The 57671-nt window shown below is 44.5% G+C and carries 57 protein-coding genes and 1 riboswitch (1 of these 58 cut by a window edge); of the genes, 27 read left to right on the top strand and 30 right to left on the bottom strand.

Features of this window, described 5'->3' with window-relative positions; genetic code table 11:
* Both doeB and doeA read right to left on the bottom strand, forming a co-directional pair.
* Window positions 1–889 carry the 5' portion of a N(2)-acetyl-L-2,4-diaminobutanoate deacetylase DoeB gene (doeB, locus tag R8N46_RS05050; protein WP_115386511.1) on the bottom strand. It extends 119 nt beyond the left edge of the window, so only the first 889 of its 1008 coding nucleotides appear in the window; the start codon lies at window positions 887–889; its stop codon lies off the left edge, out of view.
* Between the two features lie 54 nt (window positions 890–943).
* Complete coding sequence (gene doeA, locus R8N46_RS05055; RefSeq protein WP_005373780.1) at window positions 944–2131, bottom strand: ectoine hydrolase DoeA; 1188 nt, start codon at window positions 2129–2131, stop codon at window positions 944–946.
* A 271-nt stretch (window positions 2132–2402) separates the two neighbouring features.
* Between doeA and R8N46_RS05060 the strand changes: the two genes are divergently transcribed.
* Window positions 2403–3836: a PLP-dependent aminotransferase family protein gene (locus R8N46_RS05060; protein WP_080996739.1), complete on the top strand. Its 1434-nt coding sequence runs from the start codon at window positions 2403–2405 to the stop codon at window positions 3834–3836.
* Between the two features lie 20 nt (window positions 3837–3856).
* Here R8N46_RS05060 and R8N46_RS05065 read toward each other — a convergent pair whose 3' ends face one another.
* On the bottom strand, window positions 3857–4879 hold the full coding sequence (locus R8N46_RS05065; RefSeq protein ID WP_213972245.1) for a helix-turn-helix domain-containing protein: 1023 nt from the start codon (window positions 4877–4879) through the stop codon (window positions 3857–3859).
* 131 nt (window positions 4880–5010) lie between these two features.
* Here R8N46_RS05065 and R8N46_RS05070 point away from each other — a divergent pair, with 131 nt between their 5' ends.
* Genes R8N46_RS05070 through R8N46_RS05080 form a run of 3 tightly spaced genes read left to right on the top strand, consistent with a single transcriptional unit; the run spans window position 5011 to window position 7388 of the window.
* Window positions 5011–5772: an SDR family NAD(P)-dependent oxidoreductase gene (locus tag R8N46_RS05070; RefSeq protein ID WP_086047528.1), complete on the top strand. Its 762-nt coding sequence runs from the start codon at window positions 5011–5013 to the stop codon at window positions 5770–5772.
* A gap of 40 nt (window positions 5773–5812) precedes the next feature.
* Window positions 5813–6325 (top strand): 2,4'-dihydroxyacetophenone dioxygenase family protein, encoded by a 513-nt coding sequence (locus R8N46_RS05075; RefSeq protein ID WP_053304588.1) that lies wholly within the window; start codon window positions 5813–5815, stop codon window positions 6323–6325.
* Window positions 6326–6329: 4 nt separating this feature from the next.
* Complete coding sequence (locus tag R8N46_RS05080; RefSeq protein ID WP_053307200.1) at window positions 6330–7388, top strand: zinc-binding dehydrogenase; 1059 nt, start codon at window positions 6330–6332, stop codon at window positions 7386–7388.
* 82 nt (window positions 7389–7470) lie between these two features.
* Here R8N46_RS05080 and R8N46_RS05085 read toward each other — a convergent pair whose 3' ends face one another.
* Both R8N46_RS05085 and grxB read right to left on the bottom strand, forming a co-directional pair.
* A complete protein-coding gene (locus R8N46_RS05085) occupies window positions 7471–8595 on the bottom strand; it encodes an alkene reductase (protein ID WP_053307201.1) in 1125 nt (374 codons plus the stop codon).
* 10 nt (window positions 8596–8605) lie between these two features.
* The gene (gene grxB, locus R8N46_RS05090) at window positions 8606–9235 is read right to left on the bottom strand and encodes a glutaredoxin 2 (protein ID WP_015312939.1); all 630 of its coding nucleotides are present in this window, start codon (window positions 9233–9235) and stop codon (window positions 8606–8608) included.
* Between the two features lie 198 nt (window positions 9236–9433).
* Between grxB and R8N46_RS05095 the strand changes: the two genes are divergently transcribed.
* The gene (locus R8N46_RS05095; RefSeq protein ID WP_140101799.1) at window positions 9434–10369 is read left to right on the top strand and encodes a LysR family transcriptional regulator; all 936 of its coding nucleotides are present in this window, start codon (window positions 9434–9436) and stop codon (window positions 10367–10369) included.
* On the opposite strand, the gene R8N46_RS05100 is transcribed toward R8N46_RS05095, so the two are convergent.
* Window positions 10322–11233 carry a LysR family transcriptional regulator gene (locus R8N46_RS05100; RefSeq protein WP_029852941.1) on the bottom strand — a complete coding sequence of 304 codons (912 nt, stop codon included), beginning with the start codon at window positions 11231–11233 and terminating at the stop codon, window positions 10322–10324. The two genes, R8N46_RS05095 and R8N46_RS05100, sit on opposite strands and share 48 nt — an antisense overlap.
* Before the next feature lie 220 nt (window positions 11234–11453).
* Between R8N46_RS05100 and R8N46_RS05105 the strand changes: the two genes are divergently transcribed.
* Window positions 11454–14333 (top strand): MGH1-like glycoside hydrolase domain-containing protein, encoded by a 2880-nt coding sequence (locus R8N46_RS05105; protein ID WP_318098355.1) that lies wholly within the window; start codon window positions 11454–11456, stop codon window positions 14331–14333.
* Between the two features lie 104 nt (window positions 14334–14437).
* Here R8N46_RS05105 and R8N46_RS05110 read toward each other — a convergent pair whose 3' ends face one another.
* From R8N46_RS05110 to R8N46_RS05120, 3 genes are all read right to left on the bottom strand, one after another.
* Window positions 14438–16006 carry a DEAD/DEAH box helicase gene (locus R8N46_RS05110; RefSeq protein WP_213972243.1) on the bottom strand — a complete coding sequence of 523 codons (1569 nt, stop codon included), beginning with the start codon at window positions 16004–16006 and terminating at the stop codon, window positions 14438–14440.
* Between the two features lie 285 nt (window positions 16007–16291).
* Window positions 16292–17002, bottom strand: a complete 711-nt coding sequence (locus R8N46_RS05115) for a biotin/lipoate A/B protein ligase family protein (protein ID WP_005373753.1) — start codon at window positions 17000–17002, stop codon at window positions 16292–16294.
* 27 nt (window positions 17003–17029) lie between these two features.
* On the bottom strand, window positions 17030–17185 hold the full coding sequence (locus R8N46_RS05120) for a hypothetical protein (RefSeq protein ID WP_213871512.1): 156 nt from the start codon (window positions 17183–17185) through the stop codon (window positions 17030–17032).
* A 42-nt stretch (window positions 17186–17227) separates the two neighbouring features.
* Between R8N46_RS05120 and R8N46_RS05125 the strand changes: the two genes are divergently transcribed.
* Window positions 17228–17554 (top strand): DUF4156 domain-containing protein, encoded by a 327-nt coding sequence (locus R8N46_RS05125; protein WP_005387015.1) that lies wholly within the window; start codon window positions 17228–17230, stop codon window positions 17552–17554.
* Between the two features lie 68 nt (window positions 17555–17622).
* Here R8N46_RS05125 and R8N46_RS05130 read toward each other — a convergent pair whose 3' ends face one another.
* Both R8N46_RS05130 and R8N46_RS05135 read right to left on the bottom strand, forming a co-directional pair.
* Complete coding sequence (locus tag R8N46_RS05130) at window positions 17623–18651, bottom strand: hypothetical protein (protein WP_053304579.1); 1029 nt, start codon at window positions 18649–18651, stop codon at window positions 17623–17625.
* Between the two features lie 411 nt (window positions 18652–19062).
* Window positions 19063–20211, bottom strand: a complete 1149-nt coding sequence (locus R8N46_RS05135; RefSeq protein WP_017819834.1) for a PLP-dependent aminotransferase family protein — start codon at window positions 20209–20211, stop codon at window positions 19063–19065.
* A gap of 125 nt (window positions 20212–20336) precedes the next feature.
* On the opposite strand from R8N46_RS05135, the gene R8N46_RS05140 reads away from it, so the two are divergent.
* Window positions 20337–21206, top strand: coding sequence for an AraC family transcriptional regulator (locus R8N46_RS05140; protein WP_005387011.1), 870 nt, complete (start codon window positions 20337–20339; stop codon window positions 21204–21206).
* Between the two features lie 80 nt (window positions 21207–21286).
* Window positions 21287–22189 (top strand): LysR family transcriptional regulator, encoded by a 903-nt coding sequence (locus R8N46_RS05145; RefSeq protein ID WP_017633593.1) that lies wholly within the window; start codon window positions 21287–21289, stop codon window positions 22187–22189.
* A 77-nt stretch (window positions 22190–22266) separates the two neighbouring features.
* Here R8N46_RS05145 and R8N46_RS05150 read toward each other — a convergent pair whose 3' ends face one another.
* Window positions 22267–23070: an SDR family NAD(P)-dependent oxidoreductase gene (locus R8N46_RS05150; protein ID WP_213910124.1), complete on the bottom strand. Its 804-nt coding sequence runs from the start codon at window positions 23068–23070 to the stop codon at window positions 22267–22269.
* A gap of 228 nt (window positions 23071–23298) precedes the next feature.
* Between R8N46_RS05150 and R8N46_RS05155 the strand changes: the two genes are divergently transcribed.
* Entirely contained in the window at window positions 23299–23538 is a 240-nt protein-coding gene (locus tag R8N46_RS05155; RefSeq protein WP_005373737.1) for a YdcH family protein, read from the top strand.
* A 73-nt stretch (window positions 23539–23611) separates the two neighbouring features.
* Here the strand turns inward: R8N46_RS05155 and R8N46_RS05160 are convergent, their stop codons facing one another.
* The gene (locus R8N46_RS05160) at window positions 23612–24283 is read right to left on the bottom strand and encodes a cupin domain-containing protein (RefSeq protein ID WP_054574565.1); all 672 of its coding nucleotides are present in this window, start codon (window positions 24281–24283) and stop codon (window positions 23612–23614) included.
* Window positions 24284–24491: 208 nt separating this feature from the next.
* Here R8N46_RS05160 and R8N46_RS05165 point away from each other — a divergent pair, with 208 nt between their 5' ends.
* The 7 genes from R8N46_RS05165 to R8N46_RS05195 all read left to right on the top strand — a co-directional run bounded on the left by R8N46_RS05165 (window position 24492) and on the right by R8N46_RS05195 (window position 32297).
* A complete protein-coding gene (locus R8N46_RS05165; protein WP_017633595.1) occupies window positions 24492–25634 on the top strand; it encodes a hypothetical protein in 1143 nt (380 codons plus the stop codon).
* Entirely contained in the window at window positions 25624–26550 is a 927-nt protein-coding gene (locus tag R8N46_RS05170; RefSeq protein ID WP_025767961.1) for a metal ABC transporter solute-binding protein, Zn/Mn family, read from the top strand. Before R8N46_RS05165 ends, R8N46_RS05170 begins: the two co-directional genes overlap by 11 nt.
* Window positions 26551–26552: 2 nt before the next feature.
* Window positions 26553–27347, top strand: coding sequence for a metal ABC transporter permease (locus R8N46_RS05175; RefSeq protein ID WP_213972241.1), 795 nt, complete (start codon window positions 26553–26555; stop codon window positions 27345–27347).
* 300 nt (window positions 27348–27647) lie between these two features.
* The gene (gene fabG, locus R8N46_RS05180; RefSeq protein WP_042523233.1) at window positions 27648–28367 is read left to right on the top strand and encodes a 3-oxoacyl-ACP reductase FabG; all 720 of its coding nucleotides are present in this window, start codon (window positions 27648–27650) and stop codon (window positions 28365–28367) included.
* A gap of 440 nt (window positions 28368–28807) precedes the next feature.
* The gene (locus tag R8N46_RS05185; protein WP_050550087.1) at window positions 28808–29359 is read left to right on the top strand and encodes an AHH domain-containing protein; all 552 of its coding nucleotides are present in this window, start codon (window positions 28808–28810) and stop codon (window positions 29357–29359) included.
* On the top strand, window positions 29356–29931 hold the full coding sequence (locus tag R8N46_RS05190; protein ID WP_033906347.1) for a hypothetical protein: 576 nt from the start codon (window positions 29356–29358) through the stop codon (window positions 29929–29931). Before R8N46_RS05185 ends, R8N46_RS05190 begins: the two co-directional genes overlap by 4 nt.
* A 992-nt stretch (window positions 29932–30923) precedes the next feature.
* The gene (locus tag R8N46_RS05195; RefSeq protein ID WP_104976248.1) at window positions 30924–32297 is read left to right on the top strand and encodes a carbohydrate porin; all 1374 of its coding nucleotides are present in this window, start codon (window positions 30924–30926) and stop codon (window positions 32295–32297) included.
* 63 nt (window positions 32298–32360) lie between these two features.
* On the opposite strand, the gene R8N46_RS05200 is transcribed toward R8N46_RS05195, so the two are convergent.
* Window positions 32361–33347, bottom strand: a complete 987-nt coding sequence (locus R8N46_RS05200; RefSeq protein WP_017819847.1) for a LacI family DNA-binding transcriptional regulator — start codon at window positions 33345–33347, stop codon at window positions 32361–32363.
* A gap of 235 nt (window positions 33348–33582) precedes the next feature.
* Here R8N46_RS05200 and R8N46_RS05205 point away from each other — a divergent pair, with 235 nt between their 5' ends.
* The 3 genes from R8N46_RS05205 to R8N46_RS05215 all read left to right on the top strand — a co-directional run bounded on the left by R8N46_RS05205 (window position 33583) and on the right by R8N46_RS05215 (window position 37597).
* Window positions 33583–35022 carry a sucrose-specific PTS transporter subunit IIBC gene (locus tag R8N46_RS05205; RefSeq protein WP_017819848.1) on the top strand — a complete coding sequence of 480 codons (1440 nt, stop codon included), beginning with the start codon at window positions 33583–33585 and terminating at the stop codon, window positions 35020–35022.
* A gap of 165 nt (window positions 35023–35187) precedes the next feature.
* A complete protein-coding gene (locus R8N46_RS05210) occupies window positions 35188–36111 on the top strand; it encodes an aminoimidazole riboside kinase (RefSeq protein WP_115386520.1) in 924 nt (307 codons plus the stop codon).
* A 31-nt stretch (window positions 36112–36142) separates the two neighbouring features.
* Window positions 36143–37597 (top strand): sucrose-6-phosphate hydrolase, encoded by a 1455-nt coding sequence (locus R8N46_RS05215; protein WP_213972240.1) that lies wholly within the window; start codon window positions 36143–36145, stop codon window positions 37595–37597.
* A gap of 64 nt (window positions 37598–37661) precedes the next feature.
* Here R8N46_RS05215 and R8N46_RS05220 read toward each other — a convergent pair whose 3' ends face one another.
* A complete protein-coding gene (locus tag R8N46_RS05220; RefSeq protein ID WP_054576134.1) occupies window positions 37662–38204 on the bottom strand; it encodes a dihydrofolate reductase family protein in 543 nt (180 codons plus the stop codon).
* A gap of 99 nt (window positions 38205–38303) precedes the next feature.
* Here R8N46_RS05220 and R8N46_RS05225 point away from each other — a divergent pair, with 99 nt between their 5' ends.
* The 4 genes from R8N46_RS05225 to R8N46_RS05240 all read left to right on the top strand — a co-directional run bounded on the left by R8N46_RS05225 (window position 38304) and on the right by R8N46_RS05240 (window position 42916).
* Window positions 38304–38870: a TetR/AcrR family transcriptional regulator gene (locus tag R8N46_RS05225; protein WP_318098351.1), complete on the top strand. Its 567-nt coding sequence runs from the start codon at window positions 38304–38306 to the stop codon at window positions 38868–38870.
* Window positions 38871–39086: 216 nt separating this feature from the next.
* On the top strand, window positions 39087–39944 hold the full coding sequence (gene yghU, locus R8N46_RS05230) for a glutathione-dependent disulfide-bond oxidoreductase (RefSeq protein WP_005373705.1): 858 nt from the start codon (window positions 39087–39089) through the stop codon (window positions 39942–39944).
* 1183 nt (window positions 39945–41127) lie between these two features.
* Window positions 41128–42297 (top strand): D-alanyl-D-alanine carboxypeptidase family protein, encoded by a 1170-nt coding sequence (locus tag R8N46_RS05235; protein WP_213972283.1) that lies wholly within the window; start codon window positions 41128–41130, stop codon window positions 42295–42297.
* A 211-nt stretch (window positions 42298–42508) separates the two neighbouring features.
* Window positions 42509–42916: an SPOR domain-containing protein gene (locus tag R8N46_RS05240; protein WP_005373701.1), complete on the top strand. Its 408-nt coding sequence runs from the start codon at window positions 42509–42511 to the stop codon at window positions 42914–42916.
* Between the two features lie 50 nt (window positions 42917–42966).
* On the opposite strand, the gene R8N46_RS05245 is transcribed toward R8N46_RS05240, so the two are convergent.
* From R8N46_RS05245 to R8N46_RS05265, 5 genes are all read right to left on the bottom strand, one after another.
* Entirely contained in the window at window positions 42967–43440 is a 474-nt protein-coding gene (locus tag R8N46_RS05245; protein ID WP_005373699.1) for a peroxiredoxin, read from the bottom strand.
* Window positions 43441–43566: 126 nt separating this feature from the next.
* Window positions 43567–44583, bottom strand: a complete 1017-nt coding sequence (locus tag R8N46_RS05250) for an adenosine deaminase (protein ID WP_005373696.1) — start codon at window positions 44581–44583, stop codon at window positions 43567–43569.
* An 89-nt stretch (window positions 44584–44672) separates the two neighbouring features.
* Window positions 44673–44772: riboswitch (purine riboswitch) on the bottom strand.
* Window positions 44773–45009: 237 nt separating this feature from the next.
* Window positions 45010–45150, bottom strand: coding sequence for a PA3496 family putative envelope integrity protein (locus R8N46_RS05255; protein ID WP_017633782.1), 141 nt, complete (start codon window positions 45148–45150; stop codon window positions 45010–45012).
* A 50-nt stretch (window positions 45151–45200) separates the two neighbouring features.
* On the bottom strand, window positions 45201–45410 hold the full coding sequence (locus R8N46_RS05260) for a hypothetical protein (protein ID WP_005373692.1): 210 nt from the start codon (window positions 45408–45410) through the stop codon (window positions 45201–45203).
* A 240-nt stretch (window positions 45411–45650) separates the two neighbouring features.
* A complete protein-coding gene (locus R8N46_RS05265) occupies window positions 45651–45860 on the bottom strand; it encodes a cold-shock protein (RefSeq protein ID WP_005373691.1) in 210 nt (69 codons plus the stop codon).
* Between the two features lie 401 nt (window positions 45861–46261).
* Between R8N46_RS05265 and R8N46_RS05270 the strand changes: the two genes are divergently transcribed.
* Window positions 46262–47110, top strand: coding sequence for a pirin family protein (locus tag R8N46_RS05270; protein WP_213972239.1), 849 nt, complete (start codon window positions 46262–46264; stop codon window positions 47108–47110).
* Between the two features lie 142 nt (window positions 47111–47252).
* On the opposite strand, the gene R8N46_RS05275 is transcribed toward R8N46_RS05270, so the two are convergent.
* From R8N46_RS05275 to R8N46_RS05320, 10 genes are all read right to left on the bottom strand, one after another.
* A complete protein-coding gene (locus R8N46_RS05275; RefSeq protein WP_167416161.1) occupies window positions 47253–48101 on the bottom strand; it encodes a patatin family protein in 849 nt (282 codons plus the stop codon).
* A 257-nt stretch (window positions 48102–48358) separates the two neighbouring features.
* Window positions 48359–48697, bottom strand: a complete 339-nt coding sequence (locus tag R8N46_RS05280; RefSeq protein ID WP_213901426.1) for a hypothetical protein — start codon at window positions 48695–48697, stop codon at window positions 48359–48361.
* Window positions 48698–49390: 693 nt separating this feature from the next.
* Window positions 49391–49822 carry a YccF domain-containing protein gene (locus R8N46_RS05285; RefSeq protein ID WP_005373685.1) on the bottom strand — a complete coding sequence of 144 codons (432 nt, stop codon included), beginning with the start codon at window positions 49820–49822 and terminating at the stop codon, window positions 49391–49393.
* A gap of 218 nt (window positions 49823–50040) precedes the next feature.
* Window positions 50041–50973: a Gfo/Idh/MocA family protein gene (locus R8N46_RS05290; RefSeq protein ID WP_213972238.1), complete on the bottom strand. Its 933-nt coding sequence runs from the start codon at window positions 50971–50973 to the stop codon at window positions 50041–50043.
* 123 nt (window positions 50974–51096) lie between these two features.
* Window positions 51097–52752 (bottom strand): phosphoethanolamine transferase, encoded by a 1656-nt coding sequence (locus tag R8N46_RS05295; RefSeq protein WP_213972237.1) that lies wholly within the window; start codon window positions 52750–52752, stop codon window positions 51097–51099.
* Window positions 52753–52773: 21 nt separating this feature from the next.
* Entirely contained in the window at window positions 52774–53130 is a 357-nt protein-coding gene (locus tag R8N46_RS05300) for a diacylglycerol kinase (protein WP_017635149.1), read from the bottom strand.
* Between the two features lie 127 nt (window positions 53131–53257).
* Window positions 53258–53644, bottom strand: a complete 387-nt coding sequence (locus tag R8N46_RS05305; protein WP_213972236.1) for a glycine zipper family protein — start codon at window positions 53642–53644, stop codon at window positions 53258–53260.
* Between the two features lie 119 nt (window positions 53645–53763).
* Window positions 53764–55062 (bottom strand): ATP-binding protein, encoded by a 1299-nt coding sequence (locus tag R8N46_RS05310; protein WP_191115789.1) that lies wholly within the window; start codon window positions 55060–55062, stop codon window positions 53764–53766.
* Window positions 55062–55775: a response regulator gene (locus R8N46_RS05315; protein WP_005373673.1), complete on the bottom strand. Its 714-nt coding sequence runs from the start codon at window positions 55773–55775 to the stop codon at window positions 55062–55064. Before R8N46_RS05315 ends, R8N46_RS05310 begins: the two co-directional genes overlap by 1 nt.
* Window positions 55776–55988: 213 nt before the next feature.
* On the bottom strand, window positions 55989–56285 hold the full coding sequence (locus R8N46_RS05320) for an isoamylase early set domain-containing protein (RefSeq protein WP_005373671.1): 297 nt from the start codon (window positions 56283–56285) through the stop codon (window positions 55989–55991).
* A gap of 278 nt (window positions 56286–56563) precedes the next feature.
* Between R8N46_RS05320 and R8N46_RS05325 the strand changes: the two genes are divergently transcribed.
* Window positions 56564–56944: a hypothetical protein gene (locus R8N46_RS05325; RefSeq protein ID WP_005373669.1), complete on the top strand. Its 381-nt coding sequence runs from the start codon at window positions 56564–56566 to the stop codon at window positions 56942–56944.
* Between the two features lie 83 nt (window positions 56945–57027).
* On the top strand, window positions 57028–57627 hold the full coding sequence (locus tag R8N46_RS05330) for a thiol:disulfide interchange protein DsbA/DsbL (protein ID WP_005373667.1): 600 nt from the start codon (window positions 57028–57030) through the stop codon (window positions 57625–57627).
* Window positions 57628–57671: the final 44 nt, after the last annotated feature.

Consider the following 57671-nt stretch of genomic DNA (forward strand, 5'->3'; position numbering starts at 1 on the left):
CGGTACCTGTGCGCTCGGTCGAGAAGATTCTCACTAATACATCGCCCTTTTTGACGGTATCGCCAAGATCAAATAAGTATTCTGTGATGCCGTGGTGTTGGCTTTGCACATAACAACTTGCATCAGGCATATCTAATAACTTAGTTGGTTGGGTTGGTTGTTCGTAGTCACCGGGCAAGTTGCCTGAGAAGCGTAAGAAGTTGCGAATGCCACGGTCGGAATAAGCGATGGTTTCTGGAGTGCTGGTTCCGCCTCCTCTTAGTTCGGTGGTAACAAAGATTTTTCCCTGAGACTCCACGGCAGTGTCATACAGGCTGGTGGCGTCCATTTCGAGCAAGATCATGGTGTAAGGCGCGCCAAACAGTTTTGCACCTAATATGCAGGCTTCTTCTTGATCGAGATTGTTGAGACGATGGGCAGCGGCGAACGGAACGATATCTAACGTTTTACCACCTGAGTGAATGTCTAACGCAAAATCGCACTTAGGAACTAGGTAACGAGTAAAATAATCCGCAATTTTCTCGGTCACTGTGCCTATGGGGTTGCCGGGAAAGCTGCGATTTAAATTCCCTTTATCGATAAACGACGTACGTGAGGCATTTTGTACCGCAGGTAAGTTCATCATGGGTACAATAATGACACGACCTTGGATTTGATCTGCCTGAAGCGAGTTCGTCAATTTTAGCAGGCTGGTGATGCCTTCGTATTCGTCTCCGTGATTACCGCCAGTAAGCAGTGCGGTTGGTCCGTGACCATTTTTGATCACGGTGATAGGTATCATAATACTTCCCCAAGCGGAGTCGTCATGTGAATAGGGCAGCGTTAAAAAGCCGTGCTGTACACCTTCTCGGTCAAAGTCTATGGTGGCTGTGATCGAGCTTTTTTGCATATCAAGTCCTTTTAGTTCTCAGACCTAGCTCAACAGAGCTTGAGGTTTGAAAAATTAGTGTTTAACAAATAAGTGGCGTGGAAAGTCGCACAGCGTTTTTGCTCCATCATGGGTAATGACGATACTTTCCGTTGTTTCTAACCCCCAATCTTTGAACCACAGCCCCGGCATAAAATGGAATGTCATGCCTTCTCTCAAGATGGTTTTATCGGTGTCTCGCAAACTCATGGTTCGTTCCCCCCAATCTGGCGGGTAGCTCAAACCTATTGGATAGCCACAACGGGCGCCTTCGCGTGAGAATCCCGCTTTATCGAGAACCTGGTTTAGTGCATTGGCGATGTCGGCGCAGGTATTTCCGGGCTTTGCCACTTTTAGGCCTGCTTCAAGTCCTAAAGTTAGGGCTTCGTCGGCTCGTTTGAACTTGTCGTCAGGCTCGCCAAGAAAAATAGTGCGTGAGAGTGGGCAATGGTAACGGCGGTGCGCCCCTGCGATTTCAAAAAACGTCCCTTCACCTTTCTTGAAGGGTCTGTCATCCCAAGTCAGGTGAGGTGCGGAAGCATCAGAACCTGATGGCAAAAGCGGCACAATCGCGGTGTAATCGCCAAAGTGGTCTTCATGCCCGAGCACGGCTTGGCGGTTAATCTCGGCAACAAGGTGGTGTTTCGGTAATCCTGGTTCAATCATGTCGAACGCGACGCGGTGCATATTTTCAACAATGCGAGCGGCACGGTACATGTACGCCAGTTCTTGATCGGATTTAACGGCGCGGCACCAGTTGACTAGTCCAGTTGCATCGAGAAGTTGAGCATTCGGTAGGTGCGTAGTGAGTGATTCGTAAGCGGTGGCGCTAAAGTAATAGTTATCTTTTTCTACGCCGATGCGACCACGATCCCAAAGGCGCGGAGCCAGTACGGCTTCGACCAGGAAATCCATCGGGTGTAGCGGCGGATTCATTACATAATGGTCTGGATAGTAGGTGATGTTTTCTGCCGACATATACGCAGTCCTGTATGCTCCGTTGGCATCTTGGCAGCGTCCAAACCAAACGGGTTCATCAGATGGACCAACAACGACACATTGTGGCACGTAAAAAGACCACCCATCATAGCCTGTCAGCCACGCCATGTTAGAAGGGTCATGAATGATAAGGACATCCAATTCTCTTTCTTCCATCGATTGCCGAACTTTCGTTAACCGATCCTGGAACTCATCCAGTGTAAAATGCAAAGCAACGCCTCTCATATTTTCTCCTTGTTAGAAATCCGACGCCTTATGGGCCTTCGGAGACGCTGAGGTATTTCTACCTTCTACCAGCTAGCCAGATCTGCGTTAAAAATGATTGCAATTTACCTCTGGGGTTGTATTTGGATTTAACGATGCTGTTTAACATGTTTGTTTAACCCATACATTTCATGTCAATCATTACAATTGTGGTTTATTTTTGTGCATTTCACCTCGTTTTGTGAGTTAAAGTTCGCCATTTGTTAAATGGAAGTTACAATGAGCATTAAAAATGAATCAATTAAAATATTGTGTCATGACAATTTCTTTGAACCCGATCATTCGGCCAGGCACCGCTAAATACATCTCCATTGGTAACTATCTTGTCGAATGTGTCCGCAGTGGTTATCTAAAACCGGGAACTCGATTACCCACACATCGTGAGTTTGCAGAACAAATTGGCGTCAGCGTACAAACGGTGAGCCATGCATATGGTTATGCAGAGAAAAAAGGGGCGATCGAGTCTTGGGTTGGGAATGGTACTTTTGTCAAATCAGGTTTTGTGGATGAAAGTACGGACACGGAGTTCATGCTGACACAAGAGATGAAAGAAACGCCGGATGAAATTGATATGTCGATTGCACATCCAGTGGTGACCGATCGCCACATTACGCTTTTTAATCAGGCGTTAATGGAGATTGCTGGGCAAACAAACAATCGTGGTTTGATCAGTAAAGCAAAGCCGGTAACTGGTCAGCCTCATCATATTGAGTCAGGGGCACGATTTCTAAGTAGCCAAGGGCTGGATGTGGGTGCCGATCAAATATTACTCACAAATGGTGCATGCCATGGTTTAACGTTGGCTTTAAGCACAGTTGTTGAACACGGTGATTTAGTTGCTTGTGGTCACTTGGTTGATCATGGCTTGATCTCTCGCTCGAGAATGCTTGGATTTAAGTTGCAACCACTTGAAATGGATGAGTTTGGTATAACGCCGGATGCATTTGAATGGGCATGTAAACACAAACCAATCAAGGTATTGTGTTGCACACCGAGCATGGCTAACCCGACTAGTGCGCATATGGATGTTGAACGCCGAGAGGCGATAGCGAATATTGCGCAGCAATACGACATCTATGTCATTGAAGATGACGTGTATGGAGCACTAGAACCTAACCGTGTCCCACCCCTTGCCACATTGTTACCCGAACAAGCTTTCTATGTCACCAGTTTAACCAAAGTTGTAGCGCCAGGCATGCGCACTGGCTATCTGACGGTCCCACGTCATTTTTTGCAGCACGCGATTGGTCGTTTAGCGGCAACGAGTTGGTCCGCGACTCCATTACCATTTGAAGTCGCTCATTTGTGGATCGAGAACGGTACGTTAAATCGACTTATTCGCTTTCAAGTCAATGAGTTTGCTAAGCGACAGCGAATAGCAAAAGCCGCTTTAGAAGGGCATGTTTATAGCTCGCACCCGAATGGACAGCACATTTGGTTGAGACTACCCGAGCAGTGGAATAGCGATGACCTGGTTGCTTCGGCAAAGCGTTCAGGGGTGCAGATCACGGGATATAAACCGTTTGTTCTCGATACAAATCAGCCAATGCCTTACGTGCGAATCAGCTTGGGAGCAGAAACAAACCGAGGCTACATCAAACACGGGTTATCTGTGATTGCTGAAATTCTCGATACCAACCCTCCCACCTCACACTTTTTGGTCTGAGCGATAGGTTATTTATGCTTTTATCTGATGGGCTTAAACGTTTGTAACTGAGTTTTTTCTTGTCGCCATTGTCTCGGCGATTTCCCCGTCCAACGGCGAAAGTGGCGGCTGAAGACCGCAGTTTCTGCATAGCCCAGTTGCAACGCGATATCGGTAATACTCTGGATATTCTCATGCAATCGCTGTTCGGCGAAATCCTGACGCACTTGTTGTAAAAGCTGCCGATAATTTGTGCCCTGTTGTTTCAGCTTGTTTTGCAGCATTCTCGGATGCAGGTCCAATGCTCTTGCAACGCGCTCAACGCTGCATTCTCCGGTTGAGAGCAGACGGCCAATCATGTTTGCTGCTTGGTCACTGAGATTGTTGGGGTAACGGGTTTGCAGCTCTTTGAGGTGCTGTTGAAAATGGCGCTCTAGTGCGTCTTCATCTTGGTGGTTCCTAGCGTTAAGCAGAGTCGCTTTAAGTAGGATACCGTCAAACTTATCGCCGAAACGCAGTTTGCTCTGCTGGGCAAATTCGCTCTGTTCTGTCTCGAAGCTCGCGTGTTGGGTGAGGTGTAAAGAGAAGTGACTTGCTTCAATATCAAGCAGACTGGCAATAAACATCGCCAGATGCGACACACTGAGCTGCATCAACTGCGCGATACCTCGTTCGCTGTGCACATCAATATTGAGCGACAACCGTACCCAATCATCTTGTGGCGTCATGTTGAGAGTTACCCCTGACGAATGTAGATAGAGAAAATCATTCACCCGCGCCAAGGCATCACCAACCGTTTCCGCGCGAGAAACCAGCATTGGTAAGTCCCCCAAGCTTTGTAGGTTTTGACGCTCAGCGAGTAACGCACCAAACAACGGTTGCTGACAACGAGCAGCCGCTTCCTCCAGCAATTCAGCCAGCCTAGGGTAGGCGAGATACGTATCGGGATTGCGAAACTGCGCCGCAGACAGCCCGACGGCAGCCATAATCTCAACCGGATTCTGCCCCAGTTCGGAAACCAAGCTATCAAATTTATCGGCAGCGCCACTTCGTACGATATACATGTCTCGATTTTTAAATGTTAACAGGTTGTAAATCGCAATGTGTCAAATTTACTTCGCAAAAGGTCAAGTGAGTGTCAGTGAGTTGATCTAGGTTACATTTTGATAACAAAAACGCATGAATGAGAAGGTGTATGGAACTTATCAATAAAACGGCCATCGTGACTGACGCTGCGGGTGGAATTGGGCAAGCTATTATTGCAAAGCTAAGAGAGCAAGGAGCCAAAGTGCTTGCTGTAGATATTTCAGAGCAATCACTGCAAATGTACGCAAGTTTTGGCCCTAAGCAGTTGGAAACCTTTGTTGCGGACGTCACCGATTACCAACAAGTCGAAGCCATGGTGAAGTACGCGGTCGAACTATTTGGCTCACTTGACATCATGGTCAACAACGCGGGCATCGGTGCACCGAAACCTCTGCTTGACCACGACCCAATTGCTGATTTTGAGCCGATCTCAAAGGTCAACCAAAATGGTGTCTACTACGGAATTCTCGCCGCTGGGCGACAATTCCAAGCGCAAGGCACGCCGGGCGTGATCCTCAATACTTCTTCTGTTTACGCACGAATGGCGTCTGAGATGACCTTTACCTACAACGTCAGTAAAGCCGCAGTCGATATGATGACCAAATGCGCCGCATTAGAACTCGCACCATTGGGTATTCGTGTTTGCGCTGTCGCTCCGGGACGCGTTGATACTCCGATGTTAAGGCAATACGAAGAGATTGGCCTGTGGGACCACATCCGCAAAGAACAGATGCGTCAAAACTTCACACAACCAGAAGAGATTGCTGATGTGGTGGCGTTTCTGGTCAGCGAGAAAGCCAACTGTATCAACGGTTGTACCATCAGCGCATCTGACGGTTTCGAGAATTTTAAGTACCCACTTATGGGATAGGCGAGTACGCCACATTACAGCAACAGCGAGGATGTAAGTTATGTCATTACCAGAAGTTATTCAGCACCAAGATTTCTTATTAACTCTTAATACCAATGAAGAGTCGATCATCAAAGACGCATTACCGGGTGTGGATGTTTACCCGTTGTTTCTTGACCCAGAAAACGGAACTTGGGTGATACGCGCCAAGTTCAAACCGGGCGTGACTTTACCTAAGCACTTCCACACTGGTGTGGTGCATTTCTATACACTGAGTGGCGCTTGGCACTACATTGAATACCCAAACCAAGTCCAAACCGCTGGTAGTTATTTGTATGAGCCAGGTGGTTCGATTCATACCTTTCACTGTCCAGAAGAGTCGGGTGGTGCAGATGGCTTTATGGTGATCCAAGGTGCGAACATTAACTTTGACGACGAGGGTAACTTCATCAACATCATGGATGCAGGTTGGATTGAGCAAGTTGTTATTGCAACAGCGAAAGCACAAGGCTTCACTGCGCGCTACATCAAACCGGGTGCGATTGCTGGCCTAAGCGATGAGCTAGCGGAGTAACCCCATGCAACAGATGAACAGTATCATAATGCAGGATGGTAGTGTCCGCCTGAAGCAAGTCGAAATCCCCAAACCTGCAGCGGGACAAGTGTTGGTTCGTAGTCTAGCTTGTGGCATTTGTGGCTCCGACCTTCACATTACTCGACACGCGGATGAGGTATTTGATGTATTCCACCAGCTCGGGTTGATGCCTGATGAAGCCGGTGAGCACGCTCAAGTGATGTTGGGGCATGAGTTCTGCGCGGAAATTATCGAATACGGTGCCGATACGCAGCAAACGTTGTCCGTTGGTAGCCGAGTCACCTCAGTGCCGATGTTGCTCAGCCAAAATGGCGCGGGCGTTGGTGTTACTCCGGGTACTTATGGCGCTTACTCTGAGTATTTCCTGCTTGATGAAGCGTTATTGCTACCTGTGCCAGACGGAATGCCGTCTGAGGCGGCGGCATTAACCGAACCACTAGCGGTCGGTTTGCACGCGGTCAACCGCAGTGAAATCGAAACGGAAGAAACAGCGCTGGTTGTCGGTTGCGGCCCTATAGGGCTGGCGGTGATTGCTGCACTGAAACAACGTGGCGTCAGCAATATTCTTGCGGTCGATCTTCAGGAAGAAAAGCTGCAACTTGCCAGCGAGTTTGGCGCAAATCGATTGATCAACCCGACCAAGGAAGACGAGATCGCCGTCGGGGCACAGTACGCGATGAATTCACGCTTGGTCATTTATGAGTGTGTTGGCAAGCATACCTTGATTGACGATTTTCTGCGCCGCGCTCCTGCCCGAGCGCGAATCGTCATCTCGGGTATCCATACGACACCCGCAATCATTAACTACGCGTACGCGACGGTAAAAGAGCTCGACTTGAGATTCTCTTACTACTACCAACCGCACGAGTTTGAGCAATGCCTACAAGCGATTGCCGAACATAAGTTGCCTTGGCAGAAAATGCTCACTGCCAAAGTAGGGATCGATGGTGTGGAAGATGCGTTTAGACAGTTAATGACTCCCAATGACCACATCAAAGTGGTTATCGAACCTTGGCGCAGCGGCGCGTTAGAAGTGATTTAACTCTTAGCCAGATTAAGCTAGCTAAAACCAATTTTAGTTTGGTGACAGCCCCAACCGTAGCAGCTAGGTTGGGGCTTTTTTGTTAGGCCTGTTCTGCGCATTCCTGTTGCAGAGCAGGGTAATCGGTGTAGCCTCGTTCGTTTCCGCCAAACAACGTTGAGCCATCGAGTTCTGCCAACGGATGGTGATGTTGCAAGCGAGAGACTAAGTCTGGGTTTGCTACGAATGGCCGTCCGAATGCGACAAGATCCGCGTAGCCTTTCTCTAATACTTCGTTTGCTCGTTGAGGATCGTAGCGACCGGCAACAATAATAGCGTTGCGAAAGCGCTTTCTAAGTTCGATTCGAAACGTCTCAGGAATCGTTGGTGCATCGGCCCAATCGGCCTCGGACAAGTGCAAGTAGGCAATGTCGCGCTCCTGTAGCTGTTTTGATGCTTCCAAGATTGTTGGAACGATATCTGGGCAGTCCATATCTTTAAACGTAATGAATGGTGCCAGTCTCACTCCAACTCGATGCGCACCAATAGCGGCGATAACTGCATCCACTACTTCGATAAGAAAACGGATACGATTTTCTCGTGAACCGCCGTAGTTGTCTATTCGATGGTTTGAGTTGGTTCTTAAGAACTGATCGATCAGATACCCATTCCCGCCGTGGATTTCTACACCATCAAAACCCGATTCAATAGCGCGTTTGGCTGCGTTCGCGAAATCACCGACAACTCGGTTGATATCCGCTTGTGTCATGGCGCGTGGCTCAACACAATCGACCATATTGCCGTTGCCTTGTTCATCTGCAATCCAAACTTGCGTCTCTACCGGAGCGAGCGCAGATGGCGCGATAGGCTGTTCACCATTTTGGAATGTTGGGTGAGACACTCTGCCCACATGCCATAGCTGACAAAACATCGCTGCGCCTTGTGACTTGACCGCTTGGGTCACACCCTGCCAGCCCGCCACTTGCGCATCGGTGTAAACGCCAGGGGTGAACGAATAGCCTTGAGAATCGTCCGAAATTTGTGTGGCTTCGGAAATGATCAGCCCGGCAGAAGCGCGCTGTTGATAATACGTTGCCATCATCTCATTCGGGATGTTGCCCGGCTGAGTGGTGCGTGCGCGAGTCATTGGTGCCATGACAATGCGGTTTTGTAGTGACAACGCTTTCAGTTGAGCTGGTTCAAACAGCTTATTTGTTCTTTGTTTCATGATGCGCTCCTTAGATAAGTACTGGCACGTTGGTCGCTTTACGAGCGGTTGCCATCCAGTGAAGTACGGCTGGATCCCATTGCACTTCGGGCGCACTGAAAAAGCCGCGTAGAATGGAAAACATAATGGCTTGATCAACCAGTGACGTTTGCTTTTCTGAACTTAGGTTGAGCAAGGGTTTAGTTTGTTCTATCAAAGCGGCGACTTCTTTCGCAATCGCAGGTGTATCGTTAATCAAAGCTTCAAAATTTAACGCTTCGGTTTCTTTTTTTGCACGCCATGCTTGTTTAGCGGTTTCTGTTGCAAATTCCGGTAACGTCATGTTTGACCAACGCGGATACCCGACTTTTTGTAGCGGTAAAAATGCTTGTTTTTGCCAGTCTAAAACCGGTGTTGAGGGTTGGCTGTTTTCGCTGGAAGATGCCAATTCAAGGAAGTAGTTGATGATGTCTAAGCTTTCCGCCATGGCTTCACCATCGTCTTTGATCAAAAGAGGAACTTGTTTTGCGCCGATGAGGTTTGTGGTGGTGCTCTCGTCGTCATAAGCAATGTTGATGACGTCGAGCTGAATATTCAGCATGCCTGCAACAAAACGGACGCGGGCGCTAAAGGGGCAATGTTCATAAATGTACAGTTTCATTTTTGTTTCCTATCTCTTGGCTGGGCAGGGCGTGTTGTTGTGCGTTGAACAGCGTTACGGCGTTTAACTTTGCCCTGTCACATAACGTTCTGGGTCTAAACAATGTCGATAGGGTCAGTATATGGATTCGATTTAATTTGATAATTGAGTAATATCTGAATTGATTATTCAGTTTTTTCAAATAATAAGGGCGCGAAGATGGATAAGTTTTCGGATATGACGTTGTTTGTCAGCATCGTTAAACATCAAGGTCTGGCAGCGGCGGGAAGGGAGTTAGGTTTGTCTCCGGCGACGGTAACGGCAAGGCTGCAAGCGATAGAAGAACGCTATGGCGTAAAGCTGCTCAACCGAAGCACACGCCACGTATCACTGACAGACGCAGGGGCAATGTACCATCAAGCTTGTCTGAACATCATTGATAGCGTGAAAGAGACGGAAAACTTACTGCAAACGGGTATTTCGGAAGTGCGCGGAACGTTGAAAATTTCAGCTCCACGAGATATTGGCAAACAAATTATTTCGCCGATGGTGTCGGCTTTTTCTGAGCAATATCCGGATGTGACGCCTTATCTTTATCTTAATGACAATTTATCGAACTTGGCTGAATCGGGGCTCGATTTGGTGATTCGTTACGGCGAGTTAGCGGACAGCAATCTCATCTCGCGCAAGCTCGCGTCGAGTCAACGCGTGCTGTGCGCGTCACCTGATTACTTGGCGAAGCAAGGTGTCCCAAACTGCCCACAAGATCTCGCGGATCATCGCTGCTTAGCCATGGTGCGCAGCAATGAAGAATTAAAAACGTGGCACTTTAAAGATGAAGAGTCTCACCAAACGATCACGGTCACGCCAAAGCGCTTTTCTGATGATGGTGAAGTGATTCGACAATGGGCGTTGGAGGGGGCGGGGATTGCGTTGAAATCGATTTTAGATATTCAGCAAGACCTCAAACAGCAACGTTTAGTAACGGTTTTGGATGGGTATATGAAAAACTTCAGCGCCTTTTCGCAAGGCGCTGAAGCGGATCTGCATGTCATTTATCAAAGCCGTCAATATCAACCGAAAAGAGTTCGCCTGTTTTTGGACTTTCTAGTTGAGCAATTTAGCGCGCTGAGTGATGCCAGCAATCAGATCTAGATGCGATTCCGAGGTTTCTCGGCGGTGGCGATAAATCCCGACGGTGCCAGGGTTTGGTTCGTTTTCCATGGTTAAGCATCGTAAGCCAAAGGATTCCAAATACGGTTGCAGATGGCGGGTATAAGACATCACCGCGACGCTTTCTTTCAGTACATCAATGCTGGCGAGCAGAGAATCCACTTCGTAAGTCGGTCTGTCATCCAGTTGCTGCCTTTCGCGTTCATTTTGTTTCGGGATTGGGTTGTCGATGACGTGAGCGAATTTCTTAGCGTCATAAGTGACCGAAAGAGCGGGGTATTCGTGCAGCATTTCTTCGGTGACGGTTTTCCCTAGCAGTGGATGGTTTGAGGAAACAAAATAGGCATCAACCGTTTGAAATAGCGGAATAAACGTAACATCGCATTTAGACGACAAGCCGACAATCTCGTGGCCGATGAAGAATTCAATCTGTTCGTTGATTAATGAATCCATCAAGCCTAAGTGGTTGCCAAATTCGACGTGTGTAGATGCCGATGGCTGCTTGGTCAGATGTTCATTGAGTGCTTGTTTGACGAACAGCGGCCACCACGCATCGCCAGTACCCATTTTAATTTTTCCGACTTGATACTGTTTCCGTTCATCAATGCTTTGCATCATTTGGTTGTATTCATGCTGCATCGCGTTGCTATGGCGATAGAGGATGCGTCCGTATTCGGTCAACACCATGCCATTAGGATGACGTTCAAACAGCGTCACGCCGAGATTCTCTTCCAGCTTCTTTAAATTGCTTGTTACCGTTGGCTGGCTTAACCCTGCCATTCTTGCCGCAGCACTGATGCTTTGGCAGCGTGCAACCAGTAAAAATTGCTGCAGAGATTTGTCCATTTTCTTTCCCCTCTAAGAACGAGGGGTATTTTGCACAATTTCATTTATAAATCACAAATCTGTAATCTCATTTGATTGAAATTATGCGCATTTCATAGATCTACATCACTGTTGGGGTTTGACGTATAGATGTTATCTATAGCTCGCTCCTGACTTCCTATTTTCCCCTCAAAAAGGTGTTCTTTAGACTGTCGCCAAAATAACAATCTAAGGGATGAACATGAAACCGAGTTTTATTGCGCTTGCTGTCGCGTCTTGTATTGGTCTTGCTGGGTGTGGGTCAGATTCTTCTGATGCGCCAATGCCGGTCGACAAACCAATTATTTCAGCCGACTTATATTTACGCGGTTTAAATGGGGATTGGGGCACGGCAGAGCATGCCAAGCTAAACTATTTGGGTAATAACGAGTACGAAACCGTACTGCGCGTCGCTCGAGGTAGCAATCAGTTCAAGATTGCTGATCCGGGTTGGCAGATCCAATACACCTATTTTGAGGAGCCCGCGGCGTTCGATAAAGCTCAAGAGTACCTGCCAAAACCAGACACGAATGAAGCGTGTATGAACGATGATTGCAACTCTGAGATCACGTTTGAAGACAAAGGGTATTACAAGTTTTCTGTGAGCTTTGCCGATGAAAGTCGCGCGACAATGACTGTGACGAAAGCAACGCAAGAAGAAGCGGAAAAATACTACTCTGATGCGATTCTCGACCCTGCAATGGTGCATCAAGGGCATCAGGATAAAGAAGTGAAACTGTTCGCCAATTACGATGACTCGAGTGATACCGTGATTTTTTCGGTGAAAGATCCTAAAGCTGAACTGCGTGAATTTGGTATTTCAACGACGACAGAATTGCGTGATGCGCTCGACCAAGGCTTAGTGATTAATGAACAAACAGGGCCGCGAGTGGTGTCGGGCGATGTCGCGTTTGACGCGTTGTTTGCGTTGACGATGAAAGAGCTAGACCAGCTTGCCGTTTCTGAAATCAAAGACGGCAATTACAACTACAACAACCCAATCAAAGCGGAAGTTTTTGAGACGGGCGCGAAGTGGCATTACGTATGGACGCGTGATTTGGCGTACGCAGCAGACCTTTCGCTTGCATTGATGAATCCAACTCGCGTGCAAAATGGTTTGAATTTCAAATTGTCCGCTTTCCGCGATACGACCGATCAGCAATACGATGGCGAGCAGATTGTGCAAGATACGGGCACGGGCGGTAGCTGGCCAATCAGTACCGACCGCACGACTTGGGCGCTTGGTGCAGAACGCTTACTTTCGGCATTGGATGGGGAAGAGTACAACCAATTTGCCGAGCGCGCTTACAAAGCGATCAGTAATACACTTGAAGCCGATCGCCTGGCGGCTTTTGATGCGAAATCTGGTTTATACACCGGTGAGCAATCATTCCTTGATTGGCGTGAGCAAACGTATTCAACGTGGACGCCAAACGATGTCAATGCGATTGGTAGCAGCAAAGCGTTATCGACAAACGTGGTTCACTACCGCGCGATTCAGCTCGCGGCTAAGTTGGCAGAGAAGTACGATTCAACCAACGCGGTCAAATACACCGAGTGGGCTGCACAGCTAAAAACCGCTATCAACGAGCAGTTTTGGAATGCCGAACGCGGTATGTACGTAAGTTATTTGTTTGATAATGGCAAAGACATCGCGGTCGACAAATATGACATGTTGGGCGAAGCACTTGCGATCATCAGTGGTGTGGCAAGTGATGCGCAGGCGAAACAAATCATGGCCAATTACCCACACAGTGAGTTTGGCGTGCCGGTTTACTTCCCTCAACAACCGGACGTGCCTGTGTACCATAATCGCGCAATTTGGCCATTTGTTACCGCGTACAGCTTGCGCGCCGCGCATCAAACACAAAATGTGGCAGCAGCGAACAATGCCATTCAATCGTTGGTTCGTGGTACGGCAACTAATTTATCCAACATGGAAAACTTAGAGTGGCTTTCTGGTAAGTCATTCATCATCCATAGTGATCATGGTGAAGATCCAAGCATGGATGGCCCAGTTATTAACTCTCAGCGTCAGCTTTGGTCTGTGGGTGGCTACTTGAACATGGTGGTAGAGACCCTATTCGGCATCCATACCGAAACGGGCAAGTTGGAAGTGAAGCCGTTTATCACAAGTTGGGTGCGCAATAACTTGTTGGCTCAGTCTGAACAAATCACGTTGGAAAACTTTGCCTTCAAAGGAAAGAACTACTCGGTAACGATTGACTTGCCTGAAGTAAGCAAAGATGACACAGGTTACTACCCAGTTGAAAATGTCACGATGGACGATGAGGGGCATTTCCACGTGACATTGGGCGCGCTTGTGAATGTAGATAGCAGCATTACTTTAGTTTCTGGTGTGAAACCGTACGCAAGTGAAGATAGTCGCGTTTATTCTCCGCAAGAGCCAACATTGGTGGTAAAAAGCGTTGATAATTCGGTTTCGATTGACGTGACGAGTAAGTACAACGTGAACTTGTATCGCAATGGCGAGCTGATTCAAAAGAACGTGATTGCTCAATCTTATTCCGATACGCCAATAGGTTTTGCTTGTTATTTGGCTGAAAGCATTAACGATAAAGGCTTCCGTTCTAACCCAAGCCAACCTGTTTGTGTCGGTGAAGAGATCCGCATCAAACTCGATGGCGAATATCAGCCACTCAAAGACAATGTCTCAGTGGTTACGGTGAGTAAAGACAGTGGCATCGTAAAAGGTACAGAGTCGTTTACAGCGCCTGTAACGAGCACTTACCAGTTCGATGCTTGGTACAACAATAACCTAGGGCAACTTAATACTGGCATCACGAACACCGCGAAATTGTTAGAGGTATTGGATGATGCAGGTAAGGTGGTTGGCCAAGGTTACTTGCAGATGGGCCATATTGGTGAAAACCAAGGTATGCGTTACTCAACGCCAATTGAAGTAGCGTTGGAGCAGGGAAAAACCTATCAGATCGCGCTGAAGGACCACTTCAATATGAGTTACCTCAAATCGAATGAAACCTACATTTACGCTGGTGGTATTGAGGGTGAAAAGAACGAAGCGCAAATCGCAGATATTCGAATCACACCTTTAATGTAGACTGTTTTAACAAAGCTGTATTCTAAAAAACTGTGTTTTAAGAAAAAAAGCCGCTGAGATTATCAGCGGCTTTGTTGTATTTGCTATCGGTGGCCGTTTACAGGTTAGTTTGCAGCTTGCGGACGAGGCTTACGGCGCTGACCTGACGGTTTGTTTCCTGCAGGCTTAGCATTGTTTGGCTTGCGGTTACCAGACGGTTTACCAGCGTTGCCACTCTTATTACCGTTTGGTTTATTTCCATTCGGTTTATTACCATTTGGCTTGTTGCCGTTAGGTTTGCGGTCATCTGGTTTACTGTTTGCACGACTTTGGCCTTCACGGTTGCCTTTAGGCTTGCCTGCACCGCCTTGGTTGGTGCTGTTTTTGTTGCCGTTGCTACCACCGTTGAAGCGACGTTTGGGTTTGTTTGCACCATTGCCTGCTTTCTTTTCGGCTGCTGGGGCATTTTCACTTGCAGCATTTGGCGCTTTTGGTTTTTTCGGCTTCTTAGGTTTTTTCGGTTTGATTGGGCGCGTATCCAGTTTAGATTCTGGCACCACATTGGTTGGCGCAAAACCTTCCAACTTTTTACGTGGTAGTACTTCTTGAATCAAACGTTCAATCGCAAACAATTCAGATGCTTCTAGCGCACACACCAGTGAAATCGCTTCACCTACTTCGCCCGCGCGGCCAGTACGACCAATACGGTGAACGTAGTCTTCTGCCACTTTCGGTAGCTCAAAGTTCACCACTTGCGGTAATTGCGGAATATCGATACCGCGCGCAGCAATGTCCGTCGCGACCAACACACGAATTTCACCCGATTTAAAATCCGCCAGTGCTTTGGTACGCGCGCCTTGGCTCTTGTTGCCGTGGATGGCAGCAGCCGGTAGATTTTGTTCGATCAGGAACTTCGCCAGACGGTTTGCGCCGTGTTTCGTTTTCGTAAACACCAGCACTTGCTTCCAATCGCCGTCTTTGATCAATTTAACCAACATCGGTGCTTTCTTCTTCACGTCTGCTGGGTAGATGCTTTGCTCAACCGTTCTCGCCGTCGAGTTTTCCGGGTTAACGGAAATCTCAACCGGGTTGTTCACCAAGCCTTTCGCAAGGTCGCGGATTTCATCCGAGAAAGTTGCAGAGAAAAGTAGGTTCTGACGCTGTTTAGGTAGCAGAGCTAGGATCTTACGAATGTCACGGATAAAGCCCATATCTAGCATGCGGTCTGCTTCATCGAGCACTAGCACTTCCAGTTGGTCGAACTTCACCGCATTTTGGTTGTACAAATCCATCAGGCGCCCTGGTGTCGCGACCAACACATCCGCACCTTTGCGAAGACGCTGCATTTGCGGGTTGATCTTCACACCACCAAAAACCACCGTACTGCTTAGTGGAAGGTGACGGCCGTACATAAACACGTTTTCTTGCACCTGAGCCGCAAGTTCACGCGTTGGCGTCAGGATAAGTGCACGAACTTGGTTAGCACGAACGCGAGGGCCGTTCGATAAACGCTCAAGAATCGGTAGCGTAAAGCCTGCGGTTTTACCTGTACCAGTCTGCGCTGCTGCCATTACGTCTTTCCCTTCCAAAATAGCAGGAATTGCTTTTGCCTGAATTGGCGAAGGGGTGTCGTAGCCTTTTTCTTGAATAGCTTTAAGGATTGGAGCAGATAGACCTAACGAGGTAAAACCCATATGTATGATTCTCAATTGTAGAGTTAGATAACAACGCGCCGAAAACAAATCGGTGCGAAAAGTGCGACATTCTGAGGCTTTTACGCGCAGGCTTCAACTAATTCCGTCATGGATAAATATTTGAACTGGATCTCATTTCTTTTTGGCAGGCAAAACTGATAACTGGTTTGATCGATCGATTGAATGGTTTTACGTTGGCGATGCCCATTCTTACATCGCTATCACGGCATGCAGTTTGAGTTTATCGAATGCTTTTCGGAGCAAGGGGGAGGCTTGATCCTTTCATTACTCCGCTTTTGCATGCGTTAAAAACGCACTCGTCAATTGCTGAAAGAGCGAATCTACCGATGGGCGGTCGGATACATGATGGAAGAGCGGTGTGTGGACATCACCACGAATATCATCGCTGTGACCGCAAAGCTGATTACACATTCGTACTGGTTCGACAATCTTCTCGACGTCGGCATCAATCAGAATGCATGCTTGTGACAATACCACTTGTCCGCCGCCTTTTTTAAGTAAAACACGCTGCGCGGTTCCCACGACTTTTTGCCCGCCAATGTTGAGGTTGTACTCGCCATCGCAGTAGGAATAAGGCGTAGCATGAACATCCACTTTCACGCCGAGCTGTTTAAAGAAAACCGTTAATATCGCACATAAATCGAGATACGCTTTTTTGATGTTGTAAGGCTCGCCTTCTGGCCAGTGGTAAATGTGGGATAGATTGATAATACCTGGCACCTGAGGGACTGGGGCACCACCGGTTTTACGAGAAAAGAGCTTCCAGCCAGACGTATTTAACGCATGTTCTAACTCATTAGACACTGGCCATTTCTTACCCGCGGGAAGCACGAGCGTTGGACTTTTTACTTGCCAAAGCAATAGCACTTGCGAGAGTTGGTTGGACTGAACTTGTTTAATGAGCTCATCTTCTTTGTCAAATGCATCAGCGACTTCCGTAGCTGTGTAGCGAATTAGCTTATTTTTAGCAACCAAACTCTATCCCTCGCGGCTATTTAATCATTACTGTTGTATCTCAGATACAGCTTTATTGCTAGGTCTGTGATTATTAGGTTTTTGCTCGCTAGCTGCATGATCACCTTTTGGATCTTTTCCGTTGTCCATTAATTCTGCTTGAACACGCGATAAAAAGTTTTTGCTAGTCATCACATCAGCCATTCATAAAATCTGCCATCTATGAAAAATTTTGGCGATATAAGTATGAAAAAGCGAGTGATGACTCTCGCGTTAGCGGCATCATTAACGGGATGTGTGACGTTCCCAACTCAAGAATCTGAGCAAGTACAGGTGCTTTGGGACAATGTGAATGCGATTGAAAACTGTGAACTAATGGGTACCGTGATCGGCTCAGAAGGCCACTTTTACGACTATTGGCTTCACGCAGATAAAGACATGGTTTGGGGTACGCTAAACCAAATGCGCATCAAGGCGGCGGATTTAGACGCAGATACCCTGTACTTATATCAACCATTGAGCTTTTCTACGTCAGTAACGATGTTTGCAAATGCTTACAAGTGCAAACAGTAGCTATAGGCTTGAAGACAGGCGCTGCTCTCCTGTCTTTGATGCGTTCTACAAATACTGGCTACCTTGCGTTAATTGACGTTTGCTGTCGCCACCGCTGATGTATCAGAGAACGACAATGTAAAGTCTCGCTCGGTATTAAGCACTTTGGCTGGAAACTCTAAGCTCAACTGCGTATGTGGCGCGACTTCTGAAGCAATGCTAGTAACGAATTTTCGGGTTTCTCCAGGAGAGATCGATATGTCACTTCCACCTTGTGATGAGAGCTCAGCGATACCCATTGTTTCAAGTGTGTTACCTGCAGTATCCGCCAGGTGTAGTAAAGATTCTGACTTGTAGATTAATTCTCCACTTTCTGTGCGATATGCATTAAACGTGTTGAAATTTGGTTGTAATGATCCTTGTGAACCAATGTTAGTAACGGAAAATGTCACATTAGCGCCATCAAAGTTCTCGACTCTTACGAGTACGTTACCGTCTTGGTAACGAGCGGCTGCTGCCGCGGTTGCTTGTTGTTTCTGCCGCTGTTTTTCTTTTTCAATGTCGCTTAACTGTTTCTGCTCATTAGCGATTCGATTCTTTGCCATGGAGTACGACTGATCGACCATTGCTATTAAAGCGGGGATTGAATACAAAGTGAGGCCTTCCAAATGGTCAAAGTCGATTTTGGCATGTTGAGTACGTTTATGATTAGAAAATTGGCAGTAACCATCAATCAAACTGATGAAAGCCACTTCAAAAGTGCCCTGTAATCGGCTTACTTCCTGTGCTGCTTTCTCTAGATTTGAGCGGACTTTCCGAATCTCTTCCAAACTCTTTTGTGAAAGACGACCGTTTGGCGATACGTCGTTAGAAACCGAAACCAGTTCTTCGGTCACAAATGGATTGTTTTCGGCTGGAATCACCGTAGTTATACGGTTGGATTTGGTGATGTCTTCGCCCAATAAAACCATCATTTTTTGCGATGCGGCGGTTGTGTTGCCCGCTAATACGTCACTACAGTTTGGCGACGTATTGGCATACACGGCGAATGCGGTAAAAAGTGAAAGTGTAACGGACCAGCCGATGGTGACGAGTCCTGTCGTGGTTCGAGTATTCATCCTGATAACCCCTCTGTCATTTGGTGCGATTCACTGACGTAATTGCCAATCAAAAGATTGGCTCGCGACATTCAGAATGGTTCTGGTCAACCCTTCGTAGTGGGTCTGCCCACAGATGCTTTTTTAGTCGTTTATCAACCGCTAAGCCACGATTGATAAAGTGTCTGAAATTGAGAGCATTAACGCTGCGAAGTTGATGTCTTTGACTGAAAGATAGACGTAACTTTTCTAACCATCAAATACGTGATTGAGTTCTCATTTTTATATGAGTGAGAGGTTCAAGAGAAAACAGGCACTTACTGTAGAGAGTTGATTTGAAGGAAAAATATAAATTTTTTTGGGGAACTTTTTTGATGCTGCCTTTGAGACTTTTTTTGAATCTCAAAGGCAGGTTCTTACACTCGCGTTCAATTACAACGTGTTGAGGACATCCGCGAGTCGAGAGACAGCGGTCGTCAGTTCTTCTGGTGTAGCATTGGTAAAGTTAAGACGCAGAGCGGCTTTTACCTTTGAACCTTCTGGATAAAAGACCGGGCTAGGCACTACAGCAACCCAGTTTGCGAGAAGGTTTTTCGCCAGTTCGAAGGTGTCGCATTCTGGAATCTCGACCCAAACGAACATACCACCATCGACGGGTTTGAGTACGCAACTTTCTGGCAGCTGTTTTTGCAGTTCAGCAAACATGACATCGTAACGTGATTTGTAAAGCGCACAGATGGTTGAAATGTGCGTTTCGAAGTTGTCATGTTGCAGTAGACCATGCAGCAAAGCTTGCATAGGAATACTAGAGTGCAGATCGGCACCTTGTTTAATTTTGATGAGTGGCTCAAGGTAGCTACTCTTGCCCGTAACTACACCAATACGCAAGCCTGGTGAAGCTATTTTGGAGAAAGAGCGCAATACGATGGAGTGCTGTGGGCAGAAGTCCGAAACCAGTGGAAGCGCTTCACCAGAAAAACGCAGCTCGCGGTATGGTGCGTCTTCAATGAACGCCACGTCGTATTGTATACAAAGCTCGGCAACTTTTTGGCGAGTCTCTAGCGCCCAGCATACGCCCGTTGGGTTGTGAAAATCGGGTACGGCGTAGAACATTTTTGGTTGCTGCGTGGCAAAGCACTGTTCGAGTTCTTCAAGGTTTGGGCCACACTCGGTTTGTGAAACGGTCACGATGTTGGCTTGCACTAGACCGAATACTTGCATAGCACCAAGGTAGCTCGGTGCTTCCATCACCACTTTATCGCCCGGATTTACGTACGCACGCGCAATCAAATCTAGCCCTTGCTGAGAGCCCGTTGTGATCATAGCCAAATGAGATTCCGGCAGCTGGTAATAATCGGTCAAAAAGTTAAGTAGCGGGGCGTAGCCTGCTGTTGCGCCATATTGAAACACCTCTGGCATATTAGCGAGGTTTTCGAGCGTCGGTTTCATTAAGTCGATCGGGAAGGTTTTTTCGTCCGGCAAGCCACCTGCAAGAGAAATGACGTTCTTATCGCTCGCTGCTGCGAGGATCTCTCGGATGTAGGATGACTTAGTTTGTTGTAATGACTGTGCGATTTCCATGTGCTGTGCTTCTCGTAATTGTCTTTTTTTATGTCAGAAATAGTATAGGTAAATTGCCAAGCTTGGTGTGTCCATTTATGCTGTTAAACATGTCCATTTATGCTATTTAAGCGAAAGTTTACTCCGTGAGCCATCAACAAGTTTCCAGAATCAATGACGTGCTGTTTTACATTCACCAGGACATTAGCAGAGATTTATCGGCTAAAGAGCTAGCAGATGTAGCAGCCTATTCTGAACAGCACTTCCATCGTATTTTTAAAGATGTGGTAGGGGAGTCTGTCCATCAATATATCCGTCGAACAAGAATGGAATACGCCGCCAATCAACTGATGTTTGATACCAGCTCATCGGTGTTAGACATTGCTAACAAGTGCGGCTTTAGCTCGGTATCTTCTTTTAGCCGAGCGTTTAAAGCAACGTTCGCTATGTCTCCTGGCGCGTGGCGAAAGCATGATTTACAAGTCGCAGAAAAGCCGTATCTAAAAGATCCGGAAGTGGCTGCGGGTTATCATCGGGTTGCTAAACGCGAGTTGCCAGAACCTAAAATTATGGAGGTTCCACAACGCTTTGCGGCTTATGTGCGGCATGAGGGTTATAGCCGTTCCATTCGCAATGCGTGGCTAATTTTGAAGGCGTGGGCAAGCTCTGAGAATCGGGACTTTTCGGTTCAATACGGTTTGCATCACTCCAACCCCGCTTGGGTCGAGCTCGATAAGTGTCGCTATGTGGCTTGTATGGCGATTGATAAGCCGCTTAAAGTACGCGGTGTCGTGAATCAAATGACGATTCCGGGTGGTTTACATGCTGTTTTTCGCTTAACAGGCGTATATGGAGAGCTTCTTCCTCAATTGAGTATGGTGTTAGAGAAGTGGTTGCCGAATTCAGGCTTTAAGCAGCGTTCTACTCCCGCTTATGTTCACTATCATAAAAACCATTTCCTCAGCCATGATGAGGCGTTTGAGCTGGACTTCTATCTTCCCATCAGTTTTTTCTAACCGGAGTACTTATTTACTATCCATAAGGAAGAAAATGCTAAGCTCTATATGGTGATTTTTTACAAATAATTGAAAATTAAATGAACATCGATCATGTAAAGCTATTTGTCCGTTTGGCTTCGACACACAACATCAGCATGGCTGGTCAGGAGCTTGGACTTTCTCCTGCTGTCGCTAGTGCGCACATCAACAAACTTGAGGACAGCTTAGGAGTTCGTTTAGTTCATCGCACCACACGCAAAGTTTCCTTAACTGAAGAAGGGCAGGCTTTTTTACCTCACGCGGAGGAGGTCCTTGCAACAGTGGAGGCAGCAAGGGGAGCTGTTGGCTCAGGGCAGAGCGCGCCAACGGGAGTATTACGTATAACCGCCTCTGCAACTTTTGGTCGCTTGCATATTGTGCCCGCATTAAAAGGTTTTATGGCGCGTTACCCAGGGTTAACCGTGGACTGCCGATTTTCTGATTCCATTATTGATCTGGTTGAGGGAGGTTTCGATGTCGCCATTCGTGTCGCTGAGTTGAAAGATTCTTCATTGGTCGCAAGAAAGCTTGCGCCAGATCGTCGTATTATCGTTGCATCACCAGATTATATTGAACAATTTGGGAGGCCTAACAAGCCCCAAGACTTGACGAATCATCAATGTATTAACTTAGTTGGAATGAATAATTGGTCATTCAATACAAAAGATGGAATGGTCAATGTAAGAACTTCTGGTCGTTTTAAAACTGATAATGGTGATGCGATGAGAGACGCGACGGTAAACGGGTTAGGTATTTCTATCAACTCGGTTTGGAGTGTTTATCAAGAATTACAAAGTGGTCAGCTAGTGGAAGTACTCGAAGATCACCCTTTAGCGATGGATGCTGGGATTTGGGCTGTGTACCCAAGCTCTCGTTTAATTGCGCCTAAGGTGCGTGCCTTTATTGATTACTTTGCTGAATACTATGGCACGCCACCTTATTGGGAGTTTGCGGAAAAGTGATAATAAGTTTCAATTATCGAATACATTGTTTTTAAGGTCCGAATAAAAACGAACCTCAAGATAATTCTTAATTGTTATTAATAGAGTTTGCTTAGGATTAATTCAATACTATCAATTATCTGCTGTGTTTTGCTTTGATCTAATGCATCAGGGTGTGGGGGCGCGAATGCTTCAATGTCATTATCGAAGTACATACCATGCGCTTGAGCAAACTCTTCTGATAGCGCAGCGCGAGTTAGAATATCTGCTCCTAAGCGGATATCACCACCAGCAACCCCATAAGCATCTTTAACCATCTTACTACCTAGGAATGATTTTGGGTTTACTGATACCAACATAGGGCCAGTGTTCTTAAGCTTTAGTCCGATTGCTCGTGACCACATCGTTAATGCCAATTTGCTTTGGGCATATGCTTCGCCATCTGACAATGGTTTATTACCGACTAAAGCGCTAGTGTTTACTGTTGTTTGTGCAGCTGAAGACAAATTAACCACACGACCCGTATCACCGAGCAACGGCAATAGCTCTCTAGTGAGTAAGTAGGGAGCAATGGTGTTGACTGCGAAGCGTACATCAAGACCCTCTTTAGTTCTTGGATTTGGTGTTGCGTACACACCAGCATTGTTAATGATGACGTCTAAACGATTGAACCGTTCTGTTATCTCCATCACTATCTGTTTTACCGCATTGGGAGAGGATAAATCAGCAACAAGGCTTTCAACTTTACCACTTTTCATCTCCCTCAAACTTTGCTCAACTTGTTGAATTTTATCTATATTCCGGCCATGGATTATTACGTGTTGTTCACGGTTAATTAACATTTTCGCGGTTTCTAAACCAATACCGTCAGTAGATCCAGTAACTAGAATTGTCTTTCGCATGATCGCTCTCATTGTTGAGGGTTATTATAGAACGATCATAGTGGCATCTTTTGCATTCGACTATTGAGACTAAAAAGAAAACACTTTCTAGGAAAAATTGAAAATAACTTTGTTGTTCTTTTTGTGGACGGTGCGACGAATTAACGTCTCATTAGATGCTACGGTTATACATGTGGTGCTCAAAAATTAGGCACTGTTTTGTACTCAAATAATAGCCAAGAGGTCTCTATGTTAGGTGAAAATCACTCATTAACTCATGAATTCCCAGAACATTTGGATACCATTACTCAGCTTACCGAAAACGATGCATCATTTGCTGAAACCGTTAAAAACTACAATGCTTTAGATAAGGAAATCCGCGTACTAGAACTTCAAGGAAGCCCGATTGATGATCACGAAATGAACGTGTTAAAACATAACCGGGCTGAGCTCAAAGACTGGCTCCACTCGCGAATAATGGGTTCTTAGTGACGAAATGATCATCGGCTCGTAAATTGCGGGCCGATTTTAGTTCCAATGGACGATGCCAAGTGTGCAAACATTAGGAGTGCTGAGCAGGAGCTTGGAGCGGCAGGTGACCAGTTTTTACCCAAATGATCGTTTCTTGCTCTACAAAAGGAAAATGCTCGCTCATATGTGGGCTTCGAATCCAAGAGAGAGCGGGATAGGTACCTAGCTCGTCTCTAAACTCTCCTGACAATACGAAAATTTCTTCACCACCAAAGTGACGGTGTGGTTGAAACTTCTCACCTTTTGGCCATTTAACCAACGCGACATGTTCGTGCTCAAAATTATGCAGCGGCATGACTTGCAACCCACCGACACCACTCTGCCAGCTCGCTTGGTTTGTATTAATGCGAACTGTTTCAAGATCCTCAGATTCGAACTGATTTAGTTTAACTAAAATCACACAGCCTTCTTTGCTAAATGGTGCGTGTTGACTTCCTGGAGGGTTACGAAGGTAAGTGCCGGCAGGGTAGTCACCGTATTCGTCAGAGAATACTCCCTCGAGCACCAATATTTCTTCTCCTTGAGGGTGAGGATGAGTCGAAAACTGCGAATTTGGCTCGTATTTAACGACGCTGGTGGTATGCCCTGATTCTTTGGCTTCTCGTTCCAAAGGTTTGCGCCACACACCTTTGGAAGGGCTGGCGATCCACTCCTGTTGAGCAGTATCTATCACGATTCTTTTTGAAAAATCCATATTCAACATATTGAAATTCCGTTACTTATTTAATTACTAATTCTCATTAGTATACGTATAAAAAACATCAATTGATTCATTTGTTGATAGCCCAATTCATGGATTGAGTACGAACATGAAATCGGAGCCTAATTTAAATTTCTGCTTGTGTAATGAGAATTGTTATATTATAACATCGCAAAATTAAATGTTATAACATAACAAAAAGGAAAAAGTAGTGAATAAGAAATTAGTGTCTCTCGTGATCGGTAGCATTTTTGCATCCCCTGTTTTTGCCGACACACTATCGAACCCACAGATTGGTGTTGTTGTTGATGGCTACTACCAAGATGGCCAACGTCATAATTCTGAGCGCGAAGAAGGCTTTGGTCTAGGCCATACGGAATTAAACTTCTCATCAAATATCGACGACAAGTTTTACGGCGCATTGACCGCGGTTCTTGAAAGTCATGGTGATGAGACAGAATTAGAGCTTGAAGAGGCATTCATCGAAACTTTGGCATTGCCATATGGTGTAAACGTGCGCGCTGGCCGATTCCTATCTGACTTTGGTTACCTGAACAACCAACACATGCACACCGATAGCTTTGTTGAGCGTCCAATTGCTTATCGTACTTTCCTTGGCTCGCACTACTACGATGATGGTGTACGTGCAAACATCGTGTTGCCAACCGACCTTTATGTAAAACTTGGTGTAGAAGCGCTCAGTGGTAGCAAAATGTCTTCTGTTGAAGATGGTTCTGAAGTTGGCGTGTACACCACGACGCTGAAGCTTGGTAGTGACTTCTCCGAATCTTCAAGTTGGCAGTTTGGTTTAAGTTACCTGCGTAACGAAAACGGCAAGGTTAAAGAATTCGAAGATCACGACCACGGTCATGAAGAAGAGCATGAGCACGATCACCATCATGGCGCAGCAGTGACAGGTGCGAACCTTTACGGTGCTGATTTTGTTTGGAAATGGGCACCAGACGGTAATTACAAATACAGCAACTTCACGCTATCGGCTGAATACATGCTGTTAGACGGTGTGGTAGATAGCAAATATAAAAACGATGCAGAGTCACCAGACAACTTAAGCGCTTACTATGTTTCGGGTGTTTATCGCTTCAACCCAAGCTGGTCAGCAGGTCTACGTTACGGCGAAGCAGAAAGCTACGATGGTCATGCACATGGCGACCACATGCATTTTACTGAGCTGAATGATAAAGAAATGGATGCGATGATCGCATGGGATTCTTCTCACTTCGGTACTATCCGTGCGCAATACACTCGCATTGATAACCAAGACAGTGAGACAGACAACGTGTTCACTCTGCAATACGTGATGACATTTGGAGCGCACGGTGCTCATGCGTTCTAAGCTGACATTAAATAAATGCAGTTTGGTGATGATGGCGGCAGGAGCTGCCATCATTGCTTCGCCTGCTTCGGCTCTAAACATTTTCGTTTGTGAGCCAGAATGGAAAGCCTTTCTTGAAAGCCACGCGCCAGATGCCAGTATTTATTCAGCGACAACGGCTAAGCAAGACCCACATTACGTACAAGCTCGTCCTTCTTTGATTGCGAAGATGCGCCAAGCGGACATGGCAATGTGTTCGGGCGCAGAGCTAGAGGTGGGGTGGTTACCTATGCTGCAAGTTCGTAGCAGCAATGCGGCGGTGCAAAATGGTGCGCCGAGCATGATCTACGCGACGGACTTCGTGCGCATGTTAGATACTCATGCTCACGTTGACCGTAGCATGGGAGATATACACGCTCACGGTAACCCACATGTTCAATTTGCGGCAAATGACATGATTCCATTATCTCGTAAAGTCACGGAGCGCCTAAAAGCGATTGATCCCGACAACGCACAAAGTTACCAAGTGAATGGTATGAAGTTTCGTGCTCATTGGCGTAAAAAGCTTAAAGAATGGAATGAGAAAGGGGCTGCTTTAAAGGGTAAGCAAGTTGTCGGTTATCACGCGACGTATCGTTATTTGTACGATTGGCTCGGAATGAAGCAGATTGCCGATCTCGAACCTAAACCGGGCATTTCACCGACCACATCTCACCTGCAATCACTCACCAAGTTAAATGCCGACAGTTTTGATGCGATTGTTTACTCCTCTCATCAGGATCAGCGTCCAGCGAACTGGTTGCAAGATCATACTGACAAACCTGTGATTCAACTGCCATTGACCGTTTCTGAGGGTGAAAGCTTGGATGAGATGTACGATCAGGTCATTGATGATTTACTGGATGTGTTAGTGCCGCCCGTTCCTGTGAGGATCTAAGTATGGCGGATTATGCATGGCTTTTACCTGCGGTTTTGTGTGGTTTAATTGCGTTGGTCGGCAACATCGTTCTGGGGCAACAAGTTCTTAATCGTCAGATCATCTTTATAGATTTGGCGGTGGCGCAAGTTGCGGCATTGGGGGCAGCACTAAGCCACTACTGGTTGAGCCAATACGCGCTGTTCTCAGGCTCATTCTTTGGCGAAATGATTGGCCCTTGGGTGATGTCTTTGATGCTTTGCGGTTTGATTGCCTTAATGGAGAAACGATACCAGCAACATTTAGAGCCCATGATTGGCAGCTTGTTTGTCGTGTCTGCATCGCTGGCGATCCTGCTGGTGAGTAAAGACCCACACGGCGGAGACTTTATTCAAGGCATTCTTAATGGGCAATTGTTATGGGCGACTTGGGCAGACGTTTGGCCTCTGGCACTCATTACCGCTGCGATGTTGCTATTGGTTTGGTTAAAACCTGCGTTTATGCGCGGTAGTGGTTTTTATCTGATCTTTGCAATCCTGATGCCCATTACGGTCAAGTTAACCGGCATTTATTTAGAATTTGCTTTGTTGGTTATTCCAGCTTTATGTGCGGCAGCATTGAAGGGAACTCGATTCTTTGTCGCTAGTATCAGCATTGGTATTGTTGGGATCTTATCGGGTATTGCCGCATCGGCTCGCTATGACTTACCGAGTGGTGCGAGTATTGTGATCACCCTGTTTATTGCTGGCATGTTGTTTAATCTCTTGCTTCAGCCTTTTCTGGTGATAATAACAAAACCAGCTTTTGTAAGAGATTAAGAGACAAGTAATATTGGTCTGATGAAGTAGTATTTGATTAATCAGACCAATACTTTTCTATCCAAGTCCTCCAATCGTGTAACTTTGCGCCTTCCAACACACTTTCTTACGTTGATCTTGCCATAGTCATCAAGTTGCCTTGATTAGTTCACATTCGACTCCCAGACTGTTTCTATAGTTTTTATAAGATATAAAAGACCCTGCGTATGAGAAGCGCAGCTGTAACGCGACTAGGCATAAAAACAAAAAACGCTAGGGATACAAGCGAATTTGTAATCTCAACATTTAAGGAAGACCAAGATGAAACCGGAAAAAGTAGCAGTAGTCACTGGTGCGGCTCGTGGTATTGGCCAAGCGATTTGTGAGCAATTACTGGAGGATGGATTCCACGTAATCGGGCTAGACATATCGCCCGTGGAATGGAGCCAGTCGGCGCAGCTAAGCAGTTATCAAGTCAACTTGTGTGATGCCGAAGCTGTCAGTGAAGTGGTAGAAAGTGTTGTAGAGCAGCACGGAAGAATCGATGCTCTGGTTAACAACGCGGGCATCACTCGAGATGCACTGTTGCCAGACATGTTAGAGCAAGACTGGGACAGCGTGATCGACGTGAACCTAAAAGCGGTGTTCTTACTCACCCAACGTGTTGCTCCTGTCATGCTAGAGCAGGGCACAGGCAGTATTGTTAGCATTTCTTCTATAGTGGGAACGGATGGTAATATCGGCCAGAGCAACTACGGCGCAAGTAAAGGCGGCGTCATCTCAATGAGCAAAGGCTGGGCGAAAGAACTTTCAAGAAAGGGTGCACAGATACGCGTCAACTGTGTCGCGCCAGGCTTTATCGCCACCGACATGACCAAGAACCTGCCAGAGAAAGTCATTCAAATGATGAAAGGCAAAACCCCATTAGGGCGCATGGGCTCAGTTCAAGATATTGCCAATGGCGTCTCTTTCCTAACCTCAGACAAGAGCGCCTACATCACAGGCCAAGTGCTCAAGATTGACGGTGGGCTGGTGTTATAGCTCGCTAATCAAAACGTCAAATAACAAACGCCCTTTATTTATGTGAAGGGGGTTTTTGTTTGAGGAACATTAATTGACCTGCTGGTATTTTTTTGCTCTTAAATGATTCAGTGGAATCAGTCAATAGTACGTGATGGAAGGTATAATTGCTTACTTTTATTAGCGAAGAAACTGATTGTATTGAGTGTTTTGTAGCCACTTGTTTTCTGGTAGCTTACAGCTCTTATTAAAGCTGTTGTGCCAGTCACATCTAATTGACCAAACATACAAGGAAGGAATTGTGAAGTATACGCCAAAGCCTATTCGACCTAGCAACCCATCTGCATTAGAGTTGGTTATTTATTACTACGAATGTCAAGCGGCCTGAATATCACGACAAAAAGAATAGTGTTGCGCTTAACAATGAATCTAAAGAAGCTTGCAAGCAGCGTACTGATGCTTTGGAAAAGGATTGGGCACACCTTCAGCATGAGCGAAAAAAGATCACTTCTCAGGTGATGCTACAGCAGGATCTTGAAACATGCCGTGCTGAAAACAAGTTGAAAGATGAAGATGAGTTGTTCGAGGAGGCTCATCATCCGACTTGTGTGCTGGCTCGTAATCTCACTGCAGTTGGTGAACCTAAGCCGAGTAGCATCCATGACCCACATCATATCATTCCGGGTAAAGGGCGGTTTCAGCAGGTTAGACTTGTTGTGACACGATTAGCTCTTCATGCTCACGGTATTGGAATCAATGACCCGTTGAATGGCGCTTGGCTACCTCGCTATAAAAATGACAAAGGTCACTGGGCAGGCAGTGAAGCACCAGCTCATCGAGAGATACATCGGTATAACTATGAATCATGGATTGTGAATACGTTTAGTTCTCCAATGCTGCCTGAGCAGGCAATGATTAGTCGCTTACAAAGAGTAAAGCACAAACTTCTGCATGGTGGATATCCGCAGAAAATTATTGAAAAGAAAGACACTAGCTGGAGCGGTCAATCATGAAAATCTACCAGTTAAAGCAACGCCCTGAGGAGTTTAAAACTCTAACTCTGGATATTATGAATCTTGCTAATCAGCTTGGTAATAAAAAGCTAGTAAGGCAACTCCGACTGCAGCCTTCTACTAATGAGCCTTTACTACCAATTTGGAAAGATGGTGTGGTTGGCGATTTTGAGGATGTTTTAGGAAAAAACTCTACGATGCCGGACATATCAACATGGTATAGCACATATCTAGCGCTAACTGCAGGTGCATGCGATAAGCTAGAATCGGTACTAGCGTCTGAGGGGGAGTTCTTGCCTATAAACGTTGGTGACGAAACCATATATGCTTTTAATTGCCTTAGTTTTGGCGCTGAAGATGAGTCTATGTGCCTTAAGAAACATACCGATGGTTTTGAAGATGGTCTGGAAACCATTGAATTTGATGAAGAGGATATCGAACCACGCTATGTATTCAAATCTCGCTTACAAGGCTGTACAGTGCTCTATGCTACAGAATCTTTCAAGCTTTTGTGCGAAGAGCATGGACTAGAAGGACTTAAGTTTGATGAAGATTTGCTGGATCCGTTTTAGTAGTTGACCAATGGGGTTAATGAATCCAACCACTACACTAGAAATTTGCAATACCTAAGCTAATGTTAGTGGGTTAATCGGGTCGTGGTTTTTCACAGTAGAGCCAAATTAGAAGTTGCATTTATTGCTAGTTCTGTCTTTTCTTTAGTAACAGTAGAATATGAAATCATGCAGTCGAGGCGTTAGGTGGCGGGATTGCAAAGCAGTCTTTATCTCTAGTATCAAAGAGGACGGGGAGCCGCTTTTTACAGGCGACTATATCGAATACACTAATTAGCGCAGTTTTAATAAGCGTAATGAAAATGAGAAGCTGAGAAAGCCCGAGAAGAACTATTAAGTCGAGATTCCTTTCTAATATGTAGTGAGTGGGTTGATTTGGCCAACCGACAAAAGGATTTGTAACATCTATAATTGTCCATTAAATGCTAATTTAGCAAAATCTATAACTCAATTTTCCAAAAATGAGTTTCGTTAGCTTGAATTAGAATAGCAAAGCGCTCTTCACGAAAGTTAAGGGCGTTAACAGCCTTTCATGTTGTTTGAACCAAGGTATCGAGATCCGCTTCGCTCTTAGTTACGTTCAACCTTAGCTGCTACTTTTCATCAATAAATAGAGATGAGTTACCATCAAGTAGCATAGGGAAGCGAGGGAGTATTCTCTCAAATGAACATTAAACTCCTTCTTTGTAGCCTGTCACCTTCAAACTACTTCCTCTAGCGCTAACAATTAATTCAAATGTGCGCTGGTTAATGATTTTTCTGTAAGTAACACTATTGAACGTGATAGAAGTAACAAAATGGCCTCTTAACGGTAACGTTCCCGAAAAGTTTATATATTATCGCCCTCATTGATATAAGTAGTAGAGACGCTCTGAGTACGAGCGCTCTGAAATTCAGGCTTTAGATGGACATTTAAAGTCACCATAAGTTTGCGATTTTTCTTGGGAACGTTTGCAATATGCCTAAGTATAAATTTACGTGAGACTATGGAAATGAAACTACACACTTTGACGATGGCAGTAGCGCTTGGACTGGTTACTGCACCTGTATTCGCAGCAACAGATGTTGACGCTCTTGAAAAGCGAATTAATGAATTAGAACAGAGACTTGAGCAGACAGAAAAAGCATCCACAGAAGCAAATGAGAAAGCCTCAAGCTTTGAGTTTCATGGCTACGCTCGTTCCGGGCTGCTCATTAATGATGATCTGAATGGTGCAGTGGGTACTGGTCCTTACATGACGGCAGCTGGTGCTATTGGCGCGCCAATTGGACGATTAGGGGTTGAGGATGATCATTATGTGGAAGCAAACCTTATTCACAAACGCTTTGCAGATGATGGTTCCAGCGCATTGTTCCGAATCATGTTGGCAGATAGTACGGAAACCAATAACGAATGGACAGCGAGTGAGAGTCAATTAAACGTTCGTCAGATATATGCTGAGCTAAACAAGTTGAGCATGTTCTCTGAATCAAGTGCGTTTGCTGACGCAACGTTTTGGGCAGGTAAACGATTTGACCGTGATAACTTTGACATTCACTTCTTTGACTCGGATATTGTTTTCTTATCTGGTACTGGTGCTGGTGTGTATGACGTCCAAATGAGCGATTCGTGGAAAGCAAACTTCTCGATCTATGGTCGTGATTTTGGTGAGATTGATAGCTCGTCAACAGATGTTGAAAACTATATCGCGACAATGAACAACCGCTTCGGTAATTGGCAATTGATGCTGAGCGGCATGACGTCTGCTGATAACAATGATCGCGTAGAAGGCGGAGCGGACAAAGGTTTACATGCGATGTTTGCTTACCATGGCGATAACTTCTTTGGCATGAGTGAAGGCTTCTCTAAAACCGGTATTTTGATGGGTGATGGACTGGGTGCGGAACTTAAAGGCATCGGTTCAAACGGAGATTTGTTAGAAGACGCAAAAGCCGTACGCTTGTTCAGCTATGGTGTAACACGCATCGGCGACAACTGGCGTGTAGCACCTGCGTTGCTAGCAGAACACAGCCAAGATCGCTTTGCTAAAAATGATGAATTTACGTGGGCATCGTTCAACATCCGCTTAGCGCAAGAGTTTACGCAGAACTTTGAGATGGTTTATGAAGGCTCATACCAATACATGGACCTAGACAATGCGATTGATAAAGCAAGTGGCAGTTTTTACAAAGCGACAATTGCACCAACGCTTAAGATGTCTACCGCTGCAGGTTTCTTTGACCGTCCGGAGCTACGTTTTGCAGTTAGCTACGTTGATTGGAGCGAAGACTTGAATGGCTACTCGATTAGCCAGGATGCGGGTGCTGCAACGATGGGTGATGGTGGTGAAGTTCTGTTTGCACTGCAAATGGAAACTTGGTTCTAAAGGGATCTAACCGACAAAGAGTAATAAGAAAAGCGCCAACTGATTTCAGTTGGCGCTTTTTCATTAACAGGACTGACGCTCAATTGTTTTGAATGTTAGTACCATCTTACTCATTTCAAAACTTCTGTTGGCAATTCTATCTAGTAGCAGTTTCGCACCATTTTCACCCGCTTTATCAAATGCATAGTTAAATGTTGATAAGGTTGGGGTGCACACTGATGCGAGCTCATCATCACCAACTCCTAGAACTAAAACGTCTTTACCCGGTGTTAACCCGAGCTCTTGAATCGCTCTCATCGCACCGATAGCAATACGGTCTGTCGCACAGAACAAGCCATCTAGCTTAGGGTTCTTTGTTAAGTGTTGTTTTGCCAATGAATAGCCAGAATCGATGGTAAAGTCACCACGAGCATGGAAGGCGATCTCAAAACCATGATGCTGTAGCGCTTGAACAAATCCTTCAGAGCGTTGCTTATCTACCGCGATATCGTCACCTTGCACACCAATAAAACCCATGGTTTGGCAACCTTTTGCAACCAGTCTATTTCCCGCTTCAAACCCTACTCGTGCGTCATCATGAATGATGCTTGGAATATTAAACATGGAACCATCTTGACCGACGAGCACAACTGGAACGGCTGAGTTTTGAATTGCTTTTACCAGTTTGGAATCGAGGTGGGTGGCGTAAAGAATGATCCCTTCAACCCGTTTTTGGTTAAAGATCTGAATGTACTCCAGTTCTTTTTCGTGGGCTTGGTGAGTGCTAGCAAGTAAGACATGTTTCCCGGCTTTTTCAAGGACATCGGTTAATCCATCGACACCTTGGGATGTGGCATGAGAGGAAACCCGAGGAACAATGACACCAACCAGATTGGTCTTTTGAGATTTTAGATCTTTAGCGACTTGGTTCGGCACATAGCCACACTCCGCTACTGCTTGGCGGACCTTCTGTTTTGTCGCTTCTTTTACGCCATACTCATCGTTTATAACCCGTGACACTGTTGATTTTGATACGCCAGCCAGACGGGCGACATCATGCAGACTCGCCATTGTTCCTATCCATTCTGTTTTTCGTTTTTGGGATTGTTTGCAAAGAGAAGATGAAAAGCTCTTTGATAAGTAGCGATTCTAACCTCCTATACTGCTCTTAGGGAGAGAATTTGACGATCATTCTCACATTCTCTCTGCTTTATCTTTGATCATTTGGTTTTATTGAGCAAAAATCTGTTTTGCAAACGTTCCCGAAAATTTCGCAAGCTCAGATAATAATCCAATGGGGTATGAAATGAATTATCCGGCAGTAGCAAAAGAGTTGTTAACTCTATTAGGTGGTAAAAGCAACATCACCGCACTTGCGCATTGTGCGACACGCTTACGCCTTGCCGTTGCAGATGAGCAAAAAATAGATGAACAAGCGATTGATAACCTTGAAGGGGTCAAAGGGCAGTTCAAAGTTGCGGGTCAGTACCAAATCATTTTTGGATCAGGCATCGTAAACCAAGTTTATGCAGAAATGGCGAAGTTGACGGGTATGAGTGAAATGTCCACCAACGACGTTGCGTCTGCTGGCGCAGAGAAACAAAACATCGTTCAGCGCGCGGTGAAAGGGCTGTCTGATATTTTCGTCCCAATCATTCCCGCAATCGTCGCTGGTGGTTTGTTGATGGGTATCTATAACCTATTGACTGCCCAAGGCTTGTTCATTGATGGCAAATCTTTGATTGATGCCAACCCAGGACTGACAGACTTGGCGAACATGATCAACACGTTTGCAAACGCGCCGTTTGTTTACCTGCCTATCCTGTTGGCATTTTCAGCCAGCAAGAAGTTTGGCGGCAACCCATATTTAGGGGCAGCGCTAGGTATGTTGATGGTTCACCCTGACTTGCTGAATGGTTGGGGATTCGGCGGCGCATCTGTGTCTGGCAACATTCCGGTTTGGAATATTCTTGGTTTTGAAATCCAAAAAGTGGGTTACCAAGGTTCAGTGTTACCGGTTTTGGTATCGGCATTCATTCTTGCGAAGGTTGAGCTAGGCTTACGTAAAGTCATACCTTCTGTTTTAGACAACCTTTTAACGCCATTACTGGCGATTTTCATAGCGGGTTTGCTGACGTTTACTGTCGTCGGTCCGTTCACGCGTGATATCGGTTTCCTATTGGGTGATGGTCTGAACTGGCTATACAACACTGCTGGCTTTGTTGGTGGTGCGGTATTTGGTCTTATTTATGCGCCGTTTGTTATTACTGGTATGCATCACAGCTTCATTGCTATTGAAACTCAACTTCTTGCGGATATTGCGACGACGGGCGGCACCTTTATCTTTCCTATTGCGGCGATGTCTAACGTTTCTCAAGGAGCGGCTGCGTTGGCGGTGGGCGTGATGAGCAAAGATAAGAAGATGAAAGGTATTGCGATTCCATCTGGTGTTACGGGTTTGCTGGGTATTACAGAACCGGCTATGTTTGGTGTTAACTTAAAACTACGTTACCCATTTATTGCGGCAGTTTGCGCTGCGGCGTTATCAAGTGCGTTCATCACAATGTTTAATGTGAAAGCTCAGGCATTGGGCGCAGCTGGTCTTCCAGGCATCATTTCCATTACGCCAGAGAAGATTGGGTACTACATCGCGGGTATGGTGATCGCGTTCTTGACCGCATTTGTTCTCACCATTGTTCTTGGTATGCGTGACCGCGCTAAAGTCGGTAGAAAAGCAGCGGCTTAATCTGAACTCCTTAGGGGTGGAGTCCCCCAAAATCCACTTCTTTTCCTAAATGTTTGGGATGCTAGCCAAGCACTAATGGCTTGGCTAGCCTTTTTCAATTTTTACTTGGTAGTGAAGGTGTTCAACACGTTGGACTATCAGGGCTTTAATTTCAAGGTAAGCAAGATGAATCAAGTATGGGTAACTGGTGATGCAGTTGTCGATCTAATACCGGAATCTGAGACTTCTTTACTCAAATGTCCCGGTGGTGCACCAGCGAATGTCGCCGTAGCAATTGCTCGTCTATCTGGTAAGAGTGCGTTTTTTGGACGTGTAGGTGATGACCCATTTGGTCGCTTCATGCAATCAACGCTCGATCAAGAGGGCGTGAGCACGGAGTTTCTCGTTAAAGACCCTGAGCAAAGAACATCAACAGTGGTGGTAGATTTAGACGATCAAGGGGAACGCAGCTTTACATTTATGGTAAAACCGAGCGCTGATCAGTTTATGTCTGTTGAAGACATCCCAAACTTTAAGCAAGGTGACTGGCTACACGTTTGCTCAATTTCACTGGCAAATGAGCCAAGTAGAAGCAGCACATTTGAGGCGATCAAAAGAGCAAAAGCCGCTGGTGGTTTCATTAGCTTTGACCCTAACTTGCGTGATGAAGTGTGGCAAGATCAATCAGAAATCCAAGCTGTCGTGATGAAGGCTGTAGCGATGGCCGATGTGGTTAAGTTCTCTGAAGAAGAGCTTTTGTTCTTGACTGACTCAACGTCGATGGCGCAAGGTTTACAACAAATAGCCTCTTTGAATATTGCTTTGGTCTTGGTGACACAAGGTGCGAAAGGTGTTTGGCGCGTCTTTGAAAGTCAGAGTGAACTGATCACAGGTCAAGTCGTTAGTCCGATTGACACCACAGGTGCGGGTGATGCTTTTGTCGGAGGGCTACTGGCATGCCTGTCTCGGCATGACGATTGGAAAAATCATCCTGTTGTTAGCTCTGCGATTCAATGGGCAAATGGCAGTGGTGCATTAGCGACGACGCAAAAAGGCGCAATGACCGCGCTTCCGACCCAGACAGAGTTGCTGCAATTTATTGGGCAATGATCTTCAGATCCAATTTCAGTTGAGAAAAATTATGAGCTTAAACAACCGTTGGACTGTAGAGCAAAGATATCGTCGACTTGAGCAAATCCCTCAGTGTGATATCGAAGAAATGACACTTTCACGTCAGCAAGATAAAGGCTTTCCTAGTTTTCATATCGCCCCTAGATTTGGGCTGTTAAATGACCCAAATGGGTTGTGCTATTTCAATGGTGAGCACCACATCTTTTACCAGTGGACGCCTGTGGGACCAGTCCATGGAATGAAGTATTGGTACCACCTTTCTACTAAAGACTTCATCCATTTTAAAGATCATGGCGTGGGTCTTCATCCCGACCAAGACTACGATTCACATGGTGTCTATTCGGGCGGTGCTTTGGTGGAAAACAACAAGGCTTTGCTGTTTTTTACTGGTAATAAGCGTGACCAAAACTGGAATCGAATTCCAACACAATGTTTTGCCACTATGGATTCGGAAGGCAACATTGAAAAAAATGGAGTGGTCATCGAAAATGAACATTACACGGAGCACTTTCGTGACCCAAAAGTTTGGAAGAAAGGCGACGACTATTTGATGGTGGTGGGTGCTCAAACCAAAACCGAGCATGGTTCTATGGCGCTCTATCAAAGCAAAGATTTGAAAACGTGGCAGCATAAAGGTCCTATCAAGACCAAGTTCTCTGACCTTGGGTACATGTGGGAGTGTCCTGATTTATTTGAGATTAATGGTCAATCGGTGATGCTGTTTTCTCCACAGGGCGTGAGCAGTAGTAATCCTTATGATTTCAAAAACATCTATTCTGTCGCGTATATCGTGGGTGATCAGTTGAACCTAGAGTCGATGACTTTAGAAAACCACCAAGATATTTTACAGCCAGATTATGGGTTTGATTTCTACGCCCCACAAACCTATTTAGATGAGAATGGGCGTCGCATTCTTATTGCATGGATAGGGTTGCCAGAAATCGACACGCCATCGGTCACACACCAGTGGGCAGGAATGTTGTCTCTTCCTAGAGAACTAACGTTGAAAGATGGTTTTCTTGTTCAAACTCCACTCCCTGAATTGGAGAGTTTAAGAAAAGAAGAGGTGGTCTTTGCACAGTCTCATACACTGGAAAGCACAAGTTGTTTGATCCAATTAGACCTTGAGGGCGATGGCTTTGAACTTGAGCTGAGTAACCTCAAAGGTGACAACATCGTCTTTAGTGCGACAAAGCACGAGTTTATGCTGGACCGTCGTCACATGTCTCATTTGTACGCAGAAGAATTTGGTGGTATTCGAAAAGCACCAAGATTGGACGCTAAGCAGACGATTGAGATGTATATCGACAATTCTGTCATCGAGATTTTCATTAATGGCGGCAAACACACGATGACCAGTCGTTTCTTTATTGATGACCTCAATACGGTAACGTTGAGAGGGTTGGAGCAAGCAAGGCTTTTCCCTTTGAAAGGTATTTCTGGTTTGTTTGAATCAGCTAAGTAACGGTTTCGAATACATTAAAACGCCCTTCATTGATTTAGTGAAGGGCGTTTTTCTTTCTAACTATCTAACTTAACTGCCTATCACGCACGTAAGTTGTTTGAACTAAGGTATCCAGAACAACTTCATTCTTGGTGACTTTGAAGTTTAGCGGTTGTTCTAAATCCCCAAATAGTGGCGCGCCGCCGCCAAGTAGGATAGGGAAGCGCGTGATCACCATTTCATCGATAAGATCTTCTTTCAGGAAGTTCTGAATCGTCACTCCGCCGTCGATGTAAAGATCGTTAAAGCCTTTTGCGTTTAGCTCCGCAAGCACATCTTTTTGCTCGCCTTTTACTAGAAAGACTTTGTCTTCGTAGCCTTGTGGCACTTCTGTCATGGTATTGCTGAGTACAAACACAGGTTTGCTGTATGGCCAATCGCAATCAAAGCTCAGTACGACATCTAGGGTGTTGCGCCCCATTACCAAGCCATCAATACGCTCCATCAGTGAGAAGAAACCAGTATCAATGTTGTCTGGATTTGGTACTGAATGTAGCCAGTCGAGTTTGCCCTGCTTATCTGCGATGTAACCGTCCAGACTGGTTGCAATAAATACGATATTTGCCATGAGTACCTCATCAAAATGGTGATGCTTGAGCCAAGCTAAAGTATGGTTTAAAATTAATTCTACAATGTAGAATAAGTATGAGTTTATCGAGAAGATCAAATGTCTGTCAACGAAAAGAAACGCGGGAGACCAGCCGCTAAGCAGTCGCAGTTAAGCGCAGAAAGCATCCTAGATACAGCTAAGTCATTGATGAAAAAGGATAGCAAGGTACCAAGTATTCGCTCGTTAGCGACGCAATTAAATGTGGATCCTATGGCGATCTATTACTACTTCAAAAACAAGAATGCGTTGCTTGAAGCGTTGACCACATCGCTGGTGGAGGAAATTTATCAACCGAAAGTGAATGAAGATTGGCAAGGCGAACTCAAAAATTTGTGTATTAGCTACATTGAACTGCTGCGTGAGTACAACGGGTTATTGCAAACCATGCTGAGCATGACATCGTATGGCCCTGCTCAAGTGTTTACCGAGCGCTATCAAATCATTGTTCAGCCTTTGGCACCGTCTCCGCAAGTGGAGAAAGACAGTTTGGATCTATTGGCAGATTACCTACACGGGTTCGCTTTCTCGATCAGTTGTTGCCACGATACGAGTTTGATTCAGACGGAGATGATGGATGGGCCGTTGAATCTGATCTGTTCTTCGTTATTGGCATCTCGAACCTAGTTCACATTATCGCGACGTTTTTACTTATAGCGTGAAAGAAAATCCCATAACCAAAGGTTCTAACTAAAAGAGATTGCAGGACTTTTATTTAGCGAATTCGACCTAATATCTTGAGTATGCCTAATCGCAGTTGGCGAAGAGGTGATGTTAATAATGCTTGCTGGCGCGTAAGACCCGTCAGTTTGAAGATGCATTCAAACACAATAAGGGAAAACAATGGCTAACGAATACATTCCACCAAAAGTTTGGACAAACGATAATGAAAACGGCGGTCAGTGGGCGAGCATCAACCGTCCGGATTCTGGCGCACGTCATGAGCAAGAGCTTCCAGTTGGTGAGCACCCATTCCAACTTTACTCAATGGGTACCCCAAATGGTCAGAAAGTGACGATCATGTTTGAAGAGCTTTTGGCGGCTGGCGTAACGGCAGCAGAATACGATGCATACCTGATTAAGATTGGCGATGGCGACCAGTTTGGCTCTGGCTTTGTGGCTGTTAACCCAAACTCTAAAATTCCGGCATTGGTTGACCGTTCGGGTTCTGAGCCAGTGAACGTGTTTGAATCTGGCAACATCTTGTTTTATCTAGCAGAGAAGTTTGATCATTTCTTACCAAAAGAAGGCGCTAAGCGTGCTGAGGTAATGAACTGGTTATTCTGGCTGCAAGGTTCTGCGCCATATCTAGGCGGTGGTTTTGGTCACTTCTACGCGTACGCACCAGAGAAGTTCGAGTACCCAATCAACCGCTTTACAATGGAAGCAAAACGTCAGTTAGATGTATTAGACAAGCGTCTTGCGAACAATGAATTCCTAGGTGGCGATGAGTACAGCATCGCTGATATCGCAACATGGCCATGGTACGGCAACCTTGTGTTGGGTCGTGCTTACGATGCGGCTGAATTCTTAGACGTAGAAAGCTACAAAAACGTTGTGCGTTGGGCAAAAGTAATTGATGAGCGTGAAGCGGTAAAACGTGGTCGAATTGTGAACCGTTCATGGGGTGAAGAATGGGAGCAGTTACCTGAGCGCCACAGCGCAGAAGATATTGATAAAGTATTGAAACTTAAACCATAAGCAATCTTGGCCTAGCTACGTCAAATGAGTTTAGTTTTATCTATGCTTATACAGTGACCTTAATCAAATCTATAGCGCACCATATACGGTGCGCTATTTTTATTCTCATTTAGTCTCGAAATGCTAATTTATATCACCTCTTGAAGAGCATTTAGTTCGTAGATGAATCTTTAATGTATTTATATATTATGATGCAAAACAAAGCTCATATTTCCATGTTAAATATGGACTGGTCATACTGCTTTCTAATAATTAAATTATTTAAAAATTATAAACTGATTTTATATCCATTATAAATAAAATTAATGATAATTAATATTTGACATAACCAATAAATTTATGTGGAATATGCGGGTTGATTTGTTTTGAAGAAATAAAATTAATTTCTAGTACTTTTATTTAAGACAAGCTTAGCTTTTAGCGATGTTTAATTATTAATGCTTATATCATGAAAGAGGATATGTATGATGTCGTCGTTTGAGTCGTACTGGGTTGGGATACGTCAAAGAATAGCCGCACAAACCGAAGGTAACCGCAGTTTAAAGTCTCTAGTCATTAAAAAGCAGCGTGTGAACTTAAATAACAGTGGGTTATCCTTTCGCGCTAAGTCCGGATGCCTTATCCCTCACTGTTATACCAAGTTCTCTGATGAGATAAACCTAAAAACATCGAAAAAATCGTCTCTTAGTTTTAAGAAAGGAAAGCTGTATTTTTCTCCGATTTAATAATAAATTAAATTTACATAAATTATAATCTGAGGTTTTTAAATTTATCGATAATTAATTGCGATTTTATGATGCGTTTTCAATATGTTTTCTTGGTAAGTAATTAACTGGGCTTATTGTTGGTTGTTTTTGTTGTTTCCTATTTAGATATGGATAAAAGCTCAACTACTTTTCCTATACCAACTTACTCCCTGAATTGACTTGTGCGCTTTTTCTCTCCTCTCAAAAAACATAGCGTTACGGAATTATTTTCGCTCCTGTTTCATTCTTCAAGACGAAAGCTCTACCTACCTCTCATTATTTTCGACAAACATTGAGTAAAAGTAACCAATCGTAACAAGGTGGCTGTAACTGAGCGCCGTTTCAATATACTCGTTTTTTAACTAGGTAATCCCGCGCTTTGAATTCATTCGGGTACCGTTTGTAAGCCTTAAATGCTACTAAGATAAGATGTCATGATGAGAAAAAGTACTATATTACACACAGTGTTAATTACAGGGTTCGCTGCTGTATCCTCGTTGGCTTATGCTGCGCCTTCAGTTGTGCCAAATGCGCCAGAACTCAGTGCTCGTGGTTATGTTTTGATGGACTTCCATACGGGGAAAGTACTGGTTGAACGTGATGCCCACAAACGTTTAAACCCTGCGAGTTTAACGAAGTTGATGACTGCTTATGTAGCTGGTCAAGAAATTAATACAGGCAATATTACGTTGAATGATGAGGTTGTCATCAGCAGAAATGCTTGGGCAAAAAATTTCCCAGATTCTTCAAAAATGTTTATTGAAGTCAATACTTCCGTTTCTTTGTCTGACTTATACCGTGGTCTGATTGTTCAATCTGGTAACGATGCCAGTGTCGCTATTGCTGAGCATGTTGCGGGAAGTGAATCAGGGTTTGTGAGTTTGATGAATAGTTGGGCCGCCAAGCTTGAATTGTCTAACACGGCATTCACCAACCCTCACGGCCTAGACAGTGACGGTTTATATTCGACACCTTATGATATTGCCAAGTTGGGACAAGCGATTATTCGTGACTTACCTGATATCTATCCGCTGTATAGCGAAACCTCTTTTACTTACAATGGCATCACTCAATACAACCGTAATGGCTTGCTTCGTGATCGTAGTATGAATGTCGATGGCATGAAAACTGGTTATACAAGCGGTGCGGGTTATAGTCTAGCGACTTCTGCAACACAAGGTGATATGCGTTTGATTGCCGTAGTGATGGGAGCGAAGAGTGAGAATGTTCGTGAATCAGAAAGCAAGCAGCTGTTAAGTTATGGCTTCCGCTTTTACGATACGGTAATGCCGACTGAGGCGGGTGCGGAACTTGCGAAAGCTCGAGTGTGGATGGGCGAAAAAGACGAGCTTACTGTTGGCGTAGCTAATGATGTTTATCTCACTTTGCCAAAAGGAGATGTAAAAAAACTGCAAGCGGAAGTTGAATACAACGGTGATTTAGTTGCGCCAATTTCTGAGCGACAAGTGGTTGGTAAAGTGCTTTACAAAGTCGAAGGTAAGGTCGTAAATGAAGCCGAGCTCGTTGCATTGGAGTCCGTGGAGGAAGGCAGTTTATTCAAGCGAATTTTAGACTGGTTTAAGCAATTGGTCGCTAGCTGGTTCTAAACAGTAGCGAACTTCTGTCTTTATCACTCTATCTTGTTAATGTTCTATTAAATCAATTTACTAAGGTGACCAACGTGGTCGCCTTACGTTTTTGGAATACTCGTTGCGTTAAAACGCAGGCCTTCTTGTAAGGGTGTGTTTTACCTGACCAAGAGCGTTTTGTGTTTTTGGGTGCGAGAGAAAAGAAACTAGAACAAGAATGGAGTGACACGTGCACAAGATTTTATCTTTGACATTGATTTTATCGCTCATGGGCTGCGCTATGCCTTACCAGCAGGAGGTCGATAGCGGCCAATGTGTTGGAGTCATGACCTCTCAGGATGCATATGGTTATTTAAACCCAAACCATTACACGATGCAGGTACTCGCGCTAAAGCAAGAAAAAGATGTGAAAGATTATATTCGCTATATCGATCCTAAGCATCCGGTTTGGGTTAACTGGAAAAACAGCCGAGGCACGCGTTGGTACACGGTAACTGTTGGTGATTTTAAAACGAAACAGGATGCCTACAATGCGCTTTCTTCATTACCAAGCCGTGTAAAGCAGTCATCCCCGTTTGTGCTGACTTTTGCGGAAATGCAGCGTAAGCAACAAACGAGTGTTGTGAGAATGCGTTAGCCAACAAAAAACGGAAGCGATGGCTTCCGTTTTTGTATTTAGGAGTAAGCTTATAGCGCCGCTAAAATCGTTTCTGCTTTGCTTGCTTCAAACTCTTTTGGCTCTTCAACGTTTAGCTTAGTCACTGTGCCGTTTTCAATGATCATTGCGTAACGTTGTGAGCGAATACCACCAAAGCCGCCTGTATCCATTTCAAGACCTAATGCTTTAGTAAAGCTAGCGTCGCCATCACCCAACATCAGAATCTCAGAAGCGTTTTGAGCTTCGCCCCACGCTTGCATCACAAATGCATCGTTTACAGAAACGCAAGCAATTAAATCAACACCTTTTGCCTTTAGCTCATCAGCTAATACCACATAGCCTGGTAGATGAGCTTCTGAACAGGTAGGGGTGAATGCGCCAGGTACAGCAAAGAGTACGACTTTCTTGTTCGCAAACAGTTCTGTAACGTCGTGGTTCACCATACCATCGGCAGTCAACTCACTTAGAGTTGCAACTGGTAGAGCTTGGCCTTGTTGAATCATGATTCTATTCCTTTTTGTGTGCTAGTTTAGCTTTCTCAGTCTAGCGTTTATAAATGCGGTTAACCACAGAGTTTTTGTAGGGTTTTAATACCTACGCGTTTGACCTAAGGAGTGGCACTGATGCCTTTATTGCAACGCTTCGTGCTGGTTTACGTATTGGCTAACAAGGTGACGATATTTCGCCTTTAACTCGTTATCGATAAAGCTGGCATCAATCGCGTTCATTGTAAATTGGGCAAGTTCACTCTTACTCATTGGATGTGCGTTGTTGACGGCCAGAAAGTTATCCGTCATGTAGCCACCAAAGTACACAGGATCGTCTGAGTTAATCGTTACGGCGACACCTTTTCGTAGCAAATCCACAATATTGTGATCTTTCATATCGTCGAATACACATAGCTTAAGATTCGATAACGGACACACTGTCAGTGGCATTTGGCTTTCGATTAAGGATTCAACTAATGCTTCATCATCAACACAGCGAACACCGTGATCCACACGGCTCACGTAAAGCATTTCAATTGCATCGCTAATATTTTGTGCGGGGCCTTCTTCACCTGCGTGAGCAACGGTAAGTAAGCCTTCTTCTACTGCTTGTTTAAATACGCGCTTGAATTTAGCTGGCGGATGACCTTGTTCTGAAGAATCTAGTCCAACACCAATGATCTTATCACGGTGTTTCAGAATAGCCTGTAGGGTCTCTATGGCGCTCTCTTCTGAAAGGTGACGGAGAAAACACGCAATAATTTGCGAGGTAATGCCAAGTTTTTCGTGACCATCTTTTAGCGCGCGAGCGATTCCATTGATAACAGTGTCAAAGTCTATGCCGCGTTCTGTGTGTGTTTGAGGGTCAAAAAAGATTTCGGTATGAACAACGTTGTCTTCTTTACAGTGCAGTAAGTATTCCCAAGTGAGATCGTAAAAATCTTGCTCCGTACGCAGAACTCCCGCTCCTTGGTAATAGAGGTCGAGAAATGATTGTAAGTCTGTGAACTGATATGCGCTGCGTAGTTCACTCGGAGAAGAGTAAGGGATCTCGATGCCGTTTCGTTTTGCTAATTTGAATAAGAGTTCCGGCTCAAGTGAACCTTCGATATGTAAGTGCAGCTCTACTTTTGGAAGACCTTGAATAAATGCGTTCATATTCCACCTTATGTGTATTGTGGATGCAGTTACTCTAAGAATAGGTATAGATAGAAATAAATCGAACGCTATCACAAAGAGTAAGACCCACGATGATCTCAACTCTTCGTAATCAGCACTTTGCGGGAACTGGTAGAGACCCCCAAACCATATCATTGGGGTTATACGAAGCAAACGAGAGGGATTATACGCAAAAATATCGCTTTGGCTATACGCAAATAACCTAACTGTCATTAGTCACGGGTTTTCCTGTGAGCGAAACGACTATTTGCAAGTCACTTGAGTATAGAGGAGCCAGTTGTTTTTGCGTGTGTGAGAGGCACGTGTAATTAGAAGAGTAGTCTAAAAGAGTGGAGATTCGTTTGAGCAAAGGTAGGTGGCGGTACCTTGCACAACGATAAAGGCAGAGAAAGCACTAGAGAGCATTTATAGATCGAATAACTTATCAAATTCTCTTTGTTCCATAATGTCTTCTATGCGGCGTCGAGTTTTCTGCTTTACCGCCGCCGCGTTTTGTTCAGACTCTTTTTTGTCTTTTTCTGACTGCTTCTTACTTTTTCTAGCCATTGGATACCTTCCAAATTAGTTGCATTATCCATTAATGCATGAAAACTGAATCAGTTAACAGTAAAACTTCCTAACTTTGAACCTGAATCACAGAGAATAGTTCCAGATTGCGTTTTCTCACAATATTCAAAATCGATCATGAAGCTATGAGAAAGAAGTTTCGGTAATACGTGCCTTCGTAAAATATCACCATTTAATTGATGTATTTTAGCGTTCCAAGAGGTTTGAGGTTGTTCTAAATTAAATTCAATTTCTAACATTTATTCTCCTGTTTTTTAGTGATTTTCTCTTTGTTAAGTAATTGATACCAATGCCTTTGACGGCCAGTTCTTTTTGAGGACATGATTTTTCCTATAAATAATAAATTAAGCAGTACTATTCAGTTTATTTTAGATAGCACAAAGCAATGCCTAAAATTAGGCTGAGTGATTGATGAAAGAATATTTTTGAAGGAGAGAGGTTTGGTGCAGCATGGGCATGCTACACCAAGAAAAGCAGTCTTATAGAGGAGTTACTTCAGTCGCTTGAGGACCTTTTTTACCTTGCTCTACATTGAAGCTTACTTTCTGACCTTCAGTCAGTGTTTTGAAACCGTCAGAAACGATAGCGTTAAAGTGTACGAATACATCTTGGCCGCCGTTGTCTTGAGATAGAAAACCGAAGCCTTTAGTTTCGTTAAACCATTTTACTGAACCAGTTACTTTAGACATAAAAATACCTTTGAATTAAACATAAAAATTATGATTTGTTTTGTGGATCTTTTCTAAGCTATTGAATGTTCAATCAAGAGGAAGTTGTACGCAGGTGTCTGAATTGGGGATTCAAGATTTTACTGAGAGGAAACTTAAACTAAATGTTGCATTAACAGCTCTCTTCTAAGAGCCAAGGCACACTATACACCTTGTTTAGAAAATAGCTACATTTATTTTAGATAAATTAAATGTGCTCATTATTAACTCGATAAATTGTATTGTTCGAAAAAGTTGAATAAGTAGAACGAATAGTATGGCTCATAATTTTAGCTCATCAACCTAAAATAGAACCTTATCGATAGCTATAGATTGAACATGCGATTTGCAAGCGGTCACAAAGATAAACTAGGAGAACTAGTATGAGTACATTCAGAGACATTCGTCAGCTTATTCCTGCGCAAGCTACTGCTGATGGTGATGGAGTGAAAATTCGCCGAGTAGCGGGTTTCAATCATGCTAGCTTTTCTCCATTTTTGATGATGGATGAACTCAAATCAGAAGACCGTGCTGACTATATCGGCGGTTTCCCTCCGCATCCGCACCGCGGTATCGAGACGCTTACTTATATGTTGAAAGGTCATTTCCAGCATCGTGATCATATGGATAATGTTGGCGAGCTTCGTTCCGGTGGTGCACAGTGGATGGCGGCAGGAAGAGGCGTCATCCATAGCGAAATGCCTATTATGAAGGAAGGCGAACTGCATGGTTTCCAAATTTGGATTAACCAGCCTGCGAAAAATAAGATGCAGCCAGCTCAATATCATGACTTTCAACCTGAAACGATCACTGAGTTTGATACTCCGAATACGGGGGTTGTACGTTTGATTGCGGGTCATATGACTATAAACAACGAACGAATTCAGGGGCCGCTAACAGAGACAGGTGTTTCTGCCACGGTAGCCGATTGGAGAGCGATGGGTGGTCAAGCTTTGAATTTGAACACGGAGCAAGACAACAACATGATGCTCTATGTCTATAAAGGTCGTATTCAATTAAAAGGTCGTGAGATCAATCAAGGCGAAATGGCCATTTTATCGAAAGGTGAATGGGTTGAATTGCAGGCCGAAAAAGAGAGTGGTGCACTGATCTTTATTGGTGAGCCAATTAATGAACCCGTGGTGCATTATGGCCCTTTTGTCATGAATAGCATGGAAGAGATAGAACAAGCCATCCAAGACTACAACTCTGGGTTGTTTGAAACTTACTAGTTTTGACAGCCTACTCGCTTTTTCAGTTAGCGAGCAAATTAAAACAGTTTTGAGCCTGAATATTGGGCTCGACCAGAAGCAAATACGATAATCCACTGCCATCGAATTTGCGTTAGCCACGTTTAATCCACGTGGCTTTTTTCTACTTCTGACTCCATCGTATGATGGCTTCCTTTCCTGCTTCAATTCCTAACTCATAAGCATGACGCAGTGGTGCTGGCGATCGACTCAGCCGTTTCAACTTGAATGTTTCAGGAGGACACACTTGAATGATTTTGATACCAGGTGGTGGGTTGTTGATCAGCGCTAAGGTCTGATTGTAGCGAACTTCACGTGTCAACATCGGTTCAATTAATCCGGGCGTTTCTTTCAACATCCTCCTAGTTAGGGCGCTGAATCTTCCTCTTGGCTTTTGATAGCTTGCGGGCTGGCTGCGTAAAATCATAATCTTTTTGGCTCCTCGCTTTATTGCTTCTGCAACAGGAAGTGCGTCTGAGACGCCACCATCAACGTATCTAATTCCGTTCAGTGATACGCCATTTCGGTAAAGTACAGGCAGTGCGCTGCTGGCTTTCATTGTTTCTGCCAAGTCGTCGACATCAGGAAGGTGGTACTCCGCTTGCCCATTGTCTTGACGCGTCACGCCTAAAAAGAAAGGTCGTGAATCAGCTTTGAGCGCAGATTTATCGATGCCAAGTTCTTCGAGGGTGACATTCCACATCCAGTCTAAGTTCATCATATCACCACCACGTAGAAGTTGAGATGGAGAGATAAATTCTTTTCTTAAGCTGTAATCGAGGTAGATTTTTAAGTTACGTCCGGGCATTTTAGCTAAGTAGGCAGCCAAGTTGCTAGCACCCGCAGACACTCCCCAAAAGCTATCAAATGGAGAGAACTCGCTAGCAAGAAAATGATCGAGTATGCCGCATGAAAATACGCCTCGCATGGCTCCACCTTCGACAATCAATGCTCGAGAGCCTACTTTTTCCATCACTTCGCTCCACTCTTTATCAATCGGATAATAGCGTGCAGCTTAACGCATAATGGTTTTATACCCAAGTGGGCCAAAGGTCTAGGTTGCGTTCCTTTGAATAAAAAGGGCATCAACGGATGCCCTTGTCACTTTTAGCCTATGGAATTGCGGGTAATTGAGTCGCTAATTTAGTGAAGGAGACCGAGCCAATTAGCCCCCTTACATAGAGCCATACCTGTAGTCCCATACAGATCGTTGTTGGAATAGTTTGATGATCACTTGTTAAATAGGCATACAAACACTATCCAGAGCGTTGTAAGAAAAAGTAATGGGGTGAATACTTTCTGGATAGAAGCGCCATCAGTTAAATTGTAAATTTTGATGGATTCATTATAGAACGCTCGTTTGAATTCTTTGAAGCTAATGTCGCTCTTCGCATGCGACTGTTCATAGTGCTGGTGCGCAGCGTCCGATAGCTGGTATTCCAAGTCTTGGAGCTCGTACTCCTTGTTAAAAAACGCATCCCAAGCCGAAAGGCGGGCTATCGTTTTAGGAGATGGATCCCCATTTAGTTTCTCTAGACGTTTAGCATAAGCTGCTTGATATTTATCCACGGTATATTCCTGTCTGAATAGACGTTGAGTTAGAACATATGTAAAAAAGAAAAATAAGTAATAAAAGGTTTTTTACGTTCTATACCTGTGATAAATGCTAAAAATTTCAATGCTCTAGCACTCCGATGTCGCAAATGATATTGATGGAATTGCTCTGCGACAAATAAAATAATTACTCTAGATAACAACGAATTTTTGTTGTTTTTTTTTAAAAACTGATCATGAGATTGAGTGGGGGTTTTTACCGAGAAGAATTTCGCTACTGTAACTGTCTATATTTACTCAAAAAGAGAAAATCTTAGAAGCTTTCTTTGATTGATGTGAGATATTTTAGGTCGAAAAGCATTAATTTTGGCTATGCTTATAGTTCGTCTTTTTTGTTGTTGAACTCTACTTCGAGGGGGAAAGAACCCATATTTCGAGCATAGGATAGCTCGCTTTTTCGTTACTTCGTTCTTGGAGTTTGAATCAGTGACGACGCTATGAGTCTAGCATCTTGAACTCACTTGGGTGTATTGATTAATTATAAAAGTAAAGCAGTGCTGAGCTAGGATAAACTTCAACGTAAAGGTGACGGTATGAATATACAATCAGCCATTATTGAATATGCGATAGCGATTATAGGCTTACTTTTGACGGGCGTTACCCTCTGAGCATGACTGCCCAGAGGATAGAAAGCGCATTAGCTTTTTGCTAACGATTGATGTTGTATCGAGCCATTGCAGCTTCTTCTGACGATACAACCGTTTTACCAATTGGTGCGAGTGAAATAACCGCTAGCTTGAGGTGTTGGAGCGCAAACGGAATGCCGATTATGGTGACAAAGCATGCTGCGGCAGAAAGTACGTGACCGATAGCTAACCAAAGGCCTGCAAATACAAACCAAAGGACGTTACCAATAACGCCGAGCGGACTCGTGCCAATGTCCATTTCATTGGTCAATTCATCGCGTGAGATGGCCTCTTTACCGAATGGGAAAAAGGAAAAATTACCCATAACGATACACGCACGCCCCCAAGGTATTCCGATGATGCTAATAAAGGCCAAAATACCAAAAAACCACCATAGCAACCCCATAAATACGCCACCAAATACAAACCAAATGATGTTACCAAGTGTTCTCATTCTATTTCCTTTATTCTTGAATGTGATGATTCAGATACCTGAGAGCACCGTAAAACAAATCTAAACCGTCTGTTTTGTCGATGTGTGCTTTTGTGCCCTCATTCACCTGATTGATAGAATAATCGCCGTAGTCTTAACAGAGAATGAATGCCTTCCTTCAGGCAAGTCTTTTTAGTATAGAGCGTAATACTCGATTAAGCACATAGCCAAGAATTAAGCTACCTAGAGGTAACTTTCTCGATATATTGACAAATTTGCTCTGCTAACTGATGGCTAGCAATGTTGCGTTTCACTACTTCATCAGCAATATTTCCAGACTCAACGACGCCAAACCAATCGAGCAACATCGAATGGAAACCTTTACTCGTCAGCATTGGCGTCCAGTCTTTCAAATTGATTTTTTGCTCTTGGTTAGCTTGCCATAGTTTGCCTTCAACGAAGGAGTCGAACTCAACTGCCTTGTTTGCATAACAAGCTTGAACGCGCTCTGTAGTGATACCGAAGTGGCGATTCATCGAGGCGTGGAGCAAAGTATCTCCATGTTGCCACTGAATATCTAAACGCGCCAACTGACCACCTTCAAGTTGATGAGTTACATAAGCATCTTTTAGATCGGCTTTGGCTGTGACGTTAACGCTGTCTAATGGGTGAATAAAATCATCAAATATAAAGGCACGAACATCCCCCGGTAGTTGGTGACGGTTCTTTTCCCAGCGTAGCGACTTTAAGTCAGATATGTTGCCTTGCTGCACTTGTGGCATATGTTGGTTGTAAAGTGGAATGTGACGACGGTTAAAGCCCACATAGAGTGGCTGTCTCTCTTTTTCGGCAATGTCGTACAGCTTTTCCACGTCATCAGCACTGTTCGCTAATGGTTTGTCGACAAAGGTTGGAATTCCATGCTGCAGAAAAAATGCCGCTATTTGAGGGTGTACGCTTGTTGCCGCATGAATCATGACGGCATCGACGCCAAAGTGTAGAAGTTGCTGGTAGTCTTGGCAGATCTCTGAGATTCGATACTGCTTAGCCAGGCTCTCAAGTGTGTTTGGGTTGCGGGTACAAAATACAAGTTCGATATTTGGAAGCTGAGTGATAACAGGAAGGTATGCTTTCTGAGCGATATCCCCTAGACCAATAATACCAATTTTCATCCTAGTCCTTATCTCGATGTATGGATCGCGGACTGTCAGTATAACGCTTGGCGCGGCGACGAGTTTAAATACCTTGTTAGAAAAAGCCTGATTCACACTTTGAGCCAGGCTTTATTGAATGATTCAGGAAACGGCTCGGCAGGCTTTGAATATATCTAACTTGCTATCGTAGGCTTGAGTTTGTACATCCATAATGCCTAATAAAGAGTGGAATACGTTATCATGTGAGTATTGGCCTGCATTCTGTGCTTGTTTATACAAACAGTCGGTATTGATCTGCTTCGCTTGTTTAAAGCCCGAAGACAGCCACATGATCAAAGGAACGCGTTTTTGGAAATCTGGTGCAAGGCCATAAGGCATACCATGTAAGAACAATCCATTTTCGCCTAGTGACTCACCGTGATCCGATATATAAATTAGCGCGGTATTATACTCAGACTCTAACGCTTTAAGTTTTTTGATGGTTTCTGCCAATACAAGATCGGTGTAGCGTATTGTATTGTCATATGTGTTCCCTATTTGTTCGATGCTACAGTTTTCGATGTCTGCACGTGGACAGTCTGGTTTAAAGAAGGCGTTGTCTCTTGGGTAACGCTGAAAGTAGGTCGGACCGTGGCTTCCTATAAGGTGCATGGCGACCACTCGGTTACCGTGCATATCCGCGACTTCCTGATCAAAATGATCTAATAGCGCCATGTCGTAACAAGTTTGGCCATTACACATAGGGCTTACTTGCTTTCGATCCACTTCAATTTTCTTGATCTTGTGGGCTACTTCTTTATCCCCACCGTCATTTTCTTTCCAAATGAGGTCAACCCCGGCGCGCTGCATTATATCGAGAGCATTGTCCTGGTTATCCGCTTTGGTGCGTTCAAACTCGTTTCGCGTGAGCTGTGAAAACATACAAGGCACAGATACAGCAGTCGCGGTGCCACAAGACGCGACGTCTTGAAATGAGATAACATCCAGTTGACTAGTATAAGGGTTTGTCTCTCGTGTATAGCCATTGAGTTGGTAGTTCTGAGTTCGAGCGGTTTCTCCTACGACAAAAACCAGTAGTGTTGGTTTGCTCTGTGCTTGCTGTACGGCGCTATTTGACTGCTTTGCATCTGTGCCGATTTCTCGATATGGCTCTGGCGTGGTGAAATATTTTTCCTTCACATACCCGGTCGCGCTATAAACGAACTGGGTGGGTATGATGATTTTTTTCAGGTGGCTATTGTTGCGCCCTACAGATGCGTAGTCTTGATAGTACACACTGGCAATGACGGCGATGACAGCTAGCGACGACAGCATCGATACTAATTTGGTAACAGAGAAGTACAGTAATTGGTGGCGTTGAGATTGCAGCTTGACCCTAAAGACAATTATCGCTGGGATAACTCCCATAATCAGCGTCCAAATTACAGAGTGAGCACTCAGGTAAGAACTCGCCTCGCTCGAATCGGTTTCAACAATATTGGCAATCATTCCAGAATCGAAAAGTGTGCCATAGTTATAGCTTGCGTAGCTCACCATACTTGAAACAATGATTAAAATTATAAAGAACGGCTTGCCGATCCAAGGCCAACTAAATAAATTAAAAAGGAAATTGAGCGCGGCAAGAAAGAAAATTGGTATTGTGATAATAAATCCAATCTTGACATTATCTAAGTGTGTAAAGATGCCGATCAGTTCTTTATAAATAGGGATATTTACGACGAGAGCGAAATACAGCGCCAACAGGAAAGTAAAGGTAACGTAAGAGATACCTCTCTGTTGTAAATCATGTGTCTTCATAATGAGTGTCTTGAATAAAAATTAGAGCAAGAACGAAGCCCAAATAAAAAGGGCAAGAGTTAACGCAACAAATACTGCTGCTGAGCCAATATCTTTGGCTCTACCACTGAGTTCGTGCCAGTCATCGCTAACACGGTCGACAACCGCTTCTACGGCGGAATTAATGAGTTCGACGATCAATACCAAGAACAGGCTACTGATCATCAGCACTCTTTCGTATGTGGTGACAGGAAGGAAAAAAGCACAGACGGAAAGCACCAAGGCGAGAATCAATTCTTGTCTAAAAGCGGCTTCGTGTGTCCATGCGGCTTTCAATCCTTGAAATGAATAGCCGGTCGCATCCATGACACGGCGTATACCTGTTTTACCTGGCTTCAAAATATGACCTTACTATTTAAGCATTGGGATGGAACACATATCCCAGAGAGGTAACGAGATTAATCGTTACAGCGTGAAACATTTGTGAATAGAATCCATCGCGCGATAATTTAAGAAAAGTGCTTATTTAATCAAGATCGTAGACGGTATAGCCTTTGTGCTGGAGGCATTTACGCAATACGAGAGATTGGGTTTTGGTTGAATCATTTGTTCCACCCAAAGCACCAGCTCCTACAGCTCCGCCGGCAGCAGCACCGACAGCCGCTCCACCTAATCCGTCTTCTAGCGCACCAGCAGCTGCGCCGATCAATGCGCCTGTAACTGCCCCATTAGTGGCTTCAGATTTCGCTGCCTCTGATTTGTCGACATTTTCTGCATAGCCTTGGCAGTAAAGAAAGTCTTGTTCATATGTACTAGGGTCAACATTGGTCATGTCGACGACAGGTTTTTGGTTGTAGGCGCAAGCTGTAAGCGTAGAAGTAAGCGCCATAATCAGGATAAAAGATTTATACATGAGTACTATCCATTTAGTGTGTGAATCTTATGGATTAAATGTACACTGTTTTATTGTTGGGCTCTGTCGTTTGAGTGTATTGAAGTGTCGTCTTCTGTAAACGGGGTAGGAAGGTTAAGTTAACTGTCTGATTTTTTGAGGCTAAGTGTGAAGCAAGCTCCTCCAAGTGGGCTATGGCAAATCGAAACTTCTCCACGTTGAAGCTCCATTATCTGTCTGACAATCGCCAAACCGAGCCCAAACCCGCTCGTCTTTTTGTTGCGAGATTCATCCGCGCTGTAAAATGGTTCGAATAGATGAGGCCAATGCTTTTCTTCAATACCTATGCCATCATCATGAACATTGATGAAGCAGCGGTGCTGATCGTGTTTTATCTCTACTAAAATCTGCTTATCCGCGTACCGCATTGCATTGCGCAGCAAATTATCTAAGGCTCGCTTTAACAATTTTGGGTCAGCAAACGCGAGAACGTTTTCTGAGTTTACTTCTTGAAGCGAGATAGCGAGCGTAGTCTCTTTTTGCCATCTCTGTCGTAATTCTTTGACTAAGTTGAATAGGACGACTTCTTCTTGAGTTTGTAAGGCTGTGTCAGGACGCTCCATCTTTGCGTAGTAAAGCAATTCTTCAACCATTTCTTCCATCTCGTCAATGTCTTCGACGATACTGTAAACATACTTTTTCTGTTGTTCAGTTAAGGTTGAATCCGATAACAAATCTGCTTGCCATTGTAAGCGGAAGATTGGGGTACGCAATTCATGTGCAACGGCGTTAGTTAGCATTTTATTGCTAGTGATCAAGCGAGATACTTTATCGGCCATCGTGTTAAAGCTTTTGTTTAACGTCCCAACAGACTTAGCGCTTGAGGTACTAGCTCGAGCCTTGAAGTTACCTGAGGCAAACTCAACGGTCACTCTCTCTAGCTCTCGAATCCGACGGCTTAAGAACCAGATCAACAATATGCAATACAGAGCAAATCCAGCTAAAAAGAACAACCAAACGATATTGTCATCAAAGTTGGCTGCTTTAACCACAGGACTATTCGGATTATCGCTCATTTTAAAGATAGGCGTGCTCGCATCTAGGCGGAACCAGATATCCCTTTCTTCATCGTAAGCGACGTTAACGGAGGTATCACTTTCAAACGCCTTTTTGATGTCTGTTGGAAGCTCTTCAAGCGTATGAGGCACCAACAAACGATGGCTTGATGTGGCAAATTGTTCCAACTGTTGTTGAGTATATTCTAATCCGTGTTCTTTATAGATAGGGTAGAGCAGATCGTGAAAAGCTTGACCCTCATGCTCTTGTAATAGGTAGTCATAATCTGTGTTGATCTCATAAACTAAGAACTCGTATCCCCACAAGCTAGCCATAAACAGAATGATAAGGCCAACAAAGCTTTCCAGATAAATCCGTCTCATTATTCATTCCATGCATCAGGCATAAATAGGTAGCCTTTGCCGCGAACGGTAATGATTTTTTGTGGTGAGCAAGAAGCATCGCCTAGCTTCTTTCTCAGTGTCACTATGCGATTATCAATGGTGCGGTCTGTTCCATCGTATTCAATACCACGTAGTGTTTTGGTCAGCCACTCACGTGATAGTGTTTTTTCAGCATGCGTAGCAAGAACCCACAACAAATCGAACTCGCCGTCTGTCAGCGCAATTTCTTCTTGGTTCATTACGCACGATTTACGTAATCGGTTTAAACACAGAACACCAATTTGTAGGCCGTTTTCGGACTCGGTAGGCGCCGCCTCTTTTCTTCTTAACAGCATGCGAATACGAGCCAGTAATACGCGAGGTTTGATGGGTTTAGTAACAAAGTCATCTGCGCCTATTTCTAATGCGGCGACATGATCGAAGTCATCATCACTTGCTGTTAGCATCAACACTTTGCCTTTGTAGCATTCTCGGATTTGACGACATACACTCAGACCATCTTGCCCGGGTAGCATCAAATCTAACAGCACCACGTCTGGTTGTGTGTCAATAATCGCATTGGGTGCGTCCGTCCCATTGTCGATACATTTGACCTGAAAACCTTGTTCAACAAAATACTCACCCAACATAGTTTGTAATTTGGGATCGTCTTCCACAATGATTAGAGATGGTTTGATTTGTTGTGCGTTCATTTAAGTGATGTATACAATATTTAATATCAATGGAACTTAAACAAATTTACGAATTATTTCAAATAAAGCTTTCTCAGAATAAGGTTATCGGATGAGTTAATTGGATAAAATTGCCAATTAATGATTTAAATCTAATCACCTATCACATTTAGAGAGATGCAAAAAGGCGCAACGTTTGCGCCTAGGTATGGAATCTTAAAGCGAAATTACCGCTTATTCGGTGGTACACACGACGCTGTTGTCGCTGCCAAATGCATTTGGAACGTAAGCATCAGCTTGTGGGTCATTTTCCCACTTCGCGTCATCGAGCAAGTAGCGGAACTGAACATTCTGCGCTTTAGGTAAGCGGGTTTTAAATTTAAACTGACGACTTTTCTTCACTAATTTCATCGGTTCTGGCTGCCAGTTGTTGAAGTCTCCAGCAATTTGGACAGAGTCCCATTGATCTTTATCTAGCTCGAACGTGACTTCGACTTCATCTTTTGTCTTAAAGAATCTTTTTTTAAGCATTGATCTTTCCTTGTTCGTACAAAAACCGTTCTAACTATTACTCGTGTTTCATAATGATTTCAAGTTTTATCGAATTGTTGCTGGTATCTGATGAGGGGAGTATCCGAACGGTGAATAGCTCGTTGTGCTGGTTTCGTGTACTGAGGGAGCGTTAGAGAGAAAAGTCACTAGCCTAAAATGGTCAAAGAACAGAGTTTGTTAGCGAGCCGAGAGTCCGTATCTTGAAGTCAAACCGTTATCATGTATTATCTTAAATCACCATTTTCCTTGATGTAGCTATGTTGAAGTTTAACCGTACATTGTTGACTGCGATAGTTTGCTTAGTTGCTATGCTTTTGAGTAGTGTCGCTCCTGTGGCGCAGGCTTCCGCTCCGATGAAAACAATTGAAGTACGCGATCTTATTGTTCAACAGGCTGCTCTGCACAAACAACTTGGCGTCAATGACGACTGCGTAGAATCACATCACGATGAGTCAGCCATCAATAAGGCACAACAATCTCACACGAGTTGTAGCTCTTCCTGCATGGTCAAAATTCCCGCCAACTTATCTCAAAACGACTTACTGCTTCTTCCTTATAGCCTTGCTTTGATTGATAGGCCTCTAGTCGAAAAAGTAGTGACAGTGATCACCAAGCTTTATCGTCCTCCGATTGTTTAATTCCTCATCTCAAATTACTTGGGGTTTACCCCTTCTTACCAAATGAAATGATTTGGCATTTGAATGCCACAAGGAAATAAACAATGAAAAAACTACTTGCCTTATGTAGTGCACTTTTACTGACTTTTACCGCTCATGCAGCGCAATTTGAAGAAGGGAAGCACTACAAAGTTCTGGATGTTAAGAAAGCATCGAAACCTGTTGTGACGGAATTCTTTTCTTTTTATTGCCCACATTGCTACAAGTTTGAGTCGCTTATTGAGCGTTTAAAACCTGCTCTGCCAAAAGAGGCAAAGTTTGAAAAGGTACATGTGGGGTTCATGGGCGGAGATATGGCGATTCCGATGGCCAAGTCCTACGCGACGATGGTGTCGCTAGGAGTTGAAGATACAATGATTCCTGCCATGTTTGCCCAAATTCATCAAAAGCGACAAGCGCCAAAAGACGAAGCTGAGCTGAAACAACTCTTCGTTGATAATGGCGTAGAAGGTAAGAAGTTTGATGCGGCTTACAACAGTTTCGCCGTAAACTCAATGCAGAAAGGTTTTGATAAGCAATTCTCTGCCAGCACGTTAAGAGGGGTTCCGGGTGTGGTTGTGAACAATAAATACATTGTTTTGGCCAACGAAATTCGTACTTACGACGAGTACAATCAATTAGTTAATTACTTATTGACGCTGTAACTGTAAATAGCATTGATGCTTAAAAATGGCGACGGTAGAGTCGC

It is taken from the genome of Vibrio sp. 1874 (assembly GCF_033344395.1).
Lineage (GTDB): Bacteria > Pseudomonadota > Gammaproteobacteria > Enterobacterales > Vibrionaceae > Vibrio > Vibrio alginolyticus.

Excerpts from the sequence above, each read along its gene's own strand:
- R8N46_RS05075 (WP_053304588.1), top strand. The coding sequence starts at position 5,813 with ATGTCATTACCAGAAGTTATTCAGCACCAAGATTTCTTATTAACTCTT.
- R8N46_RS05170 (WP_025767961.1), top strand. The coding sequence starts at position 25,624 with ATGCGTTCTAAGCTGACATTAAATAAATGCAGTTTGGTGATGATGGCG.
- R8N46_RS05210 (WP_115386520.1), top strand. The coding sequence starts at position 35,188 with ATGAATCAAGTATGGGTAACTGGTGATGCAGTTGTCGATCTAATACCG.
- R8N46_RS05315 (WP_005373673.1), bottom strand. The coding sequence starts at position 55,775 with ATGAACGCACAACAAATCAAACCATCTCTAATCATTGTGGAAGACGAT.
- R8N46_RS05135 (WP_017819834.1), bottom strand. The coding sequence starts at position 20,211 with ATGGAAATCGCACAGTCATTACAACAAACTAAGTCATCCTACATCCGA.
- R8N46_RS05205 (WP_017819848.1), top strand. The coding sequence starts at position 33,583 with ATGAATTATCCGGCAGTAGCAAAAGAGTTGTTAACTCTATTAGGTGGT.
- R8N46_RS05110 (WP_213972243.1), bottom strand. The coding sequence starts at position 16,006 with ATGGGTTTTACCTCGTTAGGTCTATCTGCTCCAATCCTTAAAGCTATT.
- R8N46_RS05070 (WP_086047528.1), top strand. The coding sequence starts at position 5,011 with ATGGAACTTATCAATAAAACGGCCATCGTGACTGACGCTGCGGGTGGA.
- R8N46_RS05190 (WP_033906347.1), top strand. The coding sequence starts at position 29,356 with ATGAAAATCTACCAGTTAAAGCAACGCCCTGAGGAGTTTAAAACTCTA.
- R8N46_RS05105 (WP_318098355.1), top strand. The coding sequence starts at position 11,454 with ATGAAACCGAGTTTTATTGCGCTTGCTGTCGCGTCTTGTATTGGTCTT.
- R8N46_RS05125 (WP_005387015.1), top strand. The coding sequence starts at position 17,228 with ATGAAAAAGCGAGTGATGACTCTCGCGTTAGCGGCATCATTAACGGGA.
- R8N46_RS05235 (WP_213972283.1), top strand. The coding sequence starts at position 41,128 with ATGAGAAAAAGTACTATATTACACACAGTGTTAATTACAGGGTTCGCT.
- fabG (WP_042523233.1), top strand. The coding sequence starts at position 27,648 with ATGAAACCGGAAAAAGTAGCAGTAGTCACTGGTGCGGCTCGTGGTATT.
- R8N46_RS05065 (WP_213972245.1), bottom strand. The coding sequence starts at position 4,879 with ATGTATATCGTACGAAGTGGCGCTGCCGATAAATTTGATAGCTTGGTT.
- R8N46_RS05085 (WP_053307201.1), bottom strand. The coding sequence starts at position 8,595 with ATGAAACAAAGAACAAATAAGCTGTTTGAACCAGCTCAACTGAAAGCG.
- R8N46_RS05120 (WP_213871512.1), bottom strand. The coding sequence starts at position 17,185 with ATGGCTGATGTGATGACTAGCAAAAACTTTTTATCGCGTGTTCAAGCA.
- R8N46_RS05265 (WP_005373691.1), bottom strand. The coding sequence starts at position 45,860 with ATGTCTAAAGTAACTGGTTCAGTAAAATGGTTTAACGAAACTAAAGGC.
- R8N46_RS05270 (WP_213972239.1), top strand. The coding sequence starts at position 46,262 with ATGAGTACATTCAGAGACATTCGTCAGCTTATTCCTGCGCAAGCTACT.
- grxB (WP_015312939.1), bottom strand. The coding sequence starts at position 9,235 with ATGAAACTGTACATTTATGAACATTGCCCCTTTAGCGCCCGCGTCCGT.
- R8N46_RS05250 (WP_005373696.1), bottom strand. The coding sequence starts at position 44,583 with ATGAACGCATTTATTCAAGGTCTTCCAAAAGTAGAGCTGCACTTACAT.
- R8N46_RS05245 (WP_005373699.1), bottom strand. The coding sequence starts at position 43,440 with ATGATTCAACAAGGCCAAGCTCTACCAGTTGCAACTCTAAGTGAGTTG.
- R8N46_RS05175 (WP_213972241.1), top strand. The coding sequence starts at position 26,553 with ATGGCGGATTATGCATGGCTTTTACCTGCGGTTTTGTGTGGTTTAATT.
- R8N46_RS05220 (WP_054576134.1), bottom strand. The coding sequence starts at position 38,204 with ATGGCAAATATCGTATTTATTGCAACCAGTCTGGACGGTTACATCGCA.
- R8N46_RS05320 (WP_005373671.1), bottom strand. The coding sequence starts at position 56,285 with ATGCTTAAAAAAAGATTCTTTAAGACAAAAGATGAAGTCGAAGTCACG.
- R8N46_RS05095 (WP_140101799.1), top strand. The coding sequence starts at position 9,434 with ATGGATAAGTTTTCGGATATGACGTTGTTTGTCAGCATCGTTAAACAT.
- R8N46_RS05275 (WP_167416161.1), bottom strand. The coding sequence starts at position 48,101 with ATGGAAAAAGTAGGCTCTCGAGCATTGATTGTCGAAGGTGGAGCCATG.
- R8N46_RS05145 (WP_017633593.1), top strand. The coding sequence starts at position 21,287 with ATGAACATCGATCATGTAAAGCTATTTGTCCGTTTGGCTTCGACACAC.
- R8N46_RS05285 (WP_005373685.1), bottom strand. The coding sequence starts at position 49,822 with ATGAGAACACTTGGTAACATCATTTGGTTTGTATTTGGTGGCGTATTT.
- R8N46_RS05200 (WP_017819847.1), bottom strand. The coding sequence starts at position 33,347 with ATGGCGAGTCTGCATGATGTCGCCCGTCTGGCTGGCGTATCAAAATCA.
- doeA (WP_005373780.1), bottom strand. The coding sequence starts at position 2,131 with ATGAGAGGCGTTGCTTTGCATTTTACACTGGATGAGTTCCAGGATCGG.
- R8N46_RS05310 (WP_191115789.1), bottom strand. The coding sequence starts at position 55,062 with ATGAGACGGATTTATCTGGAAAGCTTTGTTGGCCTTATCATTCTGTTT.
- R8N46_RS05255 (WP_017633782.1), bottom strand. The coding sequence starts at position 45,150 with ATGGCTAGAAAAAGTAAGAAGCAGTCAGAAAAAGACAAAAAAGAGTCT.
- R8N46_RS05060 (WP_080996739.1), top strand. The coding sequence starts at position 2,403 with ATGAATCAATTAAAATATTGTGTCATGACAATTTCTTTGAACCCGATC.
- R8N46_RS05330 (WP_005373667.1), top strand. The coding sequence starts at position 57,028 with ATGAAAAAACTACTTGCCTTATGTAGTGCACTTTTACTGACTTTTACC.
- R8N46_RS05290 (WP_213972238.1), bottom strand. The coding sequence starts at position 50,973 with ATGAAAATTGGTATTATTGGTCTAGGGGATATCGCTCAGAAAGCATAC.
- yghU (WP_005373705.1), top strand. The coding sequence starts at position 39,087 with ATGGCTAACGAATACATTCCACCAAAAGTTTGGACAAACGATAATGAA.
- R8N46_RS05295 (WP_213972237.1), bottom strand. The coding sequence starts at position 52,752 with ATGAAGACACATGATTTACAACAGAGAGGTATCTCTTACGTTACCTTT.
- R8N46_RS05215 (WP_213972240.1), top strand. The coding sequence starts at position 36,143 with ATGAGCTTAAACAACCGTTGGACTGTAGAGCAAAGATATCGTCGACTT.
- R8N46_RS05160 (WP_054574565.1), bottom strand. The coding sequence starts at position 24,283 with ATGTTGAATATGGATTTTTCAAAAAGAATCGTGATAGATACTGCTCAA.
- R8N46_RS05155 (WP_005373737.1), top strand. The coding sequence starts at position 23,299 with ATGTTAGGTGAAAATCACTCATTAACTCATGAATTCCCAGAACATTTG.
- R8N46_RS05080 (WP_053307200.1), top strand. The coding sequence starts at position 6,330 with ATGCAACAGATGAACAGTATCATAATGCAGGATGGTAGTGTCCGCCTG.
- R8N46_RS05305 (WP_213972236.1), bottom strand. The coding sequence starts at position 53,644 with ATGTATAAATCTTTTATCCTGATTATGGCGCTTACTTCTACGCTTACA.
- R8N46_RS05195 (WP_104976248.1), top strand. The coding sequence starts at position 30,924 with ATGAAACTACACACTTTGACGATGGCAGTAGCGCTTGGACTGGTTACT.
- R8N46_RS05325 (WP_005373669.1), top strand. The coding sequence starts at position 56,564 with ATGTTGAAGTTTAACCGTACATTGTTGACTGCGATAGTTTGCTTAGTT.
- R8N46_RS05260 (WP_005373692.1), bottom strand. The coding sequence starts at position 45,410 with ATGTTAGAAATTGAATTTAATTTAGAACAACCTCAAACCTCTTGGAAC.
- R8N46_RS05150 (WP_213910124.1), bottom strand. The coding sequence starts at position 23,070 with ATGCGAAAGACAATTCTAGTTACTGGATCTACTGACGGTATTGGTTTA.
- R8N46_RS05225 (WP_318098351.1), top strand. The coding sequence starts at position 38,304 with ATGTCTGTCAACGAAAAGAAACGCGGGAGACCAGCCGCTAAGCAGTCG.
- R8N46_RS05130 (WP_053304579.1), bottom strand. The coding sequence starts at position 18,651 with ATGAATACTCGAACCACGACAGGACTCGTCACCATCGGCTGGTCCGTT.
- R8N46_RS05100 (WP_029852941.1), bottom strand. The coding sequence starts at position 11,233 with ATGGACAAATCTCTGCAGCAATTTTTACTGGTTGCACGCTGCCAAAGC.